47 protein-coding genes and 1 tRNA gene (2 of these 48 only partly in view) are annotated in these 57,671 nt (G+C 65.1%); 28 read left to right on the forward strand and 20 right to left on the reverse strand.

Going from position 1 to position 57,671, the window contains the following annotated elements; all coding sequences use genetic code 11:
- From dnaK to ABG80_RS01300, 5 genes are all read right to left on the reverse strand, one after another.
- Positions 1–1,589, reverse strand: partial view of a molecular chaperone DnaK gene (gene dnaK, locus ABG80_RS01280; protein WP_058085973.1) — the 5' portion only. It extends 349 nt beyond the left edge of the window; 1,589 of the gene's 1,938 nt are visible here — the first part of the coding sequence; its start codon is at positions 1,587–1,589; the stop codon falls past the left edge of the window.
- Between the two features lie 168 nt (positions 1,590–1,757).
- The gene (grpE, locus tag ABG80_RS01285) at positions 1,758–2,279 is read right to left on the reverse strand and encodes a nucleotide exchange factor GrpE (RefSeq protein ID WP_058085974.1); all 522 of its coding nucleotides are present in this window, start codon (positions 2,277–2,279) and stop codon (positions 1,758–1,760) included.
- A gap of 190 nt (positions 2,280–2,469) precedes the next feature.
- On the reverse strand, positions 2,470–2,907 hold the full coding sequence (locus ABG80_RS01290) for an RNA-binding S4 domain-containing protein (RefSeq protein ID WP_235513707.1): 438 nt from the start codon (positions 2,905–2,907) through the stop codon (positions 2,470–2,472).
- Positions 2,904–5,096 carry an FAD-dependent 5-carboxymethylaminomethyl-2-thiouridine(34) oxidoreductase MnmC gene (mnmC, locus tag ABG80_RS01295; RefSeq protein ID WP_058085975.1) on the reverse strand — a complete coding sequence of 731 codons (2,193 nt, stop codon included), beginning with the start codon at positions 5,094–5,096 and terminating at the stop codon, positions 2,904–2,906. Before mnmC ends, ABG80_RS01290 begins: the two co-directional genes overlap by 4 nt.
- 73 nt (positions 5,097–5,169) lie before the next feature.
- The gene (locus ABG80_RS01300; RefSeq protein WP_058085976.1) at positions 5,170–5,952 is read right to left on the reverse strand and encodes a 3-hydroxybutyrate dehydrogenase; all 783 of its coding nucleotides are present in this window, start codon (positions 5,950–5,952) and stop codon (positions 5,170–5,172) included.
- Positions 5,953–6,060: 108 nt separating this feature from the next.
- On the opposite strand from ABG80_RS01300, the gene ABG80_RS01305 reads away from it, so the two are divergent.
- The 4 genes from ABG80_RS01305 to phaR all read left to right on the forward strand — a co-directional run bounded on the left by ABG80_RS01305 (position 6,061) and on the right by phaR (position 10,103).
- Positions 6,061–6,981, forward strand: a complete 921-nt coding sequence (locus ABG80_RS01305; protein WP_058086044.1) for an alpha/beta fold hydrolase — start codon at positions 6,061–6,063, stop codon at positions 6,979–6,981.
- Positions 6,978–9,308, forward strand: coding sequence for a RelA/SpoT family protein (locus ABG80_RS01310; RefSeq protein WP_083505700.1), 2,331 nt, complete (start codon positions 6,978–6,980; stop codon positions 9,306–9,308). The genes ABG80_RS01305 and ABG80_RS01310 overlap by 4 nt, the downstream gene beginning before the upstream one ends.
- 21 nt (positions 9,309–9,329) lie before the next feature.
- Positions 9,330–9,406: transfer RNA gene (locus ABG80_RS01315), tRNA-Val, on the forward strand.
- A 112-nt stretch (positions 9,407–9,518) separates the two neighbouring features.
- Positions 9,519–10,103, forward strand: coding sequence for a polyhydroxyalkanoate synthesis repressor PhaR (gene phaR / locus ABG80_RS01320; protein ID WP_083505701.1), 585 nt, complete (start codon positions 9,519–9,521; stop codon positions 10,101–10,103).
- A gap of 6 nt (positions 10,104–10,109) precedes the next feature.
- Here the strand turns inward: phaR and ABG80_RS01325 are convergent, their stop codons facing one another.
- Positions 10,110–10,727: an arylesterase gene (locus tag ABG80_RS01325; protein ID WP_235513708.1), complete on the reverse strand. Its 618-nt coding sequence runs from the start codon at positions 10,725–10,727 to the stop codon at positions 10,110–10,112.
- Between the two features lie 46 nt (positions 10,728–10,773).
- Between ABG80_RS01325 and ABG80_RS01330 the strand changes: the two genes are divergently transcribed.
- Together ABG80_RS01330 and rlmB are read left to right on the forward strand one after the other, a co-directional pair.
- Positions 10,774–11,502: an ABC transporter ATP-binding protein gene (locus ABG80_RS01330; protein ID WP_083505703.1), complete on the forward strand. Its 729-nt coding sequence runs from the start codon at positions 10,774–10,776 to the stop codon at positions 11,500–11,502.
- A gap of 57 nt (positions 11,503–11,559) precedes the next feature.
- Positions 11,560–12,294 carry a 23S rRNA (guanosine(2251)-2'-O)-methyltransferase RlmB gene (rlmB, locus tag ABG80_RS01335; protein WP_058085978.1) on the forward strand — a complete coding sequence of 245 codons (735 nt, stop codon included), beginning with the start codon at positions 11,560–11,562 and terminating at the stop codon, positions 12,292–12,294.
- Here rlmB and ABG80_RS01340 read toward each other — a convergent pair.
- The 5 genes from ABG80_RS01340 to bfr form a co-directional block, all read right to left on the reverse strand.
- Positions 12,279–13,499: an MFS transporter gene (locus ABG80_RS01340; protein ID WP_235513709.1), complete on the reverse strand. Its 1,221-nt coding sequence runs from the start codon at positions 13,497–13,499 to the stop codon at positions 12,279–12,281. The genes rlmB and ABG80_RS01340 overlap by 16 nt on opposite strands.
- 21 nt (positions 13,500–13,520) lie before the next feature.
- Positions 13,521–14,528: a D-2-hydroxyacid dehydrogenase family protein gene (locus tag ABG80_RS01345; RefSeq protein ID WP_058085979.1), complete on the reverse strand. Its 1,008-nt coding sequence runs from the start codon at positions 14,526–14,528 to the stop codon at positions 13,521–13,523.
- Positions 14,529–14,608: 80 nt separating this feature from the next.
- Positions 14,609–15,127: a hypothetical protein gene (locus tag ABG80_RS01350; RefSeq protein WP_058085980.1), complete on the reverse strand. Its 519-nt coding sequence runs from the start codon at positions 15,125–15,127 to the stop codon at positions 14,609–14,611.
- 144 nt (positions 15,128–15,271) lie between these two features.
- Positions 15,272–15,502, reverse strand: coding sequence for a (2Fe-2S)-binding protein (locus tag ABG80_RS01355; protein ID WP_235513710.1), 231 nt, complete (start codon positions 15,500–15,502; stop codon positions 15,272–15,274).
- A gap of 108 nt (positions 15,503–15,610) precedes the next feature.
- Positions 15,611–16,090, reverse strand: a complete 480-nt coding sequence (bfr, locus tag ABG80_RS01360; protein WP_058085982.1) for a bacterioferritin — start codon at positions 16,088–16,090, stop codon at positions 15,611–15,613.
- Between the two features lie 274 nt (positions 16,091–16,364).
- On the opposite strand from bfr, the gene carA reads away from it, so the two are divergent.
- The 4 genes from carA (at position 16,365) to ABG80_RS01380 (ending at position 21,876) form a co-directional block, all read left to right on the forward strand.
- Entirely contained in the window at positions 16,365–17,543 is a 1,179-nt protein-coding gene (gene carA / locus ABG80_RS01365; RefSeq protein ID WP_058085983.1) for a glutamine-hydrolyzing carbamoyl-phosphate synthase small subunit, read from the forward strand.
- Entirely contained in the window at positions 17,536–20,811 is a 3,276-nt protein-coding gene (gene carB, locus ABG80_RS01370; RefSeq protein ID WP_058085984.1) for a carbamoyl-phosphate synthase large subunit, read from the forward strand. Before carA ends, carB begins: the two co-directional genes overlap by 8 nt.
- 125 nt (positions 20,812–20,936) lie before the next feature.
- Entirely contained in the window at positions 20,937–21,413 is a 477-nt protein-coding gene (gene greA, locus ABG80_RS01375; RefSeq protein WP_058085985.1) for a transcription elongation factor GreA, read from the forward strand.
- Between the two features lie 16 nt (positions 21,414–21,429).
- Positions 21,430–21,876: a DUF4149 domain-containing protein gene (locus ABG80_RS01380; RefSeq protein ID WP_058086049.1), complete on the forward strand. Its 447-nt coding sequence runs from the start codon at positions 21,430–21,432 to the stop codon at positions 21,874–21,876.
- A 59-nt stretch (positions 21,877–21,935) separates the two neighbouring features.
- On the opposite strand, the gene ABG80_RS01385 is transcribed toward ABG80_RS01380, so the two are convergent.
- Positions 21,936–22,406 (reverse strand): YhbY family RNA-binding protein, encoded by a 471-nt coding sequence (locus ABG80_RS01385; RefSeq protein ID WP_058085986.1) that lies wholly within the window; start codon positions 22,404–22,406, stop codon positions 21,936–21,938.
- A 17-nt stretch (positions 22,407–22,423) separates the two neighbouring features.
- Here ABG80_RS01385 and ABG80_RS01390 point away from each other — a divergent pair, with 17 nt between their 5' ends.
- From ABG80_RS01390 to glmM, 4 genes are all read left to right on the forward strand, one after another.
- Positions 22,424–23,098, forward strand: a complete 675-nt coding sequence (locus tag ABG80_RS01390; protein ID WP_058085987.1) for an RlmE family RNA methyltransferase — start codon at positions 22,424–22,426, stop codon at positions 23,096–23,098.
- Between the two features lie 232 nt (positions 23,099–23,330).
- Positions 23,331–25,235: an ATP-dependent zinc metalloprotease FtsH gene (gene ftsH, locus ABG80_RS01395; RefSeq protein WP_058085988.1), complete on the forward strand. Its 1,905-nt coding sequence runs from the start codon at positions 23,331–23,333 to the stop codon at positions 25,233–25,235.
- Positions 25,236–25,303: 68 nt separating this feature from the next.
- Positions 25,304–26,137, forward strand: coding sequence for a dihydropteroate synthase (gene folP / locus ABG80_RS01400; protein WP_058085989.1), 834 nt, complete (start codon positions 25,304–25,306; stop codon positions 26,135–26,137).
- A gap of 47 nt (positions 26,138–26,184) precedes the next feature.
- The gene (glmM, locus tag ABG80_RS01405) at positions 26,185–27,519 is read left to right on the forward strand and encodes a phosphoglucosamine mutase (protein ID WP_058086050.1); all 1,335 of its coding nucleotides are present in this window, start codon (positions 26,185–26,187) and stop codon (positions 27,517–27,519) included.
- An 89-nt stretch (positions 27,520–27,608) separates the two neighbouring features.
- Here glmM and ABG80_RS01410 read toward each other — a convergent pair whose 3' ends face one another.
- Complete coding sequence (locus ABG80_RS01410; RefSeq protein ID WP_058086051.1) at positions 27,609–28,127, reverse strand: fasciclin domain-containing protein; 519 nt, start codon at positions 28,125–28,127, stop codon at positions 27,609–27,611.
- A gap of 232 nt (positions 28,128–28,359) precedes the next feature.
- Here ABG80_RS01410 and pstS point away from each other — a divergent pair, with 232 nt between their 5' ends.
- From pstS to phoR, 7 genes are all read left to right on the forward strand, one after another.
- A complete protein-coding gene (pstS, locus tag ABG80_RS01415) occupies positions 28,360–29,397 on the forward strand; it encodes a phosphate ABC transporter substrate-binding protein PstS (RefSeq protein ID WP_058085990.1) in 1,038 nt (345 codons plus the stop codon).
- 181 nt (positions 29,398–29,578) lie between these two features.
- Positions 29,579–30,538: a phosphate ABC transporter permease subunit PstC gene (gene pstC, locus ABG80_RS01420; RefSeq protein WP_152987399.1), complete on the forward strand. Its 960-nt coding sequence runs from the start codon at positions 29,579–29,581 to the stop codon at positions 30,536–30,538.
- Positions 30,535–31,395 carry a phosphate ABC transporter permease PstA gene (gene pstA / locus ABG80_RS01425; RefSeq protein WP_058085992.1) on the forward strand — a complete coding sequence of 287 codons (861 nt, stop codon included), beginning with the start codon at positions 30,535–30,537 and terminating at the stop codon, positions 31,393–31,395. The genes pstC and pstA overlap by 4 nt, the downstream gene beginning before the upstream one ends.
- Before the next feature lie 39 nt (positions 31,396–31,434).
- Positions 31,435–32,220: a phosphate ABC transporter ATP-binding protein PstB gene (pstB, locus tag ABG80_RS01430; protein ID WP_058085993.1), complete on the forward strand. Its 786-nt coding sequence runs from the start codon at positions 31,435–31,437 to the stop codon at positions 32,218–32,220.
- 26 nt (positions 32,221–32,246) lie between these two features.
- A complete protein-coding gene (phoU, locus tag ABG80_RS01435; RefSeq protein WP_058085994.1) occupies positions 32,247–32,954 on the forward strand; it encodes a phosphate signaling complex protein PhoU in 708 nt (235 codons plus the stop codon).
- A gap of 16 nt (positions 32,955–32,970) precedes the next feature.
- A complete protein-coding gene (gene phoB / locus ABG80_RS01440) occupies positions 32,971–33,672 on the forward strand; it encodes a phosphate regulon transcriptional regulator PhoB (protein ID WP_058085995.1) in 702 nt (233 codons plus the stop codon).
- A gap of 21 nt (positions 33,673–33,693) precedes the next feature.
- Positions 33,694–35,046: a phosphate regulon sensor histidine kinase PhoR gene (gene phoR / locus ABG80_RS01445; RefSeq protein ID WP_235513711.1), complete on the forward strand. Its 1,353-nt coding sequence runs from the start codon at positions 33,694–33,696 to the stop codon at positions 35,044–35,046.
- 17 nt (positions 35,047–35,063) lie between these two features.
- Here the strand turns inward: phoR and ABG80_RS01450 are convergent, their stop codons facing one another.
- The 4 genes from ABG80_RS01450 to trxA all read right to left on the reverse strand — a co-directional run bounded on the left by ABG80_RS01450 (position 35,064) and on the right by trxA (position 39,312).
- On the reverse strand, positions 35,064–36,866 hold the full coding sequence (locus ABG80_RS01450) for a hypothetical protein (RefSeq protein ID WP_200964231.1): 1,803 nt from the start codon (positions 36,864–36,866) through the stop codon (positions 35,064–35,066).
- A gap of 171 nt (positions 36,867–37,037) precedes the next feature.
- Entirely contained in the window at positions 37,038–37,295 is a 258-nt protein-coding gene (locus ABG80_RS01455; RefSeq protein ID WP_058085996.1) for a type B 50S ribosomal protein L31, read from the reverse strand.
- 167 nt (positions 37,296–37,462) lie between these two features.
- On the reverse strand, positions 37,463–38,731 hold the full coding sequence (gene rho, locus ABG80_RS01460; RefSeq protein ID WP_058085997.1) for a transcription termination factor Rho: 1,269 nt from the start codon (positions 38,729–38,731) through the stop codon (positions 37,463–37,465).
- A 251-nt stretch (positions 38,732–38,982) separates the two neighbouring features.
- Positions 38,983–39,312, reverse strand: a complete 330-nt coding sequence (gene trxA, locus ABG80_RS01465) for a thioredoxin TrxA (protein ID WP_058085998.1) — start codon at positions 39,310–39,312, stop codon at positions 38,983–38,985.
- A 291-nt stretch (positions 39,313–39,603) separates the two neighbouring features.
- Between trxA and ABG80_RS01470 the strand changes: the two genes are divergently transcribed.
- The 3 genes from ABG80_RS01470 (at position 39,604) to ABG80_RS01480 (ending at position 47,600) form a co-directional block, all read left to right on the forward strand.
- Positions 39,604–42,375: a PD-(D/E)XK nuclease family protein gene (locus ABG80_RS01470; RefSeq protein WP_152987400.1), complete on the forward strand. Its 2,772-nt coding sequence runs from the start codon at positions 39,604–39,606 to the stop codon at positions 42,373–42,375.
- Positions 42,372–45,710, forward strand: coding sequence for a UvrD-helicase domain-containing protein (locus ABG80_RS01475; RefSeq protein WP_058086000.1), 3,339 nt, complete (start codon positions 42,372–42,374; stop codon positions 45,708–45,710). The genes ABG80_RS01470 and ABG80_RS01475 overlap by 4 nt, the downstream gene beginning before the upstream one ends.
- Positions 45,711–45,854: 144 nt before the next feature.
- Entirely contained in the window at positions 45,855–47,600 is a 1,746-nt protein-coding gene (locus tag ABG80_RS01480) for a serine/threonine protein kinase (RefSeq protein WP_152987401.1), read from the forward strand.
- On the opposite strand, the gene ABG80_RS01485 is transcribed toward ABG80_RS01480, so the two are convergent.
- Complete coding sequence (locus ABG80_RS01485) at positions 47,587–48,624, reverse strand: quinone-dependent dihydroorotate dehydrogenase (RefSeq protein WP_058086002.1); 1,038 nt, start codon at positions 48,622–48,624, stop codon at positions 47,587–47,589. The two genes, ABG80_RS01480 and ABG80_RS01485, sit on opposite strands and share 14 nt — an antisense overlap.
- 168 nt (positions 48,625–48,792) lie before the next feature.
- Between ABG80_RS01485 and ABG80_RS01490 the strand changes: the two genes are divergently transcribed.
- A complete protein-coding gene (locus tag ABG80_RS01490) occupies positions 48,793–51,129 on the forward strand; it encodes a Tex family protein (RefSeq protein ID WP_058086053.1) in 2,337 nt (778 codons plus the stop codon).
- Between the two features lie 30 nt (positions 51,130–51,159).
- Here ABG80_RS01490 and ABG80_RS01495 read toward each other — a convergent pair whose 3' ends face one another.
- Complete coding sequence (locus ABG80_RS01495; protein WP_058086003.1) at positions 51,160–53,505, reverse strand: heavy metal translocating P-type ATPase; 2,346 nt, start codon at positions 53,503–53,505, stop codon at positions 51,160–51,162.
- A gap of 59 nt (positions 53,506–53,564) precedes the next feature.
- On the opposite strand from ABG80_RS01495, the gene ABG80_RS01500 reads away from it, so the two are divergent.
- Together ABG80_RS01500 and ABG80_RS01505 are read left to right on the forward strand one after the other, a co-directional pair.
- On the forward strand, positions 53,565–54,638 hold the full coding sequence (locus ABG80_RS01500) for a hypothetical protein (RefSeq protein ID WP_058086004.1): 1,074 nt from the start codon (positions 53,565–53,567) through the stop codon (positions 54,636–54,638).
- 13 nt (positions 54,639–54,651) lie between these two features.
- Complete coding sequence (locus ABG80_RS01505; RefSeq protein WP_058086005.1) at positions 54,652–55,992, forward strand: hemolysin family protein; 1,341 nt, start codon at positions 54,652–54,654, stop codon at positions 55,990–55,992.
- 53 nt (positions 55,993–56,045) lie between these two features.
- On the opposite strand, the gene ABG80_RS01510 is transcribed toward ABG80_RS01505, so the two are convergent.
- Positions 56,046–57,182, reverse strand: coding sequence for an iron-containing alcohol dehydrogenase (locus ABG80_RS01510; RefSeq protein ID WP_058086006.1), 1,137 nt, complete (start codon positions 57,180–57,182; stop codon positions 56,046–56,048).
- Between the two features lie 327 nt (positions 57,183–57,509).
- On the opposite strand from ABG80_RS01510, the gene ABG80_RS01515 reads away from it, so the two are divergent.
- Positions 57,510–57,671 carry the 5' portion of a TetR/AcrR family transcriptional regulator gene (locus ABG80_RS01515; RefSeq protein WP_058086007.1) on the forward strand. Its footprint extends 615 nt past the window's final position, so 162 of the gene's 777 nt are visible here — the first part of the coding sequence; it begins with the start codon at positions 57,510–57,512; the stop codon falls past the right edge of the window.

A 57,671-nucleotide genomic window follows, 5' to 3' on the forward strand; every position in this document is an offset into this window, starting at 1 on the left:
TTCTTCTTGTCTTCGGCGGCGTTGAGTTCGGCGTCCTTGACCATCTTCTGGATCTCGTCTTCCGACAGACCCGAGTTGGCCTTGATGGTGATCTTGTTTTCCTTGCCGGTGCCCTTGTCCTTGGCCGAGACGTGCAGGATGCCGTTGGCGTCGATGTCGAAGCCGACTTCGATCTGGGGCACGCCACGGGGTGCGGGCGGGATGCCTTCGAGGTTGAACTCACCCAGCATCTTGTTGCCCGACGCCATCTCGCGCTCGCCCTGGAAGACCTTGATGGTCACGGCCGGCTGGTTGTCGTCGGCGGTGGAGAAGGTCTGCGAGAACTTGGTCGGGATGGTGGTGTTCTTGCTGATCATCTTGGTCATGACACCGCCCAGGGTCTCGATGCCCAGGGACAGCGGGGTCACGTCCAGCAGCAGCACGTCGGTGCGGTCACCCGAGAGCACCTGGCCCTGGATGGCGGCGCCCACGGCCACGGCTTCGTCGGGGTTGACGTCCTTGCGGGGGTCCTTGCCGAAGAACTCCTTGACCTTGTCCTGCACCTTGGGCATGCGGGTCATGCCGCCCACCAGGATCACGTCGTCGATGTCACCCACGGCCACGCCGGCGTCCTTGATGGCGGTGCGGCACGGAGCGATCGTGCGCTCGATCAGGTCTTCGACCAGGCTTTCCAGCTTGGCGCGGGTCAGCTTGATGTTCAGGTGCTTCGGGCCGGTGGCGTCGGCCGTGATGTAGGGCAGGTTGACGTCGGTCTGCGAAGAGTTCGACAGCTCGATCTTGGCCTTTTCAGCGGCTTCCTTCAGGCGCTGCAGGGCCAGCACGTCCTTGGTCAGGTCAACGCCGGATTCCTTCTTGAACTCGGCGATGATGAAGTCGATGATGCGCTGGTCGAAGTCTTCGCCGCCCAGGAAGGTGTCGCCGTTGGTCGACAGCACTTCGAACTGCATTTCGCCATCGACGTCGGCGATTTCAATGATGGAGACGTCGAAGGTGCCGCCGCCCAGGTCGTACACGGCGATCTTGCGGTCGCCCTTGCCACCCTTGTCCAGGCCGAAGGCCAGGGCTGCGGCAGTGGGCTCGTTGATGATGCGCTTGACGTCCAGACCTGCGATGCGGCCGGCGTCCTTGGTGGCCTGACGCTGGGCATCGTTGAAGTAGGCGGGCACCGTGATGACGGCCTCGGTGACTTCTTCACCCAGGTAGTCTTCGGCGGTTTTCTTCATCTTGCGCAGCACTTCGGCCGACACTTGGGGAGGCGCGTACTTCTTGCCGCGCACTTCCACCCAGGCGTCGCCGTTGTCGGCAGCCGCGATGGTGAAGGGCATCAGGTCGATGTCCTTTTGCACTTCCTTCTCGGTGAACTTGCGACCGATCAGGCGTTTGACCGCGTACAGGGTGTTCTTGGGGTTGGTCACGGCCTGGCGCTTGGCCGAGGCGCCGACGAGCACTTCGCCGTCTTCCTGGTAGGCGATGATCGACGGGGTCGTGCGTGCGCCTTCGCTGTTTTCGATGACCTTGGTGGCGTTGCCTTCCATGATGGCCACGCACGAGTTGGTGGTGCCCAGGTCGATGCCGATGATCTTGCCCATGTTGGGTGCTCCTGTGAATCTCTGATCTGAAGATGGTGTGTGGGTCAAACGCTGGGTTGTGACCCTGTCTTGGTGTTCAATCTGCGAGCGCCTGGCGTTTTTTCAAGTCCCTGGCGTCAAAAAGGTCGGACGGTCCTTTGACGCAGGTCAGCCGTGGCGCGGCAGGTGTCACTTCGGGGCCGCGACGGTCACCAGGGCCGGACGCAGCACGCGCTCGGAGATGGTGTAGCCCTTTTGCAGCACACCCACGACGGTGTTGGCTTCCTGCTCGGCGGGCACCATGCTGATCGCCTGGTGGATAGCCGGGTCGAACTTCGTGCCGGCGGCCGGGTTGACCTCGATGACCTTGTTGCGTTCCAGGGCCGAGGCCAGCTGGCGCAGGGTGGCCTGCACGCCTTCGAGCACGGTCTCAACCGGGGTGTCGGGCTTGGCAGCGTGGGTGGCCAGGGCGGCCTCGAGGCTGTCGCGCACGGGCAGAAGGCTGTCGGCGAAGGACTCGACGGCGAACTTGCGGGCCTTGGAGATCTCGTCTTCTGCGCGGCGGCGGATGTTCTCGGCTTCGGCCTTGGCGCGCAGGTAGGCGTCGGACACCTCGGCGTGTTTGGCCTGCAACTCGGCCAGTTGCTGCTCGATGGGCAGGTCGCTGGTCGCCGGGCTGGCTTGATCGGGCGTCGGGGTGGTCTCGCTCATGGTTTCTTCGAAAGTTGGATGAGGGCGTCGGGCAGGGGACGGATCAGCGGCGGAACGGGGCAAATCACCCCTTTGCCGTCGCCTGACTGCCCGGAACCCGGGCAAATGAGGCCGCCTTGGCCCGTTTCAAGGCCCCGATTTCAAAAAAGAACCGGGAAATGTACCCGAGGGACGCGGCAGAGCCCCGAGCTCACTCGTCGGCGCTGGCCGACCAACGTTGCCAGTCGGCCAACTGCCGGCGGTCGCGCTTGGTCGGGCGGCCGTGTTCGATGGCGTTGGCGGGCTCTGCCGCCGTCTTGCGCTGTTCGGCCGCAGCCAGCCGGGCGGCGATGCTCTCGGCGGTTTCTTCGTAGAGTTGCTGGGCTTGCGGCGCCGGCCCCCGCACCGTGCTCAGGGCCAGAACCACCACCGTTCGCTCGACGTGCCCCTGGCGGATGCCGACCACGTCTCCCGCTCGCAACTCGCGTGAGGCCTTGGCGACCTGGCCATTGACCTGGAGCCGACCTTTGTCGATTTCGTCGGCGGCCAGGCCCCGGGTCTTGAAAAAGCGCGCGGCCCAGAGCCACTTGTCTAGTCTGAGGCGCTCGGTCAATCCGGGCAGGGGACGGTCGGCGTCAAACATGCTCATGCGTGGCGATGCTGACGGGCCAGGAAGCGTGCGGGGTCGAGCGCATCGCGCAATTCTGCCTCCACAGGGCAGGGGGTTCCACACACCCAATGGGCCAGCAGCTCGCCAGCCAGCGTGGACCAGGTCAGGCCGCGAGAGCCCAACCCGCCGATCAGGTAGAGGCCGCCTTGGGCACTTCGCTCGCGCGGCAGCATGCGAACCTGCTCGGCGCGGGCGGGCGGTTGCGCAGCCAGTCGATCGGGGTGCCAGGGCAGAGCGCCCACCAGCGGCAGGCGGTCCGGGGTGGTGGCGCGCCAACCGACGCGTCCGGTGAGCTCACCAGGCCGACTCGCAGTACCGGCCAACGATTCAGCCATGGTCAGGATCTGTTGCTCGGTGGTCCCGGCTGGCAAGGCTCCCAGGCGCAAGGCCTGTTTCAGGTTGTGGACGTGATCAGCCACGCGCTGCCCGCCTTCTGGATCGTGGTGCTGCGTGGTCGCGCCGCACAGCAGGCGGCCGTCGCGCAGTGTGAGCACATAGCCCTGACCGGCCACGGGCACCCGGGGTTTGTTCGAGCTCGCCATGTCATGGGACAACACGCTGACCTGGCCGCGCACTGCGCTGACGGGTGGGCTGGCCACGGCTTGGTCCTGCGGCAAGGTCTCCAGCAAGGCATTGGCCTGCCACGCGTTGGCGAGCACGATCGTGCCGGCTTCGGCCAGCACCTGCCCATGCACATCGAGGGCCTGCCAAGCCCCATCGGTGCGCACCAGGGCATGCACAGCCGTGGCCCATCGGGCGCGCAACAAGGGGGATCCATCGGTGTGTCGCCGCGCCGTGGCGGTGTCCAGCAGCAGCCGGCAGGCGTCGACCGGCGACATCCAGCCGGCCTGCGGGAACCACCAGCCGCCGCTGGGCACCGGCAGGCCACAGCGCTCACGGGCTTGCGCCTGGTCGAGCCAGGTCGCTTGCTCGCCAAGCCAGGGAAGGCGCCCAAGCAGTGCCAGGGCGCCGTCAGCATCCTGCTTGGGGTCCAATCGCAGCAGGCCGTCGGCCTGGCCTGGCAGGGCGCCGTTTTCCACCCAGGCACGCACCCTGCGCCAAGTGGACAGGGCCGCTGCCCGGTGCGCCCGCGCGTGGATGCCGTCGTCGCCGTGCACGATGGTGTGAAACAGCCCACCTGGGTTGCCTGAAGCGCCTTGTGCCGCTGCGGCGTTGGCATCCAGCAGGGTCACGGCCCAGCCTTCACGGGTCAAGGCGTCGGCGGCGCTGCAACCTGCGATGCCCGCGCCAATGACGATGGCGTCGCGGCGAGCCGGCGTCGGCCACAGGCCACCCGGTGTCGCCGTCGGGGCGAAGCGAGGCTGATGACGAGCCACCGTGGTGGCCCATTTGCCGTTTTCGCCTTGGCGCTTTTTGACCTCGAACTGGGCCTGGGTCAGGGCGTCACGCACGGCCCTTGCCGACGACCACGTGGCGGCTGTGGCATCGACTGCAGCCAACCTGTTGAGGCGCGACAGCATCGGGGCGTGCCACATCTGCGGGTTGCGCGCGGGCGTGAACCCATCGAGGTAGAAGGCGTCGACGGAGGCCTGCAGTCCGGGCATGAGGTCTGCCACGTCACCCAGCCCCAGCATCAGCGTGACCGATTGCTCTTGGCCGTTGTCCAGCACCAGGCGATCGAGGTCGATCGTGTGCCAACCGGGGGTCAGGGCAGGCCAGGCTGCGTGCAACCTGGCAGCGAGGGTGCGGCGCCAAAGGGAGTCTTCACCAGCCGATTCGGCGTCGGCCGATTTCGGGAGGGGCTCCTCGCTCAGTTCAGCCGGGGCGTCTGTTGTGGGCGAAGAAGAGGGGTTCGGCGCTGGCCTGCCTGGGGTCGGCAGCCCGTGCACCTCGGCGAGGTCATCGGCGCGCAGTGGGTGCTTTTCGATCGAGATGAAAAACAGCCTGTCGCAGCGTTGCGGGTCCTGCCGCCATGCGGCCCAAGTGGCCAGGCAGTTGTTGCCCAGACCGAAGCCTGTCTCCAGGATGGTGAAGCGCTCGCGCCCCTGCCATCGTCCAGGCAGCCCATTGCCGCGCAGGAACACGCCTCGCGCCTGCTGCCAAGCGCCGGCACTGGGGTGGTAGACGTCGCCGTAGTCGGGGGCATACGGCGGCTGTCCGGCCTCGCCGGACGGGTGCGCGCCCAAGCGCGCCGGGCTCACCGTCATGATCGTCGCGACCCCATGCGGCCGCAGGTGTGATCTGCTGCGAACGCCAGCAGGCTAGCCATCGCGCCGATTTTCACTGAGCCAACCAACCGCCGTCCACGTTCCAGGCCACGCCACGCACGTTGTCGGCGCCAGGCGAACACATGAATACGGCCAGATCACCCAGCTGCGAGGGCGTGACGAACTGCAGCGAAGGCTGCTTCTCGCCCAGCAGGTCCTTCTGAGCCTCGGCCACCGAGATGCCTTCGCGCTCAGAGCGGGCGTCGATCTGCTTTTGCACCAGGGGCGTGAGCACCCAGCCCGGGCAGATGGCGTTGACCGTCACGCCCGTCTGTGCGGTTTCCAGTGCAGCGGCCTTGGTCAGGCCGACCAGGCCATGCTTGGCCGCCACGTAGGCCGACTTGCCGGCCGATGCCACCAGGCCGTGCGCCGAGGCGATGTTGATGACACGGCCCCAGCTCTTCTTGCGCATGCCCGGGATGGCCAGGCGCATGGTGTGAAAAGCCGAGGTGAGGTTGATGGCGAGGATCGCGTCCCACTTCTCGATGGGGAAGTCCTCCACGTTGGCCACGTGCTGGATGCCGGCGTTGTTGACCACGATGTCGATGCCACCGAACTCGGCCTGACCGTAGCGAAACAAGGCCTCGATTTCGGTGGGTTTGCTCATGTCGGCCCCGTGGTAGCCCACCTTGATGCCATGCTGTTGCCCGGCCGCCAGCACGGCGGCCTTGGGTGCATCGACATCGCCGAATCCGTTCAGAATGACGTTGGCGCCTTGGGCGGCCAGTCGTTCGGCGATGCCCAGACCGATCCCGCTGGTCGATCCGGTCACGAGGGCGGTTTTTCCATTCAACATCAGGGGCCTCCGGTGCACGAAGAGAAACACAATGTGGATCAGGCCATTATCTGACGACGCCACAAGATGACAACGCAACACCCCGCTGATCCCTCGGTCGAAACCGCTTTGGTGCAGCCGACGCTGCATCACGTTGTGTGCCCTGGCGCCAGCAAAACCGATGGCCAGACGCACCGCATGGCCTATTGGCGCTGGGGCAACCCGCGCAACCCGCGCGTGTTGTTCTGCGTGCACGGCCTGAGCCGGCAAGGGCGTGATTTCGACGTGCTGGCGGGCACCTTGTCCGAGCACTACCAGGTGATCTGTCCCGACGTTGTGGGCCGAGGTCATTCCGACTGGCTGGCCGAGCCGAAGGGCTATCAGGTGTTCTCGTACGTCGCCGACATGGTGGCGCTGGTGCAACAACTCCGTCAGGGGTTGGGCGCGCAAGCCCCCTTGGAGCTCGATTGGGTCGGCACGTCGATGGGCGGGCTGATCGGCCTGGGCTTCTCGTCGCTGCCGCCCGAGGCCAGCGGTGCGCGCCTGCGCCGCTTCGTGCTCAACGATGTCGGCCCGCGCCTGCGCTTCGACGCCATCGTGCGCATTGGCGACTACCTGGGCAAGCCGCTGCGTTTCAACTCGGAGCAAGAAGCTGCCGACTACCTTTGGCGCATCTCCACCGGTTTTGGCCCGCACACGCCCGAGCAGTGGCTGGCGCTCAGTCGCCCGCTGCTGCGTGCGGCCGAAGGTGGCGGCTTCGTGCTGCACTACGACCCGGCCATCGCAGAGCCCTTTCGCAGCGTCACGGCCGAGCAGACCGAGGCTGGCGAGAAGGCCCTGTGGCAGGTCTACGACGGACTGGCCAACATCCCATGCGAGACCCTGTTGATGCGCGGCGCCGACTCTGACCTGCTCGACCGCGCCACCGCGCTCGAGATGACCCAACGCGGCCCCAAGGCCCGCCTGGTCGAGTTCGCTGGCGTGGGCCATGCGCCCACCTTGATCGCCCCCGACCAGGTCGAAACCATCCGGGGGTTCCTGCTGGCATGAAGACCGGATCCCTCGACATCGCGCGCGATGACGGGCTGCTCCATGCTGGCAGCCCGCACGCGCCCATCGTCGACCTTGCCGAGGTGGCAGGCACCTCCACGCCCGAAGCCCAAGCCGCAGGCGCCTCGGTCAACGAAGGCGGCCTGGAGTTGCTGCGCCGAGCGCGTGCCTTCGCCGAGCCCTTGCTGTCGGGCCAGACCTTCGACACCGGTGAAGACGCGCTCGTCCATGCCGACGGCGTGGGCGCCATCCTGCACGGCATTGGCGCCTCGCCCTCGCTGCGCGCGGCGGCCTACCTGGTCTATGCCAGCGACTACCTCGCCAACCCGCAGGACGTGCTGAGCCGCGCTTTCGGTGCGGACGCGGCCGCCCTGGTGGCCCACACCGTCAAGCTGGTGCAGGTGCAACGCAACGCCCGCGACCTCATGGGCGACGAAACCGATGCGCCGCTGGATGCGGAACAAGTCGAGCGCATCCGCAAGATGCTGTTGGCCTTCTCGCGCGACCTGCGCGTGGTGCTGTTGCGCCTGGCTTCGCGCCTGCAGACCTTGCGCCACTACGCCGAGCGCAAGCTGCCTTGCCCCAAGGCATTGGCGCGCGAGTCGCTGCAGATCTTCGCGCCGCTGGCCAACCGCCTGGGCATCTGGCAGATCAAGTGGGAGCTCGAAGACCTGTCCTTCCGCTTCCTGCAGCCCGACACCTACCGCACCATCGCCAAGGCGCTGCATGAAAAGCGACTCGAGCGCGAGCGCCACATCGAACAGGTGATGCAGCAGTTGCAAGCGGCATTGAGCGCTTCGGGCATCGATGCCCAGGTGCAAGGCCGTCCCAAGCACATCTACAGCATCTACAAAAAGATGCAGGGCAAGGCCCTGTCACTCGACCGCGTCTTCGACCTGCGGGCCCTGCGCGTCATCGTGGGCGACGTGCATGCCTGCTACGCAGCGCTCAGTTGTGTGCACGAACTCTGGCAGCCGCTGCAAGACGAGTTCTCCGACTACATCGCGAGGCCCAAGTCCAACGGCTACCAGTCGCTGCACACCATCGTGCTCGACGAGCAGGGCCGCTCGATCGAGGTGCAGATCCGAACCCAGGCCATGCACGAGCACGCCGAAAGTGGCGTGGCCGCGCACTGGGCCTACAAAGAGGCGGGCTCCAAGGGCTATGCCGGTGTGCAGGCCGCAGGCGATTTCGAATCACGCGTTGCCGAGGCGCGCAAGATGGTGCTGCGCCAGCTGCTGGCCTGGGAGCGCGACGTCGCCGAGTCCGGGCATGTGGGGCAAGGTGGGCACCCGAGCGCATCGCCAGGGCAGGGCCTCTTCGAAGACCGCATTTACGTCTTCACCCCCGGCGGTGACATCATCGATCTGCCGGCAGGCGCCACACCCATTGACCTGGCTTACGTGCTGCACACCAACCTGGGCCACCGCTGCCGAGGCGCACGGGTTGATGGCGCCATGGTGCCTTTGCAGACGCCATTGCAAAGCGGCCAGACCGTCGAGATCGTGTCGGCCAAGGAGGGCGGTCCTTCGATGGACTGGCTCAACAGCGAACTGGGTTACCTGCGCAGCCCTCGCTCGCGCGCCAAGGTCCGCGCCTGGTTCAACGCCTTGGCGCAGCAAGCCACCATCGCCCGAGGGCGCGAGGCCGTCGAAAAGTTGCTGCAGCGTGAAGGCAAAACGGCGATCAAGCTCGATGACCTGGCTTCGCAACTGGGTTTCCGATCTGCCGATGCCTTGTTCGACGTGGTCGGCAAAGACGAGTTCTCGCTGCGCAACATCGAGCAAGTGCTTCGTCCGGCCGAGCCTGCCCCCGACCCCGATGAGCTCATGCTGCAAAAGCTGGCGCGTGGCGATGTGGGGCAACCCGGCGGTGACGGCAAAGGTGTGCTCGTCGTCGGCCTTGACTCATTGCTCACCCAGCTGGCGCGCTGCTGCAAACCAGCGCCACCCGATCGCATCGGGGGCTACGTGACGCGCGGCAAAGGCGTGGCTGTGCACCGCGCCGATTGCAGCAACTTCCAGCACATGGCGCGCGAGCACAAGGAGCGCGTGATCCCCGTCACCTGGGGGCGTCAGGCCATGACCGAGAAGGCGCACTATGCGGTCGATGTTTCCATCGAAGCACTCGATCGTCCCGGCTTGATGCGCGACGTTTTCGACGTTTTTGCACAAGGCAAGATCACCGTGTTGTCCATGCACAACCACACCGTGCGCGAACACCTGCAGCTCACGCTCACGCTGCAAACGCCCGACAGCAGCCGCTTGAGCGGTTTGCTCCACAAGGTGTTGCAAATCCACGGCGTCTTGCGCGTTCGAAGAAAATAGTGCTAATATCTCGGTCTCGACAGGCGCATAGCTCAGTTGGTTAGAGCACCACCTTGACATGGTGGGGGTCGTTGGTTCGAATCCAATTGCGCCTACCAAAATACTGTCGACAAAGCCCCAGGCCACAAGCCTGGGGCTTTTTCTTTTCTTCGCGCATCTTTTCCACTCCTACAATGGCCTGAGACCAGAGTCATGCATGAGGAGTCCCGGATGAGCCCAGCCCCACGAAAAGCCCGCAGCGAAGCGCCTGAAGCCGAAGCGTCTGCGGGCGGTGTTGCGGGCGAGCCCACGGCAGCGGGCACCCGGATCATCAAGAAGTACCCGAACCGCCGCCTCTACGACACCCAGACCAGCAGCTACATCACGCTGTCCGATGTCAAGAACATGGTCATGGGTTGCGAGCAGTTCGTGGTGCGAGACGCCAAGAGCGGCGAAGACCTGACGCGCAGCATCCTGCTGCAGATCATCCTGGAAGAAGAGACGGCCGGTGTGCCGATGTTTTCGACCCAGGCACTGGCTCAGATCATTCGCTTCTATGGCCACACCATGCAGGGCCTGATGGGCAACTACCTGGAAAACAACATCCAGTCCTTCATCGACCTGCAGTCCCGCCTGACCGAGAACTCGGTAAAGAACCTGCAGAATCCCCTGATGCAGAACCCTTTGATGCAGAACTTCCTGGGCGGCTACATGGAGCAGTCGCGCAACCTGTTCACGCAGATGCAGGAACAGATGAGCAAGCAGGCCGAGACCCTGATGGGCAATTTGGGTGCTGGCCTGACGCCAAAAAAGTGAGCGAGGTCACAGCAGCGGCTTGAGGCCGCCCCAGACGTTGTCGAGCATCACGGGGTGGGCTTTTGCCTGGGGGTGGATGCCGTCCGCCTGGAACCACTCTCGCGCATCCGCTCGGTCGGCCACCCCTTTGAGCAGGAAGGGCACCAGCGCGACCTTGCGCTCTTGGGCCACGCGCGCAAACACCGCCGCGAAGTCTTCCGAATAGCGCTTGCCGTAGTTGGGCGGCACTTGCATGCCCACCAGCAGCACCTTGGCACCCGCAGCCTGTGCGGCCTTGGTCATGGCCTCTAGGTTGTCCTGGGTGGAGCGCACCGGGAAGCCGCGCAGCGCGTCGTTGCCACCGAGCTCGATGACCACATGGGTGGGGCGTTGTTGCTGAAGCAGCGCAGGCAGGCGCGTTCTTCCGCCCGACGTGGTTTCGCCGCTGATGCTGGCGTTGATGACCTGGGCCGCAATGCCCTGCTGGGTCAGTCGCGCCTCGAGCAAGGCCACCCAACCCACACCTCGGGCCAAGCCGTACTCGGCCGACAGGCTGTCGCCCAGGATCAGCACCTTGCGGGCCGACGCCGACTGCCCTGACAGCGGTGCTGTCAACAACAAAAGACCGGCGGTCCACAAGACCATCCGGCGTCGCTTAAAGTGTTGGCGTTGCCCTTGCATGCTCGCTTTCATGACCGTCACGGCTTCTTCGCATCCTGCCACATCGCTTGCCGACTTCACCGTCAACGCGCCTTCCCCTGCCATCGTTGTCCGGGGGCTGAGCAAAGTTGTCGATGACGTCGGTGGCCCGCTCACCATCCTAGATGGCATCGAGCTCAGCGTCCCCCAGGGGGACTCGCTCGCCATCGTTGGTGCCTCGGGCTCTGGCAAAAGCACCTTGTTGGCGCTGCTCGCAGGCCTGGACGTGCCCAGCCGCGGCGAAGTGCTGCTCGGCGGGCGCAACCTGTTCGACCTCGATGAAGACGGGCGCGCGGCCCATCGGGCAGCCCACGTTGGCTTCGTTTTCCAGAATTTCCAGTTGATCGCGCACTTGAGCGCCATCGAGAACGTCATGCTGCCCATGGAGCTGCGTGGAGACCGGCTGGCGCGCAGCAAGGCCCAAGCCATGCTGGAGCGCGTTGGACTGGGGCAGCGCTTGAACCACAGGCCTGTGCTCCTGTCCGGCGGTGAACAGCAGCGGGTGGCTTTGGCGCGCGCGTTCGTCATGCGACCAGAGATCCTCATGGCCGACGAACCCACAGGCAGCCTGGATCACGCCACCGGCCTGGCGGTCATGGACCTCATGTTCGAGCTCAACCGCGAGATCGGCACGACCCTGGTCCTGGTAACGCATGACGAAAAAATTGCGCAGCGTTGCGCCAGCCGAATCCGGATTCAGGCCGGGCGGTTGGTGAACTGAGCCTCGGCGGGCGAACGCGACAAGGCCGCTCACATCGGCAGCGGTTACGATGCCGGCATGAGTCAGAAACTGCTGTTCGGCTTTCACGCCGTCACCGTGCGCCTGAAGGTCGCGCCCCAATCCATCCGTGAGCTGCACGTCGACGCCAGCCGGCAAGACCAGCGCATGAAGCAATTCCTCGCCAAGGTCGAGGAAGCTGGATTGCGCGCCATCGAAAGCGACGACGACCGCCTGCAACAGATGGCCGGAACGCATCGGCACCAGGGCGTGGTGGCGCGGGTTGACGCCGTTCAGCACGCCCGCTCGCTTGACGACTTGCTCGATGAGCTCACCGAGCCGCCTCTGCTGCTGGTGCTCGACGGCGTGACCGACCCGCACAACCTGGGTGCCTGCCTGCGTGTCGCCGACGGCGCCGGTGCCCATGCCGTGATCGCACCCAAGGACCACGCTGTCGGCATCAATGCAACCGTGGCCAAAGTGGCCAGCGGCGCTGCCGAGACCGTGCCTTACTTCATGGTCACCAACCTGGCGCGCACCCTGGGTGAACTCAAAGAGCGAGACATCTGGGTGGTCGGGACCTCGGATGACGCCCCGGGAGACCTCTATCAGGCCGATTTCCGCCGTGGCACGGCCGTGGTCCTGGGCGCTGAGGGCAGCGGCATGCGTCAGCTCACCCGCAAGCACTGCGACGAGCTGGTCAGCATCCCGATGATGGGCGGTGTCGAGAGCCTGAACGTGTCCGTGGCCAGCGGCGTCTGCCTCTACGAAGCCCTTCGTCAGCGCAGGGGCTGAGCAGGCTTCAACGCAGACCCACGGTGGGCGTCGGCGCGTTGCTGCACGCGCTGAGCCCACAAGCTCAGGGCGAGGGCGACCAGCATCCAGGCCAGACCCAGCCTGTGCAGTTGCTCGTAGCCATGGTGTGAGATCACCCAGCCGCCACCGCTGGCGCCCAGCGCGTGTCCCAGGTAGATGGCCGAGGTGTTCAGGGCCATCAGCGCAGGAGCCAGCCGGGGCGAGAGGCCGCCCAGCCGTGCCTGCTGGCCCGAATTGGTGGCGAACCCTGAAATGGCCCAAGGCAGCAGCACGGCGGCCAGCACTGGCAGCGAACTGGCCAATGGCCAGATCAGCAAGCTCAGGGCCATCAGGGCCAGGGTGAGCGTCACGGCGGGCGCTGCACCGACGCGGTCGATGCTGCGGTTCAGCAGCACGTTGCCCGCCAGCGCCAGCGCGCCGAACCAAGTGAACATCAGGCTGATCTGCTCTGGTGAGGCGCCGAACACCTGCTTGTAGTAGGGGGCGGTGTAGCCCAGCACGGTGAACTGCCCGGCGCTCTGGCAGGCCGTCACCGCGACGACCGCCATCAGCAGCGGCGACTTCAGCACCTTGCGCCAGGAGCGCAGCGACAGGGCAGGGGGGCGGATGCCCGCAGGCAGGTGGCGCCACACCAGCCAGGCAGACGCGAATGCGGCCAGGCCGGTCAGCGCCATGGCCACGCGCCAGCCCATCCGCTCACCGATCCAGGCGGTCAGCGGCATGCCCGCAACCGAGGCAATGGACCAGCCCATGAACACGAAGGTGATGGCCTGTCCGCGCTTTGCCGGGGTCGACATGAACCCGGCCGTGGCGGCGGCCTGAGGCGTGAACACGGCGGCCGACAGCACAGTCAACGCCCGCGCAGGCCACAGCCATTCGTAACCAGGCGCCAGCGCGCACAGCAGGTGTCCGACCGCGTACCAGACCATGGTCCAGGCCAGCAGGGTGCGGCGGTCAATGTGTCCGACCAGCCAGGCCAGCAGCGGGGCGCCCACGCCCATCATCAGCGCAGCGATGGCCAGCAACTGTCCGCCAGTGGTCACGCTGATGTTCAGGTCGTGGGTGAGGTCGTTGAGCGTGCCGCCCATCACCATCACCCCGCAGCCGATCACGAAGTTGCCGAACAGCAGCGACCAGCGGGCCGCCCGGATGCTCTCCCGGGACAGGGCCCGCTCCAGTTCCATGGGGTACTGCCTTGTGTTTCGTCAGTGGGGCACGCGCAGTGCTTCAGGGTTGACGATGCCGCTGGGGTGGCCCGCGTCGAAATTCAGCAGGTGCTCGAAAGCTGCGCTGAAGAGTTGCTCATAGCTGTCTTGCTCGACCAGGCCGATGTGCGGGGTGCAGACGGCGTTCTCCAGCCGCAGCAAAGGGTGCCCTTGCAAAATGGGCTCGCTCTCGAACACATCGACTGCAGCCATGCCTGGGCGCCCGCGGTTGAGCCCGGCCACCAGGGCGTTGTCTTGAACCAGCTCCGCGCGAGAGGTGTTGACGAACAAGGCGGTGGGCTTCATGCGGCTGAAATCGTCGAGCGTGATGAGGCCGCGGTTTTCTTCCCGCAACCTCAGGTGGACGCTCAGCACGTCCGAGGTGGCGAAAAACTCCTCGCGGCTGGGCGCGGCCCTCAGGCCGTTGGCCACGGCTTGCGTGCGCGATGCTTCGCTGCCCCAGACCTGCACGTCCATCCCAAAGGCCTTGCCGTAGCCCGCAACGAGTTGACCAACTTGTCCGTACCCCCAGATGCCCAGGGTCTTGCCTTGCAGCTTCATGCCCAGGCCAAAGTTGGCCGGCATGGACGCGGCTTTCAGACCGGACTGTTGCCAGGCACCGTGTTTGAGGTTGCCGATGTACTGGGGCAGTCGACGCATCGCAGCCAGCACCAGGGCCCAGGTGAGCTCTGCGGTGGCAGCAGGCGAGGTGTTGCACTCGGCCACGGCGATGCCCAGTCGGGTGCAGGCCTCGATGTCGATGTGCGGTCCAACCTGACCGATCTGACAGATCAGGCGCAGCTTGGGCAGCTTCTCGAGCAGCGCCTTGGAGAAATGCGTGCGCTCGTGGATGACCACCAGCGCTTCGGCATCGCGAAGGCGCACCGCGAGCTGGCCTGTGCCTTTGACGGTGTTGGTGTAGACCTTGGCTGACAAGCCGTCAAGCCGGGAGGCACATGGCAATTTTCGGACGGCGTCCTGATAGTCGTCCAGGATGATGATGTTCATGGGGCGGTCGAGTGTCCAGCTCGACATTGTGCAACGCGCGCGGCTGTGCCGGGCGTTGCCTGGACATCCTCACAGACCAATTACCAGGTTGTCACCTTTGCGCTGCGGCCATCTTCTGCCTTGGGTGAGGCGCGCACCGGGAAGTGGCTGTCCAGGGCGTCCAGGCGCAACTGCGCCTCGATTTGCCCGCGGTGCGTGGAGATCACCTTGAAAACGTCGGCGCGCAGGTGCCAGAGTTCACGCAGCGAACGCGAGGTTTCGATCTGGTCACGCACCTGGTTGGCTCGCAGCGACTGGAGGTCCCACAAGGAAGCAACGAACTCCGTCTTGATGGCGCGCAGGCCATTGACCGAAGACGGCGGGCGCGGCGATTCGCCGTTGTCCCACAACCAGTTCCACAAACCCCGGCACCAGCTCTTCCACAGAGGCTGGGCGGGCGCAAACTGGGCCGGAGGGGTGACGCCGACCCGCCTCGCGGCAGAGCCGCTCAGGTCCACAGGGGCGTCGTGAGGCAATTGCGTCGGGTTGGACAAGGCGCGATTGCGTCCCTGCGTGTCAACCTGTGCAGACTCGTCGTTGGAGTAGAAAAAGGATGCCATCGTGCCCTCGCTGCGCCTTTGAGCGCGTCTCGTACTGGACATCGACCATCCTAGGGAACCCTTGAGCAGGGTACACCCGTAAAAAACGGGCCTCGAGGGCCCGTTTCCGTGGACTGTTCACGACTTGTTACGTGTGGTGTGCGCTCAGACGGTGGCGACAGACATCCGCGCAATCGGGATCAATTTGCTGCCAGCCTGGCGGGCTTCGTCAAAGACTTCGCGGGCGCAGGTCTCACAGCACCCGCAGCAGGTGGCCACACGCGTGCGGTCCTGGAGGGCATCGAAGGAGCCGCAGCCCATGTTGGCTTGCTTGACGATTTCCTTGTCGGAGATGGCGTGGCAGACGCAGACGATCATGACGGGATTTGGGCTCACGAATGAGAATGAGTCGCATGATAGATGCGAATGATTCGCAGCACAAGCCCTTGGCCAAGCCCGGACCCCGATCAAGGGGATCCGAGCCGCCAGCCGTCGCCTGGTTCCTCAGCCTTCGATTTCACCCATGATGGATTGCAGGTAGTTCTGAACGCCAACTTTGGCGATCAAGTCGATCTGGGTCTCGAGGAAATCGATGTGCTCCTCGGTGTCGTCCAAGATGTGCTGGAACAGGTCACGGGAGACGTAATCGCGCACCGATTCACAGTAGGCGATGCCTTCCTTGACGGTGGCCTGGGCAGCGGTCTCGAGCTTGAGGTCGCAGGCCAGCAGCTCGGGCACGTCCTCGCCGATGAGCAGCTTGCCCAGGTCCTGCAGGTTGGGCAGGCCATCCAGCGTGAAGATGCGCTCCATCAGCTTGTCGGCGTGCTTCATCTCGCCGATCGATTCTTCGTACTCTTTCTTGGCCAGCTTGGCAAAGCCCCAGTGCTTGAGCATGCGGTAGTGCAGGAAGTACTGGTTGGTTGCGGTGAGTTCATTCTTGAGCTGCGCATTGAGCAGCTCGATGACCTTGGCGTCGCCCTTCATGGTGTCCTCGCGTGGTGGGTCAGGATGGGCCTCATTGTGAACCAGGGCAGGGCATGTGCCACATGTCGTGCGCACATCCCAACAGGTCGGATCGGGTATACTTCTAAGGTTTACCCGCAACCATCCCCCCGTCTGGCGAAACCGCGCCGATCTGGCATGTACATGATCGGCCTTGCTTTTGTCGCGTCCGTGTCCCGGCCATGTGCTGTTGCACGTTGACGGTGTCTCAAGCAAACGGTGAGCCAGGCGCGCACAACAAACGGAGAACGAACCCGTGCTGCCCGTCCTGCCCCAAGCTCTTCTGGCCCTCGCAGACGGCACGGTCTTTCTTGGCACTTCGATCGGCGCCGCCGGTCACACGGTCGGTGAAGTGGTGTTCAACACCTCGATCACCGGCTATCAGGAAATCCTCACCGACCCCAGCTACTGCCGCCAGATCGTGACCCTCACGTATCCGCACATCGGCAACTACGGGGTCAATGGTGAAGACGTCGAAGCCACGAAAGTCCATGCCGCTGGTCTGATCATCAAGGATCTGCCCATCCGCACTTCCAACTTCCGTCAGACCCGCACCCTCTCGCAATACCTGCAGGACGAAGGCACGGTCGGCATCGCCAACATCGACACCCGCAAGCTGACGCGCATCCTGCGCTCCAAGGGCGCTCAGAACGGTTGCATCGTCGCCCTGGCCGTTGGTCAGGATGTCACTGACGCGGTCATCGCCGACGCGGTGGCCAAAGCCAAGGCCGCACCGAACATGGCCGGCCAGGACCTGGCCCAGGTCGTGACCCGCAGCGACGTCGCCGTGTGGGACGAAACCGAGTGGAAGCTCTCCAACCCCGAATTGGGCGGCAAGCCAGGCTTCGGCAAGCAGACCGCCCCGAAGTTCCACGTCGTGGCCTATGACTTCGGCGTCAAGCGCAACATCCTGCGCATGCTGGCCGAGCGCGGCTGCAAGGTCACCGTGGTGCCCGCCAAGACGCCGGCTGCCGAGGTGCTCAAGCACAAGCCCGATGGCATCTTCCTGTCCAACGGCCCCGGGGACCCGGAGCCTTGCGACTACGCGATTGCTGCGGCCAAGGAGCTGATCGAAACCGGCATCCCGACCTTCGGCATCTGCCTGGGTCACCAGATCATGGCCCTGGCCTCCGGTGCCAAGACCTACAAGATGCCCTTCGGTCACCACGGCGGCAACCACCCTGTGAAAGACCTGGACAACGGCCGCGTCAGCATCACCAGCCAGAACCACGGTTTCGCCGTCGACGAAAAGACGCTGCCCGCCAACCTGCGCGCCACGCACATCTCGCTGTTCGACGGCACGCTGCAAGGCCTGGCCCGCACCGACAAGCCCGCTTTCTGCTTCCAGGGTCACCCGGAAGCTTCGCCCGGACCGCATGACATCAGCTACCTGTTCGATCGTTTCACTGCGCTGATGGAGAAGAACAATGCCTAAGCGCACAGACATCCAGAGCATCCTCATCATCGGCGCCGGCCCGATCATCATCGGTCAGGCCTGCGAATTCGACTACTCCGGCGCCCAGGCCTGCAAGGCCCTGCGCGAAGAGGGCTACAAGGTCATCCTGGTCAACAGCAACCCGGCGACCATCATGACGGACCCGAACACGGCGGACGTCACCTACATCGAGCCCATCACCTGGCAGGTGGTCGAGCGCATCATCGCCAAGGAGCGCCCCGACGCGATCCTGCCGACCATGGGCGGCCAGACCGCGCTGAACTGCGCGCTGGACCTGCACAAGCACGGCGTGCTGGCCAAGTACAACGTCGAAATGATCGGTGCCAACGAGCACGCGATCGAAAAAGCCGAAGACCGCCTGAAGTTCAAGGACGCGATGACCTCCATCGGCCTGGGCTCGGCCAAGTCGGGCATCGCCCACTCGCTGGAAGAAGCCTGGGCGGTGCAAAAGAGCATCCAGGCCGAAATCGGCGGCTCTGGCTTCCCGATGGTGATCCGCCCCAGCTTCACGCTGGGTGGCACCGGCGGCGGCATCGCCTACAACCCCGAAGAGTTCGAAGAGATCTGCAAGCGCGGCATCGACCTGTCGCCCACCAATGAGCTGCTCATCGAAGAGTCGCTGATCGGCTGGAAGGAATACGAGATGGAAGTGGTCCGCGACAAGGCGGACAACTGCATCATCGTGTGCTCGATCGAGAACCTGGACCCAATGGGCATCCACACCGGCGACTCGATCACCGTCGCCCCGGCGCAGACGCTCACCGACCGCGAGTACCAGCTGCTGCGCAACGCCTCCATCGCCATCCTGCGCGAGATCGGCGTCGAAACCGGCGGCTCTAACGTGCAGTTCTCGATCAACCCGGTCGACGGCCGCATGGTCGTCATCGAGATGAACCCGCGCGTGTCGCGCTCGTCCGCACTGGCTTCGAAGGCCACGGGCTTCCCGATCGCCAAGATCGCGGCCAAGCTGTCGGTCGGCTACACGCTCGACGAGCTCAAGAACGACATCACCGGCGGCGCCACCCCGGCATCGTTCGAGCCCTCGATCGACTACGTGGTCACCAAGATCCCGCGTTTCGCCTTCGAGAAGTTCCCTGCTGCCGACAGCCGCCTGACCACGCAGATGAAGTCCGTGGGCGAGGTGATGGCCATGGGCCGCACCTTCCAGGAATCCTTCCAGAAGGCCCTGCGCGGCCTGGAAACCGGCATCGACGGCCTGAGCGAGATCAGCACGGATCGCGAAGAAATCATCCAGGAAATCGGCGAACCCGGTCCTGAGCGCATTCGCTTCCTGGGGGATGCCTTCCGCATCGGCATGAGCCTGGACGAGGTCTTCGAAGAAACCAAGGTCGACCCTTGGTTCCTGGCCCAGATCGAAGACATCGTCAAGACCGAATCCGACGTCAAGGCACGCAAACTGGAGTCGCTGAGCGCTGAAGAGCTGCGTTACCTCAAGAAGAAGGGCTTCTCCGACCGCCGCCTGGCCAAGCTGCTCGGCACCGATCAGCACGCCGTGCGCAAGGCCCGTCATGCCCTGGGTGTGCGCCCCGTCTACAAGCGCGTCGACACCTGTGCGGCCGAGTTCGCCACGCAGACCGCCTACATGTACTCGTGCTACGAGAACGAAGGCGGCGAGTGCGAGGCCGAGCCGACCGACAAGAAGAAGATCATGGTGCTGGGCGGTGGCCCGAACCGCATCGGCCAGGGCATCGAGTTCGACTACTGCTGCGTTCACGCCGCCCTCGCCATGCGCGAAGACGGCTACGAGACCATCATGGTCAACTGCAACCCCGAGACCGTCTCGACCGACTACGACACCTCCGACCGCCTGTACTTCGAGCCGGTGACGCTGGAAGACGTGCTGGAAATCGTCGACAAGGAAAAGCCGGTTGGCGTGATCGTGCAGTACGGCGGCCAGACCCCGCTCAAGCTCGCGCTCGACCTCGAAGCCAATGGCGTGCCCATCATCGGCACCACGCCTGACAGCATCGACATCGCCGAAGACCGCGAACGTTTCCAGGCCCTGCTGCACAAGCTGGGTCTGAAGCAGCCGCCCAACCGCACGGCCCGCAACGAAGAAGACGCCATCAAGCTGGCGAACGAAATCGGCTACCCGCTGGTGGTGCGCCCCTCGTACGTGCTGGGCGGCCGCGCCATGGAAATCGTCCACGGCGACAAGGACCTCGAGCGCTACATGCGCGAAGCCGTGCGCGTCTCCGAGAAGTCGCCCGTGCTGCTCGACCGCTTCCTCAACGACGCCGTTGAAGTCGACGTGGACTGCATCGCCGATGGCGAGGCCACGATGATCGGCGGCATCATGGAACACATCGAGCAAGCTGGTGTGCACTCCGGTGACTCGGCCTGTTCGCTGCCGCCCTACACCTTGAGTGCCGAGCTGCAAGACGAGCTGCGCCGCCAGACCGCGCTGATGGCCAAGGCCCTGAACGTGGTTGGCCTGATGAACGTGCAGTTCGCGATCCAGGGCGATGTGACCAAGGGCTTGAACGACGCCACCGTCTACGTGCTCGAAGTGAACCCGCGTGCCTCTCGCACCGTGCCGTACGTGTCGAAGGCCACGGGCCAGCCCCTGGCCAAGATCGCTGCGCGCTGCATGGCAGGCCAAAAACTGGCCACGCAGAAGTCGCCCGACGGCCGTGCCCCGCGCGAAGTCGTGCCGCCTTACTTCACCGTCAAGGAAGCCGTCTTCCCGTTCAACAAGTTCCCGGGTGTGGACCCCGTCCTCGGCCCTGAAATGCGTTCGACCGGCGAGGTCATGGGCGTGGGCGAGACCTTCGGTGAAGCCATGCTGAAGTCTCAGCTGGGCGCTGGCTCGCGCCTGCCCACCAAGGGCACGGTCTGCATCTCCGTCAAGGACGGCGACAAGCAGCGCGCCGTGGGCGTGGCCCGCGACCTGGTGGCCCTGGGCTTCAGCGTCGTGGCCACCAAGGGCACGGCGGCAGCCATCGCGGCGGCAGGTGTGCCGGTCAAGCCGGTGAACAAGGTCAAGGACGGCCGCCCGCACATCGCGGACGCCATCAAGGCCGGTGAAATCCAGCTGGTGTTCACCACCGTGGACGAAACCCGCACGGCCATTGCCGACTCGCGCAGCATCCGCCAGGCAGCCTTGGCCAACCGCGTCACTTACTACACCACCATGGCCGGCTGCGAAGCCGCTGTGGAAGCGCTCAAGCACCAGGACGACCTGGTGGTGTACTCGGTGCAGGAACTGCACGCCAAACTGCACTAAACTGCCAGCTTGCCGCGTCGGGCTCGCCCGATCGCGGCCATGCATTCAACGGGCCGCTCCCGGCCGCTCCTCCACAGAGACGGCGCCTGGGACGCGGCTCCTTCATTTTGGAAGACACATCAGCCATGTCCACCATTCCCATCACCAAGCGTGGTGCCGAGCAGCTCAAGGAAGAGCTGCACCGCCTCAAACACGTCGAGCGTCCCGCCGTGGTGCAAGCCATTGCCGAGGCCCGGGCCCAGGGTGACCTGTCGGAAAACGCCGAGTACGACGCAGCCAAAGACAAGCAAGGCTTCATCGAAGGACGCATCAACGAAATCGAAGGCAAGCTCTCTGCCGCCAAGGTCATCGATCCGGCAGACCTGGATGCCGGCGGCCGGGTGGTGTTCGGTGCCACCGTCGAAATGGAAATCGAGGCCACGGGCGACGTGGTCACCTACCAGATCGTGGGTGATGACGAGGCCGACCTCAAGGAAGGCAAGATCTCCATTGGTTCCCCCATCGCCCGAGCCCTGATCGGCAAAGAGGCTGGTGACGTGGCCGTGGTGCAGGCGCCAGGTGGCGAGCGCAGCTACGAAATCATCGAAGTTCGCTACATTTGAGCGGCGTTGGTCGATGATGAGCAAGGTTGTTCGTTTTCAGTCGATGCTCTCTGGTCTGTGGGCGGGCGTTTTGCTGGCCATCGGTGGCATCGCGGCGCCTGCCTTGTTCAGTGTGCTCGAGCGCCAGCAAGCTGGCGCAGGTGCCGGCCAGATCTTCCACATCGAGTCCCGGCTGAGCCTGGCTTTCGCCATCTTGCTGTTCGTGCTGGAGCGTCGGCGTGTGCGCGACGAGGTGGAGCAGGGGGCTTCCCAAAGCGCCATGAGCGCCAACCTGTTGCTGGTGCTCGGGGCGCTGTTTCTGACGGTGCTGGGTGGTTTCGCCCTGCAGCCCATGATCCAGGCAGCCAAGGCCGGCGAGCCCACAGCCCTGTCTTTTGCCGCCCTGCATGGCATCTCGGCCTCGCTTTACTGGCTCAAGGCTTTGCTGGTGCTGGTGTTGGCCTGGCGCATGACGGCACGCTGAATGAAAAACGGCACCCAAAGGTGCCGTTTTGCTGTCAAATGTTGGCAGATGCGATCAGATCAGCCTGATTTTTTGCTGGTCATGCGTTTTTTTGCGCGCTTGATGAGGCCGCCTGGCGTCACGCGTTGGTTGCCCAGCACGGTCACTTTCTTGATCTCCGGGCGGCGCGTGCCACTCTTGGAGAACTTCAGGATCTTGACCTCGCGAGGGGCTGCGCCACCGCGCCGGGCATCGTCTTGCTCGGTGTCTTTCTCGGGCATCGGGCGCCAGATAACCAGCAGCTTGCCGATGTGCTGGATGGGCGCGGCGTTGAGCTGGTCGCACAGCTGGGCAAAGATTTCTTCGCGGGCAGCGCGATCGTCTCCGAGCACGCGCACCTTGATCAGCCCGTGGGCCTTGAGCGCGGAGTCGGTCTCCTTGACGACAGCGGGCGTCAGGCCGTCTCCGCCGATCATCACGACGGGATCAAGGTGGTGGGCGTCGGCGCGCAGGGCGCGGCGCTCGGAAGTGGTCAGTTCAATTGCAGGCATCCCTCTATTATCGAGCCATGAAAGTCCAAACCAAAAGCAAAAAAGTCAACAAGGCTTGGCTGAACGATCACATCCACGATCCATACGTGCGTCTGGCGCAAAAAGAAGGCTATCGATCCAGAGCGGCTTACAAGATCAAAGAGATCGATGAAGCCCTTGGTTTGATCAAGCCCGGGCAGTTGGTGGTGGACCTGGGTGCCGCCCCTGGCGCATGGAGTCAATACGTGCGGCGCAAATTCGCACCGAAGGACGTGGGCGTGGGGGGCGCTGCCGTGGGTGAGCTCAATGGCACCATCATCGCCCTGGACCTGCTGGACTTCGATCCGATCGAGGGCGTGACCTTCATCCAGGGTGATTTTCGGGAGGAAGCCGTGCTGCAGCGGTTGCAGGACGAGGTGGCCGGCCGACCGGTGGACGTGGTCATCTCGGACATGGCACCCAACCTCAGCGGCATCGACGTGACCGACAGCGCCCGGATCGCTCACCTGATCGAGTTGGCCATTGACTTCGCACAGCAACACCTGAAAAAGGACGGCGCGCTCGTTTGCAAAGTTTTTCACGGCGCGGGCTACAGCCAGCTGGTGGAGGCCTTCAAGGCGAATTTCCGCGTCTGCAAGCCGGTCAAACCCAAGGCTTCCCGCGACAAATCGGCCGAAACCTTCCTGGTTGGCATCGGTCTGAAGACGCGCTGAGTCACTTTGTCTCGTCAAGGCATCGTCAAGGCCTCAATTCCAGCGTTTCATGTGGGATTGGGCGCCACGCGTCAACCCTTGACTGCACTAGAATGGTCCCCACATGCCGCGAAGGACGGCACTGTTTTGCGTCATCATGACAAAGGCGGTGCAGTTTTTTGGATCCGTGTTCGGTGTGGGGATGCATCCAGCATCAGCCGAACCGGTGTGACTGTGGGTTGAAGGAGCCGCGGTGAACAATCAATGGTTCTCGAAAGTTGCTGTCTGGCTGGTGGTGGCCCTCGTGCTGTTCACCGTGTTCAAACAGTTCGATCGCGCTGGCGCGGTCGGCGGTCAGATGGCGTATTCGGAGTTCCTCGAGGAAGTCCGCGCCAAGCGCATCAAGAGCGTGACCCTGCAAGAGGGCGGTGGCGGGACCGAGATCATCGCGACCACGACCGATGACAAGAAGATCCGCTCGACCGCCACCTACCTCGACCGCGGCCTGGTCGGCGACCTGATCAACAACGGCGTCAAGTTCGACGTCAAGCCTCGCGAAGAACCCTCGCTCATCATGAGCCTGCTGGTCTCGTGGGGCCCCATGCTGCTGCTGATCGGCGTGTGGATCTATTTCATGCGCCAGATGCAGGGCGGTGGCAAGGGCGGCGCGTTCAGCTTCGGCAAGAGCAAGGCCCGCATGCTCGACGAGAACAACAACAACATCACCTTCGCTGACGTCGCCGGTTGCGACGAAGCCAAGGAAGAAGTCAAGGAACTCGTCGACTTCCTGCGTGACCCGCAGAAATTCCAGAAGCTCGGCGGCCGCATTCCCCGTGGTGTGCTGCTGGTCGGCCCTCCCGGTACCGGCAAGACGCTGCTGGCCAAGTCCATCGCTGGCGAAGCCAAGGTGCCGTTCTTCACCATCTCCGGCTCCGATTTCGTTGAAATGTTCGTCGGCGTGGGCGCGGCCCGCGTGCGCGACATGTTCGAGCAAGCCAAGAAGAACGCACCCTGCATCATCTTCATCGACGAAATCGACGCGGTCGGTCGTCACCGTGGCGCTGGCCTGGGTGGCGGCAACGACGAGCGAGAGCAGACCCTCAACCAGATGCTGGTCGAGATGGACGGTTTCGAAACCAACCTGGGTGTGATCGTGATCGCCGCGACCAACCGCCCCGACATCCTCGACCCCGCCTTGCTGCGTCCAGGTCGTTTTGACCGCCAGGTCTACGTGACGCTGCCGGACGTGCGCGGCCGCGAGCAGATCCTCAACGTGCACATCCGCAAGGTGCCGGTGGGGCAAGACGTGCGCGCAGACATCCTGGCCCGTGGCACGCCTGGTTTCTCGGGTGCCGACCTGGCCAACCTGGTCAACGAAGCCGCCTTGTTCGCTGCGCGCCGCAATGGCCGCGTGGTCGAAATGCAGGACTTCGAAAAGGCCAAAGACAAGATCATGATGGGCCCCGAGCGCAAGTCCATGGTCATGCCCGAGGAAGAGCGCAAGAACACGGCCTACCACGAGGCCGGCCACGCCTTGGTCGCTCGCCTGCTGCCCAAGACCGATCCAGTGCACAAGGTCACCATCATCCCGCGCGGCCGTGCTTTGGGCGTGACCATGCAGTTGCCCGAAGGCGATCGCTACAGCATGGACAAGACCCGCATGCTCGACACCATCTCCGTGCTGTTCGGTGGTCGCATCGCCGAAGAGGTGTTCATGGACCAGATGACGACCGGCGCTTCGAACGACTTCGAGCGCGCCACCGCCATCGCCCGCGACATGGTCACCCGCTACGGCATGACCGACGAACTCGGTCCGGTGGTCTACGCCGAGAACGAAGGCGAGGTCTTCCTGGGTCGCTCGATCACCAAGACCACCAACATGTCTGAAGAGACGATGCAGAAGGTGGACAAGCAGATCCGCAAGATCATCGACGAGCAGTACGCCATCGCGCGCAAGCTCATCGAAGACAACCAGGACAAGATGCACGTGATGGCCAAGGCCCTGCTGGAGTGGGAAACCATCGACGCAGAGCAGATCGACGACATCATGCAAGGCCGTGAGCCCCGTCCTCCCAAGGACTGGACGCCGCCTTCGAACAGGCCCAGCAGCGGCCCCAAGCCGCCCATGAGCGCCGATGGCGCCCCAGCGGCGATTTGAACCAGGCGCCCCAAGGCGTCCTTTGACAACGGGGCTTCGGCCCCGTTTTTCATGTCGAGTCACCAGCCATGAAGCATTGGCAAACCACGCGTTACACCATTGACCTGAGCCGCCCGCGTGTCATGGGCATCGTCAACGTCACGCCCGACTCGTTTTCGGATGGCGCACGGCATGCAGACACCGTCGCAGCCCTCAAACATGCTCAAAAGCTGGTGGAGGAGGGGGCGGACATCCTCGACATCGGCGGCGAGTCGACCCGACCCGGTGCGCCCGAGGTGCCTGCCGACGAAGAGTGGGCGCGCATCGAAGGCGTTTTGCGCGGTGCCATGTCCTGGGGTGTGCCCTTGTCGATCGACACGTGCAAGACAGAGGTCATGCAGCGTGCGCTCGACCTTGGCGCTGACATCATCAACGACGTGAAGGCCCTGGGCGCACCCGGGGCACTGGCCGAGGTCGCTCGCCACCCTTCCTGCGGTGTGTGCGTGATGCACATGAGGGGCTCTCCAGCCACCATGCAAGACGCACCCAGCTACAGCGACGTGCTCGAAGAGGTCCACCACTTTCTGCGCGCGCGCTTGCATGCGCTCACGACCGCTGGCATCGGATTGGAGCGCATCACGCTGGATCCCGGCATCGGCTTTGGCAAGACGCCACAACACAACCTGGAGCTGCTCAAGCGCCAGGGGGAACTCCTGGACCTGGGGCGGCCTCTGCTGCTGGGTTGGTCGCGCAAATCCACCCTGGGAGAGCTCACTGGTCGGCCCGTCGGGCAGCGCCTGGCCGCCAGCTTGGCGGCTGCATTGGCTTCGGTGCAAAGAGGTGCGGCCGTGGTGCGGGTGCACGACGTTGCAGAAACGGTCGATGCGCTGCGTGTCTGGGGCGCTGCAGGTCTGCTGGATTGACCGAAAACCGTGGACAATCCAGCGACCTCCGCACACACAAGCAGCTCATGTCCAGACAATACTTTGGCACCGACGGCATCCGCGGCACCGTGGGCCAGGCGCCCATCACGCCCGATTTCGTTCTCAAGTTGGGGCACGCCGTGGGGCAGGTCGTGCGTCGTCACACTTCCGGTCGGCGACCCAAGGTCCTGATTGGCAAGGACACGCGCATTTCGGGCTACATGCTCGAGTCGGCCCTGGAGGCCGGTTTCGCGTCGGCTGGGGTGGATGTCTTGCTCACCGGGCCTTTGCCAACGCCTGGCGTGGCCTACCTGACACGCGCGTTGCGCTTGAACCTGGGTGTGGTGATCAGCGCGTCGCACAACCCGTTTGGCGACAATGGCATCAAGTTCTTCTCGTCTCGCGGCGAGAAGCTGCCAGACGAGTGGGAGCTGGCTGTCGAGGCTGCATTGCGCGAGCCCCCGCAGTGGGTGGATTCGCACAGCTTGGGCAAGGCACGTCGCCTGGAGGACGCCCGGGGCCGCTACATCGAGTTCTGCAAGAGCACCTTTGCGTCGAACCTGTCGCTCAAGGGCCTCAAGATCGTGGTGGATGCAGCCCACGGCGCGGCTTACCAGGTGGCGCCCGAGGTGTTTCACGAGTTGGGGGCCGAGGTCATCGCCATCGGTTGTTCGCCCGACGGCCTGAACATCAACCAGGGTGTCGGGGCCACGCACCCGGAGGCGCTGGTGGCGGCGGTCAAACAGCACGGCGCCGACTACGGCATCGCGCTGGACGGAGATGCCGATCGGCTCCAGATTGTCGGGGCAGACGGTCGCCTTTTCAACGGCGACGAGCTTTTGTACGTCATGGTGGCCGACCGCATCGACCAGGGCGAAGCCGTGCCGGGCGCAGTGGGCACCTTGATGACGAACATGGCTGTCGAGGTGGCACTCAAGCAGCGAGGCATCGATTTCGTGCGCGCCAAGGTGGGCGACAGGTACGTGCTGGAAGAGCTGGGTGCCAAAGGTTGGAAGCTGGGCGGTGAGGGCTCGGGTCACCTGATCGCGCTGGACCGTCACACCACGGGTGATGGCATCGTCAGCGCGCTGGCGATCTTGCAGGCGGTGGTGCGCAGCGCACGCAGCGTGTCCTCCTGGCTCCAGGGGGTGGAGTTGTATCCGCAGCGCTTGATCAACGTGCGTCTTCAGCCGGGCATGGACTGGCAGAACCACCTGCCGCTTCAGCATGCTCGCAGCGACGTTGAGGCTCGGCTGGCTGACAAAGGGCGCGTGCTCATCCGGGCGTCGGGAACAGAGCCTTTGGTGCGCGTGATGGTCGAGGCCAGTGACAAGGCCCTGGCCGACGCCTGCGCAGAGCAGCTTGCGGCAACGCTTGCCTGAGGTCTTCTCGAACCCCTCACACAACGGAAAAAGCCCCCTCGGGGGCTTTTTTGTTCCCTGAGCAAGTCGCCTTGAATCAGCGACGGGGCTTATTTTTTGGGCGGCGTGAGCACGCGGTCGATGACGTGCAGCACGCCATTGCTGGCGGTGACGTCCGCCTGGGTCACCAGGGCTTCGTCCACGGTGACAAAGTCGCCTGCCTTGGCAAGCACCAGCTTGGTGCCGGCCAGGGTGGTGACGGTGGTGGTGTCGGCGTTCAGGGCGGCGCGGGTGGTCGCCCCGGCGACGGCATGGTGCTTGAGCACGGCTTTGAGGGCCTCGGGATCCTTGCCGAGTTTGTCCAGCGTGGCGGCGGGCAGGGCGCGGAAAGCCTCGTCGGTGGGGGCGAACACCGTCACCGGGCCTACGCCGGTGAGCAAATCGCCCAAGCCAGCTTGCTGAGTCAGTTTGACGAACGTGCTCAATTGCGGATCGCGGGAAGCAACGGCCTGCAGGTTGGCGGGGGCGCTGTCGGTGGTGGCGCAGCCGGCAAACTGGGCCAGGGTGCCACAAACGAGTGCGCTCATCACCAGGCGACGAGACAGGCGGGTGTTCTTGTGAAAGGTCATGGGGAGCTCCATAGGGGTGGACGACGCCGCTTCGGCGGCTGATCGGCAAGATAGAAGGCCCTCGTGACAGATCGGTGACCATGACATGACAATGACTGTCACATGACATGGCTCGCTCGGCTTGTGACGTTCGTGACAACACCCTCACGGGTTGTCATGTGACCGTCACAATGGGTCGATACAGTCCGCCGCGTCAACTTCCTTTTGTCTGACGTTCCCTGAAAGGCGACTCATGAGCTTCAAGATGATCCGCACCGCTGCCGCCGCCATGGCCCTGTCCCTGGTCGCCGGCGTGGCTCTGGCCAACGACGTGACCGGTGCCGGCGCGACCTTCCCCGCACCGCTGTATGCCAAATGGGCTGCTGACTACAGCAACGCCACCAAGGTCAAGGTCAACTACCAATCGGTGGGCTCGGGTGCAGGCATCAAGCAAATCAAGGCCAAGACCGTTGACTTCGGTGCCTCTGACATGCCCCTGGTGGACGCGGACCTGGCCAAGGACGGCCTGATCCAGTTCCCCACTGTGATCGGTGGCGTCGTGCCCGTGGTCAACATCAAGGGCATCGCCCCCGGCCAGATCAAGATGACCGGCGAATTGATCGGCAACATCTACCTGGGCAAGATCACCCGCTGGAACGACGCAGCCATCGTGGCGCTGAACCCTGGCGTGCCCCTGCCCGATGCCCCGATCGCTCCGGTGCGCCGCGCAGACGGCTCCGGCACCACGTTCATCTTCACGAACTACCTCTCGAAGGTCAACGCCGAGTGGAAGTCCAAGGTGGGTGAGGGCACCGCCGTCAACTGGCCGACCGGCGCTGGCGGCAAGGGCAACGAGGGTGTCTCGGCCTTCGTGCAGCGCTTGCCCAACTCGATCGGCTACGTCGAGTACGCCTATGCCAAGCAGAACCGCATGTCGCATGTGCTGCTCAAGAACGCGGCTGGCAACTTCGTGGCCCCTGATGACGCGACCTTCAAGGCCGCCGCCGCCGCCGCTGACTGGAACAAGTCGTTCTATCAGATCCTGACCGAGCAAGCCGGCAAGGACGCCTGGCCCCTGACCGGCGCCACCTTCATCCTGATGCACAAGTCGCAGGACAAGCCGGCCCAGGCCGCTGCAGCCCTGAAGTTCTTCGATTGGGCCTATGTCAATGGCGACACCGCCGCTGGCAACCTGGAGTACGTGCCCCTGCCCGCCAACGTGAAGGAACTGGTCCGCAAGCAGTGGGCTTCCGTGGTGGACACCGCGGGCAAGCCGGTGGGCTGGAAGTGATCGCCTGATCTTGTTTTGACCCTGACCGGGCGTCCGAGCCTTTGGGCGCCCGGTCGACGCAGACCTGATGTCTCCTGCAAACCGCACCCGACTTGTCATGGAGTGAGCGATGGCCGCCATACTACCGACTGACCTCGGCGACGCATCCGCGCCGCCCGACCGGAAAAACCAACGTCAGCCCATGACCAACCCGCCTTCTCGCCGCGTCCAGGCCCCTTGGGCCGATGCCGCATTCGCCCTGGCAGCCCGTGCTGCCGCCGTCCTCACCCTGTGCCTGCTGCTGGGCATCATCGGCTCGCTGGTGGTGGGCGCCTGGCCCGCCATCCATGAATACGGGCTGGGCTTTTTCACCAGCACCGCCTGGGACCCTGTCCAGAACCAGTACGGTGGTCTGGTGATGATCTACGGCACGCTGATGACGTCGTTCATCGCGCTGCTGATCGCCGTGCCCGTGAGCTTCGGCATCGCCGTGTTCCTGACCGAGCTGTCGCCCGCATGGCTCAAGCGCCCGCTGGGCATCGCCATCGAGTTGCTGGCGGCCGTGCCGTCGATCGTCTACGGCATGTGGGGGCTGCTGGTGTTCGGCCCGATCCTGTCCGAGTACGTGCAGCAGCCGCTGCAGGCGCTCACCGAGGGCGTTCCTTACCTGGGTGCGTTCTTCTCTGGCCCGCCTGTGGGCATCGGCATCCTGTCGGCCGGCATCATCCTGGCCATCATGGTGATCCCGTTCATCGCTTCGGTGATGCGTGACGTGTTCGAAGTCACGCCGCCGCTGCTCAAGGAATCGGCCTACGGCCTGGGTTCGACCACCTGGGAAGTCGTCTCCAAGGTTGTGCTGCCTTACACCAAGACCGGTGTGGTCGGCGGCATCATGCTGGGCCTGGGGCGTGCGCTGGGCGAGACCATGGCCGTGACCTTCGTCATCGGCAACATGAACCAGCTCAATTCGCTGTCTGTTTTTGAGGCCGCCAACAGCATCACCTCGGCCCTGGCCAACGAATTCGCCGAAGCCGGCGAGGGCCTGCACCAGGCCTCGCTGATCTACCTCGGCCTGATCCTGTTCTTCATCACCTTCGTCGTGCTGGCCTTCTCCAAGGTGTTGCTGGCCCGCCTGAAGAAGTCCGAAGGAGCCCGCTCGTGAGCACCGCAGCACTGCAAGCCTCCCGTGCCCGCAAGCACGCCGGACGCAAACGCATCAATTTCATCGCCCTGACGCTGTCGCTGGGTGCCATGGCTTTCGGCCTGGTCTGGCTGGTCTGGATCCTGGTTGAAACCGTGCGCCTGGGGCTCGATGGCCTGGCGATCGCCACCTTCACCGAGATGACCCCGCCGCCGATGGAAGCCGGTGGCCTGGCCAACGCGCTGATGGGCTCGCTGCTGATGGTGGGACTGGCCACGCTGATCGGCACGCCCGTGGGCATCCTGGCTGGCGTCTACCTGGCCGAGTATGGTCAAAAGGGCTGGCTGGGCAGCGCCACGCGCTTCATCAACGACATCCTGCTGTCGGCTCCGTCCATCGTGATCGGCTTGTTCATCTACTCGGTGGTGGTCTCGCGCTTCAAGTCTTTCTCGGGCTGGGCCGGTGTGCTGGCGCTGGCGCTGATCGTGATCCCGGTGGTCATCCGCACCACCGAGAACATGCTGGCGCTGATCCCCAATGCGCTGCGTGAAGCCGCCTACGCCCTGGGCACGCCCAAGTGGAAAGTGATCATGAGCATCACGCTGAAGTCGGCCCGCGCTGGCGTCATCACCGGCATCCTGCTGGCCGTGGCCCGCATCGCCGGCGAGACCGCGCCGCTGCTGTTCACCGCCCTGTCCAACCAGTTCTGGTCGACCGACATGAGCGGCCCGATGGCCAGCCTGCCGGTCACCATCTTCAAGTTCGCGATGAGCCCCTACGAGAACTGGCAAAAGCTGGCCTGGGCAGGCGTGTTCATCATCACCATCGGCGTGCTGGCACTCAACGTGATCGCCCGCAGCATGTTCCGCCAGCGCTGATCGGCGCGGCATCGATACCCGACACCTGAAAGACGCATCATGGACGCCAAAGTGCAAACCAACGATCCCGTCAAGGCCAAACTGGCCGTCAAGAACCTGAACTTCTACTACGGCAAGTTCCACGCGCTCAAGAACGTGAACATGGACCTGCCCGAGAAGAAGGTCACCGCCTTCATTGGCCCCTCGGGCTGCGGCAAGTCGACGCTGCTGCGCACCTTCAACCGCATGTTCGAGCTCTACCCCGAGCAGCGCGCCGAAGGCCAGATCTTGCTGGACGGTCAGGACATCCTGACCACGAAGGAAGACGTTTCGCTGATCCGTGCGCGCGTCGGCATGGTGTTTCAAAAGCCCACGCCGTTCCCGATGTCGATCTACGAGAACATCTCGTTCGGCGTCAAGCTGTTCGAGAACCTCTCGCGCTCCGAGATGGACGAGCGCGTGGAATGGGCCCTCAAGAAGGCCGCGCTGTGGAACGAGGTCAAGGACAAACTCAACCAGAGTGGCTCTGGCCTCTCGGGTGGTCAGCAGCAGCGTCTGTGCATCGCTCGCGGCATCGCCATCAAGCCCGAGGTGCTGTTGCTTGACGAGCCCTGCTCGGCCCTGGACCCCATCTCCACCGGCAAGATCGAAGAGCTGATCCACGAACTCAAGGACGACTACACCGTCCTGATCGTGACCCACAACATGCAGCAGGCCGCGCGTTGCTCGGACTACACGGCCTACATGTACCTGGGCGAGCTCATCGAGTTCGGCGCGACCACGGACATCTTCATGAAGCCCAAGCGCACCGAGACCGAGGACTACATCACCGGTCGCTTCGGCTGATCGACAACAAAAACAAGGAGAACACCATGAGTGACAAACACCTCTCCAGTCAGTTCGACGCCGAGCTCAGCGGCATTTCCACGCGCGTGCTGGAAATGGGTGGCCTGGTCGAATCCCAGGTGGCCCTGGCCATTGACGCCTTGACGCACTTCAATGGCGAAGTCGCCAGCCAGGTGCTGATCGGCGAAGAAAAGGTCAACGCGATGGAAATGCAGATCGACGCCGACCTGTCGACCATCATCGCGCGCCGTCAGCCCACGGCCCGCGACCTGCGCCTGCTGATCGCCATCTCCAAGACCATCGGCAACCTCGAGCGCGTGGGCGACGAGGCCGCGCGCATCGCACGCACGGTGCAGCGCCTGATCAACACCGGTGTGTCGTCTCGCCTGCGCCTGCCGGTCGGTGACGTGTCCTTCGAAGCTGGCTTGGCCACCGCCTCGCTGCGCAAGTCGCTGGACGCTTTCGCCCGCCTGGACACCCAGACCGCGCTGGAAGTCATCAAGAGCGACAACGAGATCGACGCCGAATTCGACGGCCTGATGCGCAAGCTCATCACCTACATGATGGAAGACCCGCGCACCATCTCCGCGTCCATCGACCTGGTCTTCGTGGCCAAGGCCATCGAGCGCGTGGGCGACCACGCCAAGAACCTGGCCGAGCAGGTGATCTACATCGTCAAGGGGGCCGACGTGCGTCACAACACGCCCGAGGCCGTCGAGAACATCATCAAGTGATGACGGGAGCCAAGCCATGAGCCGTGTGTTGGTGGTGGAAGACGAACCCGCGATCGCCGAGTTGATCGCGCTGAACCTGCGTCACTCGGGTTTCGAGGTGACGCTGGCGGGTGACGCCGAGCAAGCCCAGCTCGAAATCGACAAGGTGCTGCCGGACCTGGTGCTGCTGGACTGGATGCTGCCTGGCCAGTCTGGCTTGGCGCTGGCTAAGCGCTGGCGCGGTGTCACGCGCACCCGCGACCTGCCGATCATCATGCTGACGGCTCGTGCGGAAGAGGTGGACAAGGTCGCTGGCCTGGATGCTGGCGCCGATGACTACCTGACCAAGCCTTTCTCGACGCACGAGCTGATGGCCCGCGTGCGCGCCGTGTTGCGCCGCAAGGCCCCGCAGGCACTGGACTCCGCCGTCGAGGTGGCGGGCCTGCGCCTGGACCCGGCCACGCGCCGCGTCTGCCGTGGCGAACAAGAGGTCAAGATCGGCCCGACCGAGTTCAAGCTTCTGCACTTCTTCATGACGCACCCCGAGCGCGTGCACAGCCGTGCGCAGTTGCTCGACCGCGTCTGGGGTGACCACGTTTTCATCGAAGAGCGCACGGTCGATGTCCACGTCAAGCGCCTGCGCGAGGCCCTGTCGCCGGTGCAACGTTCGTCGCTGATCGAAACGGTGCGGGGCGCTGGCTACCGCCTGACTCAGCAAGTGGTGGACATCGCCGCCTGACACAGCCCGGACCAGACAACCGTGGATTCAAGCAATTCGTGGCTCATCTCGCGGGTCGCGGTGCGGCTCGCCGTGGGCATGGCCGGTGGCCTGGCAGGCTACTGGATCGGGCAGCGCGTGGGCTACCCCGTGGCGGCGGGGGCGGCAGCGGCCTCGTCCGCCGTGCTGCTGCTTTCCGTCTCTGACACCCTGCATGGCCATGCGCTGCTGGACTGGCTGCGCAACCCGGAGTCACCTGGCCCGGTCTTGCCGGGCATCTGGGGTGAGCTGTCTCACCGGGTCGAGCGCTTGCTGCGATCACGCGACGCCGACATCGCCCTCGAGCGGGGTGAGTTGCAGCAGTTTCTTTCGGCGATCGAGGCCTCGCCAAACGGCGTCATGTTGCTCGACGAGAGCGATCACCTGACCTGGATCAGCCCTGCGGCGGCCGACCACTTCGGCCTGAATCGCCAACGTGACCTGCAGCAGCGGGTCACCAACCTGATCCGCCAGCCCGCGTTCGTGCAGTACTTGCAGGCCGGCGACTTCAGCGAAACCGTCAAGTGCCCGATGTCCCGCGGTGGGCTGAGCTGGCTTCAGATCCAGGTGCGCGAGTTTGGAGAAGGGCGCAAGCTCATCCTCTCGCAGGACATCACCGAGCGCGAACGCGCCGACACCATGCGCCGCGACTTCGTGGCCAATGTCTCGCACGAAATCCGCACGCCACTGACGGTGCTGATGGGTTTCATCGAAACGCTGGGGGCCCTGCCGCTGACCGAAGTGGAGCGCAAGCGCGTGATCGCGCTCATGGCCGAGCAGGCCGATCGCATGCAGGGCCTGGTGTCTGACCTGCTGACGCTGGCACAGATCGAGGGCAGTCCCCGTCCCGCCTCTGACAGGTGGTTGCCCGTTCAGCACCTCATGCGACGTGTGGCCAATGACGCACGAGGCCTGTCGAAAGAGCGCCATCCCATCGAGGTTCAGCCTGATCCAGCGCATGTGGATGCCGAGATCTCGGGTGTCGAGAGCGAGTGGCTCAGCGCCATGGGCAACCTGGTCTCGAATGCGATCCGCTACACCCCCGCCGGCCAAGCTGTCGAGATCCACTGGCGCAGCCTGCCCGATGGCAGCGCCGAGTTCAGTGTTCAGGACCACGGCATCGGCATTTCTCCCGAGCACCTGCCCAGGCTCACCGAGCGTTTTTATCGCGTCGATGGCAGCCGTTCGCGCGACACGGGTGGCACGGGCCTGGGTCTGTCCATCGTCAAGCACGTGATCCAGCGCCATGGGGGCGAACTCAAGATCAGCAGCGAGCAGGGCAAAGGATCGAGTTTCACGCTGCACATCCCTGCGATGCGGGTGCGTCGCGTGGAGGTCGACTCGGCGGTGTCCTGACGCCAGTTGACGCGCCTTCAGTCGGTGGCGTTCATGGCGCTGGCGGTGACCTCGTCGATGTCATCGAAGGTTTCGCTCTGCGCCATTTGATCCGTTTGCGCCTTTTGTGACTTCTGAGATGTTGTGGCAGTGTTGCGTCGGTAGACCACCACCAGCTCGGAATTGCGCGTGCGTTGGTTGTACTGGGCCACCTTTCGCCAGCCCGGCAACACGGGCGGTTGAGACTTGGGGTGGATGCGAACGACCACACTGCCGCAGCCCTGCTTGCGCATCGAAAGTGGGTCGTGCGCGAGGCCATCGACCCGGTAACCACCGAAATACTCCATCGCCGTGAGCAAGCCCACCGAAGCATCTGGTGCACACACCAGCTCGGCGCGTGGCATGTACGGCGAGATGCGGGACATCAACAGGCGGTAGCTGCGTGCCTGGTCCAAGAGGGGCAGCAGCAGGGTCATGGTCAACAGCCAGCACACGGCCACGCCACCTGCTGGCAGCACCAGGCTTTTCCAGAGTGCGTGGGTGCGGCGTGACGTGCGCCATCGAACCAGCCACAACCAAAGCAGGGTGCCGAGCAAGGCAAAGCCCAGGGCGATGGGGCTGAAACCGATGACAGCATCTGGCACCAGCTTGAGGACGTTGACCGCGGTTCGCTCGGGCTGGCCGGTCTGGATGGCGACATAGGCCAGCCAGATCAGCGACGCGCAGGCGGTGAAAAAGCAGACCGAGAACCAGTCCAGCGCCGCGCCCAGGCTGCGCTGAAGCGAAGGCAGGGCAAAAGCGGCCAGGGCCGCCAGGGCAGGCAGGGTGATCAGCAGTGCACGGTCGTTGCCGCCCATGAACACGCAAGAGCCCATGCCCACCAAAGCGATCAGGAGAGGCATCGCGATGTGCCTGCGCCCGATCTGACGACGCCAGTGCCACAAGGTCAAGGCGGCCAGCGGCAGCACAGGCCAGGTGAACCATGTCAGCAATTGAAAGATGGCGCCAGGACGCCATTCGCGCCCGCTGCGCACGCTCCAGCCAGGCAGGCCCAGGGCAATCAGTCCGATGACCAGGGCAAGGGCCAGCAGCATGCCCAGCAGCACCCACTTGATGTGGCCTCGGACCTCAACATGGCTTGACTTCAGGCACACGATGGCAGCGGCCCCACCCAGCAGCAGCGCCACCGTCGGGCTGCCGCTGCCTGCCAACACAGGCAAAGCGGCCGTGGTGGCAACGATGGACGCCAGGCTTCGTTGCTGCGCTGCAGCCATGCCGAACAACAGCAAGGCCGCGCCAGTGAGCTGTACCAGCTCTGGCGTGGTTTCATGGCCCAGTTGCAGCAGCCCCAGGCTGGCGATCAAAGCCAGCAAGGCACCGTCTGCCACCGCTCGCGCATAGTCTTGTGAGCGCGCTTCGCCGCCAAAGGCCAGGGGAACGGGCTGTGCGGCCTCGGTGCGTGCCAGGTGGTAGGTTGCGTACCAGGTCAGAGCAAAGACCGCGGCCAGCAAGAGGGCGAAGGGCAGGCGTGCCGCCAGAGCTGGGTCCACCCAGGGGGACAGCAGAGATATCGCAGCACCGCCGATCCAGTAAGGCAGGATGCCGCCTTGGGTCGGGTGAACGCCCCCGACGTGTGGGTCGAACCAGGAGGCCTGGCCCAGGGCCAGGCTCCACATCTGCCCGAAGGCAGCGATGTCCTCGTTTTTCCAGGGGTCGCGCCCCAGCAGCCCGGGCAGCAGGTAGGCCGCGCAAAACAGCAACAACGCCAGGCGCGGCAGGCGCTGCGCCGCCTTCTGGGTTACCAGGGCGGGGGAGGCGTGAGGCAGTTGCGATGGGCGCATGGGTGGCGAAACGCTTCAGGCGGTCTGCTGGCTGACGACGAGGCGCTCAGTCAGGCAGGCTTGAGAAACAAAAAGGGCAGCCTGAGCTGCCCTGACGTTGCGCAACGGCGGGCGTTGCGACGGTGTTCTGCGACATCCGGGCCAGGCCAGGCCCACCCGGACGTCCCGCGATCACTTGCGGAATTGAGCGAACTTGTTGCGGAACTTCTCGACGCGACCGCCCAGGTTGTCCACCGACTTCTGGGTGCCGGTGTAGAAGGCGTGCGACTCGGAAGAGGTTTCCAGCTTGAACAGGGGCAGCTCGCGGCCGTCGTCCAGCTTGACGGTGTCCTTGGTGGGCGCGCAGGAGCGGGTGACGAACTGGAAGCCGTTGGACTGGTCCAGGAAGACGACTTCGCGGTAGTTGGGGTGGATACCTTGCTTGGGCATGGGAAACCTCGTGCTGTTTGCAAATTGCATGTCCGGGAGCCACCCGGCACCATGCCAGGCACTTTCCGTTCAGCGGAAAACGCAATAGTATAGCAGAAAACGCAAACGGCCCCGAGCCATGAAAGGCATCGGGGCCGTGAAGTCCGTCTCTGATGGCCTGAGCTGGCTCAGCCGCCGCGGCGCATCATGTCGAAGAAATCGTGGTTGTTCTTCGTGGACTTCATCTTGTCGAGCACGAACTCCATCGCCTCGATCTCGTCCATCGGGTAGAGCAGCTTGCGCAGGATCCAGCTCTTTTGCAGGATTTCCGGCTTGAGCAGGATTTCCTCGCGGCGGGTGCCCGACTTGTTGATCAGGATCGAGGGGTACACGCGCTTTTCGGCCATGCGGCGATCCAGGTGGATTTCGCAGTTGCCGGTGCCCTTGAACTCTTCGTAGATCACTTCGTCCATGCGGCTGCCCGTGTCGATCAGGGCGGTGCCGATGATGGTCAGCGAGCCGCCTTCTTCGATGTTGCGCGCGGCGCCGAAGAAGCGCTTGGGGCGTTGCAGGGCGTTGGAGTCAACACCGCCGGACAGCACCTTGCCGGAGCTGGGCAGCACGTTGTTGTAGGCGCGGGCCAGTCGGGTGATCGAGTCCAGCAAGATCACCACGTCCTTCTTGAGCTCGACCAGGCGCTTGGCGCGCTCGATCACCATCTCGGCGACTTGCACGTGGCGCTGGGCGGGTTCATCGAACGTTGAGCTGATGACCTCGCCGCGCACGGTGCGCTGCATTTCGGTCACTTCTTCCGGGCGCTCGTCGACCAGCAGGACGATCAGGTGCACGTCGGGGTGGTTGGCCGTCAGCGCGTGCGCCAGGTTCTTCATCATCACGGTCTTGCCGCTCTTGGGCGGGGCGACCAGCAGCGCGCGCTGACCTTTGCCGATCGGGGCGATCAGGTCGATGATGCGGCTGGTGATGTTGTCGTCGTTGCCCTTGGCCAGGTCGCGTTCGAGCTTGAATTGCTCGTCCGGGAACAGCGGCGTGAGGTTCTCGAACATGATCTTGTTCTTCGAAACCTCGGGGGGCAGGCCGTTGACGCGGTCGACCTTGACCAGAGCGAAGTAGCGCTCGCCGTCCTTGGGCACGCGCACCTCACCTTCGATCATGTCGCCGGTGTGCAGGTTGAAGCGGCGAACCTGGCTGGGCGACAGGTAGATGTCATCCGTGCTGGCCAGGAAGCTCATGTCGAGCGCACGCAGGAAGCCGAAGCCGTCGGGCAGCACTTCGAGGACGCCGTCGCCGAAGACCTGTTCGCCGGCCTTGGCGCGCTTCTTCATGATCGCGAACATCAACTCCTGCTTGCGCATGCGAGAGACGTTTTCGATCTCCAGGGCTTCGGCCATTTCCACGAGTTTGGAAATGTGCAGGGCCTTCAGTTCGGAAAGGTGCATGGATGGGTACCCTGAATGTGAAACCCGGGTCGGCGCGAAGCCGTCGGGCCGAGGGAATTCGTGGGCTGGGGGGAAAGGCGGAAGTTCCGGGGCCTGGGGCGCAAGGCGGCGTTGGCCGCTGGCCCTGGCGGGTCACCGGGTGGCCGGTGAGCCTTCAGGCATTGCCTTCGATTTCAAAGGCAACGGCTGCATTATAGGGCTGGTCTGGCAAAAGAAAACCGCCGCCCTGTCCGGTGCGGCGGTTGCCAGGATCACAGCTGTCCGTCGATGAACGCGGTCAGCTGGGCCTTTGAAAGGGCGCCGACCTTGGTGGCGGCCAGTTGTCCGTCCTTGAAGATCATCAGGGTCGGGATGCCGCGGATGCCGAACTTGGCAGGCACTTCGCGGTTCTGGTCGACGTTCATCTTGGCGATGGCCAGGCGACCGTTGTAGTCCTTGGCCACTTCGTCCAGGATGGGGGCGATCATCTTGCAAGGGCCGCACCATTCGGCCCAGTAGTCCACCAGCACGGGTTGGGCGGCTTGCAGAACGTCGGCATCGAAGGATGCGTCGGTGATGTGTTTGATCAGGTCGCTGCTCATGAAACTGTCCTCAAGGTGGCCGGGCGGAGGAGGGTGGGAAAACCCGCCAGACCGGGGGTGTCGTGATTCTGACACAGATGGTGAAGGCTGCTGTCCCAGGTCTCAAGCGTCCAAAATCAATCACCCCGATAGATTTCGCCAGCCTTGACATCCGCCGAAACGTCCTCATCGATCACGCCCCAGCCTTGGCTCTGGCAGCCGGGCTGCGATGCCGCGCTCGCCTGGCAAGGCTGGGCGCGTGAGGCGTCAGCCTGGCTTTGCGCGCAGGGGGCAGAGCCCAAAAGCGCCCTCGTGACACTGCCTGTCGGCGCGGTGTTGGCTGCGGCTCGCCAGGCATGGGCTCAGGCCGTGGGTGGCTGGCTGCCTCGCATCGAGACCATCGCTTCGTTGGCAGAAACACACAGTTGGGCGCGTGCCACACCGACGCTCGATGCGTCCGGGCAGGAGGTTTTCGGGGCGGTGCTGTCGCTCGATGCCATCGAAGACCGCCTCCAGGCCGCTCGCAGCCTTGGGCGTCAGGCCTGGGCCAGGCAGTGGCTGGCCCGAGATCGCCGGGGCTATGAATTCGCGTTGGATCAGGTCGTGGACTCGGCGCATGCCTGGGTGAGGGCCCTGCAGGCGACTCCTCCGCCAGACAGGCCTTTGCGGCTCGATTCATGGCGTGGCGCCCTGCAGCTGCACATGGGGCAGGGCCCAGGAGGGCGCGAACGGCTGCTGCTGGCGTGGGCGCTGGAGTGGGCCGCAGCAAGTGCTGAGTGCGGCTTGGCCATGGACGCCGTGTACGCAGAAAGACCGTCTGCATGGCTGGCGGTTTCGGTGGGGAGCACTGTGTTGCCCGGTAGCGAGGGGGCGCTCATGCTTGCGGCTCAGCGTGTTGCCGGGGCAGCGGGGGTGCCGTTGCGCTGGTGGGCTGCAGAGGTCGGGGCGGCGCAAACAGAGGCAGAGCCGGTGTGCATGACGGTCAGCGCTTGTGCAGACATGCTGGACGAGGCCAGGCAGGCCGCTGCCAGGGTCCTCGTTTGCGCCTCGGAGCGCCAAGAGGGGGCTGCGCCCATCGGCGTGCTGGCCCTGGACCGCGGCGTGGTCCGTCATGTGCGGGCGTTGCTGGAAGGCTCCGGGCTCAGCGTTGCAGACGAGACGGGCTGGCTTTTGTCGACCACCCGAGCGGCTGCGGCCTGCACGCGCCTGCTTGCGGCGTCGAATCCGAGGGCGACCACCGATGAGTTGCTGGACTGGTTGAAGTCCGGCTGGGTTCGGGCGCATGACCCAACGGACCTGTTTGCCCCAGATGAACACCTGGCGACCGGTATGCTGGAGCGTTGGTGCCGCAGGCAGGGGCTGATCGCTGCCTGGTCGATCTTGACCGAGCGGGAGGCAGGCGAGGCAGGCGAGCCAGGCGAAGAAGGGGTGGGTGGGCAGTTTGCTCACCGGCGCATGCCCGATGAAGCGCAGGTGCTGTCGGCGTGGGCCGGGCAGGTGGTGCGGCCCTTGCAGGCCTTGTGGACGGCATCGCGACCCACGTTGCAGCAATGGCTGCAGGCCCTGAGGGCGTCGCTGCTGCAAAGTGGCGCTCACGACGCGCTGCAGGCCGATCCGGCGGGGGCCTTGTTGTGGGAGACCCTGCGCATGGATGCGATGGCAGACGATGAACCCGGCATCGCGCGAAAGCTCGGCCCCTCGGGGCTGCCGGAATCGCACCGCATCACGCGGATGGATGGCGCGAGTTTCCAGCGCTGGTTGTCGGATGTGCTCGAGGCGGTCACTTACCGCCCCCAAGCCGAGTCCGCGCGGCCAGACGTGCTGATCACCACGCTCGCGCGCGCTGCCTTGCGTCCGTTTCACGCCGTGGTGATGCCGGGAGCCGATGAAAAACAATTTGGCGCTTTGAGCACCCAGCAAGGCTGGCTGGGTGTTCGATTGCGTGAGGCGATGGGCCTGGTCACGCCTGCGCTGGCCAGGCAAGCGCAGTGGGAGGCCTTCGTGTTGGTGGCCACGCGGCCGAGCCTGCATGCCTTGCACCGCGTCGCGCAGGGCAGTGAGCCGCTGGACGCCAGCGCCTGGCTGGATCGCTGGGTTGCTTCGGGCGGAGGCCGTCTTCAGCAGGGAGAGGATCCTCGCCCTTGGCGGACATCGGACGCCAGCCCGATGAGGCCGCCCAGCCCGGTGCTGGGCCACCAAGGCATCGGCTTGCCTGCGCAGCTGTCCGCCACCCAGCACGAGGTGCTCAGGCAATGCCCTTACCGATTCTTTGCTCAGGTGATTTTGCGACTGCAGGCGCAAGATGAGCTGGAAGAAGGGCTGGCTCGGTCGGATCAGGGGTCGTGGCTGCACGAAACATTGCGGCGTTTCCATGAGCAGCGCGATCAACGTTTGGCACTCGCGGGTGCGCAAGCCGACATCGAGTTGTGGTTGTCTTGCGCGCGATCTGCGGCGCGCGACATGGGCTTGCTGTCGGACGGCATGCGCCCGCACTTTCGCCCACATGAAATGGCCTTGCCCGACCTGGCACGTTCATATGTGAATTGGTTGGGCAAGCACGAACAAGAGGGCTGGCTGATGCAGTCCTGTGAGGTCGAGCGCGAGCGCCGCATCGACTTCGACGAGGGTCAGGCGGACATGTCGCTGCGACTGGTTGGGCAACTCGACCGCATCGATGTGCGCCGTGCGGTTCCCGCAGAGGGCGGGCAGTCGAAGGCCGAGACCCTGGTGCTGGACTACAAGACGGGCAATGCCACGGTTCTGAGGCAAAAAACCAAGTCCGGGGCGGAGGACACCCAGTTGGCCTTCTATGTCGCGCTCAGCGAGGGCCATGCCGAGGGCGATGTGCAAGCCGCCTATGTGCACATCGATGCCCGCAAGGTCGAAACCTTGCGTCACGCAGACATCCAGGACAGCGCGGCGCAACTGATCTCGCAACTTCGTTCGGACTGGGTGCGGATGCACCAAGGCTCGCCCTTGCTCGCGCTGGGTGATGGCGCGGCTTGTGAGCATTGCGCGATGCGGGGCCTTTGCCGCAAGGGCCATTGGCATGCGCACCAAGCGGGCTCGGGAGAAGCGTCATGAGTGCATCGGCTTATGAGATCAACGGGCAGGCAGCCGAGCCGGCACGCTTTTACGAGGTGGCCTGTGACCCGGCGCGCAGCGTGGTGGTGGAGGCCTGCGCAGGCGCTGGCAAAACCTGGATGCTGGTGTCTCGCATCGTTCGGGCCTGGCTGGAGGGCACGCCACCTCAGCAGATCCTGGCCATCACGTTCACGCGCAAGGCCGCCGGCGAAATGCGTGAGCGCCTGCGCGAGTGGCTGTCCGACTTTGCCGCCATGGACGACGCAGGACGCATGCAGGAGTTGCGCGTGCGAGGGGTGCCAGAAGCCCTGCTGGCCGAGCGAGCACCGCGCCTGGCCCAATTGCACGGTGAATGGATGCAGGAGGGGCGCGGTGTCGAGATCCACACCATCCACGGCTGGTTCTCGCGCCTGGTCAAGGCCGCACCGCTGGATGTGCTGGCGGACTTGTCGCTGCCTCCGGAGTTGCAGCTGATCGAGGACATCGACGAGATCTGGGCGCCGCTTTGGGGGCGCTTCCTGCGTTCCATCGACGCCCGCATGGGCGATGCCGGTGACGAGGTGGTGGCGGCTTTCTCTGCCGTGCTGCGTGAGACAGGGCGCTTCAACACCGAAGGCTGGCTGCGTGAAGCCCTGCACAACCGATTGGAGTTGTCACTGGCCGATGACGCGGGCGTCCTGGAGCAGGGGGTGCCCAGCGCTGGTGCTTGGCAGGAGCACTGGGCCGCCTGGGAATGTGTGGCCGATGCAGTGATGGCCGATTCGACCACGCAGGCCTTTGTCGGTCTGGCCAAGCAGCTCGGGCAAGCGTCCGGTGGTTTGGCCCAGGCTGCAGGCGCGGCCATCGTGGATGCTTTGTTGCTCACCGACGCCAGCGCGCGCTCCGAGGCCTTGCAAAAAGCCCTGCTGACCGACAAGGGCGAGCCGCGCAAGAAGCTGGGCAGCAGCGAAGAGCTGGCTTGGGCCCAGGCCTGGTTGCAAGACCTGTCGCTGGCCATGCGGCAGGAGCAGGCGCACCGCTTGCACCACCACATGGTGCTGCTGTCGAGGGCGTTCTTCGCTGTCTACGCCGATTTCAAGCGCGAGCGGGGCCTGGCCGACATGGCGGACCTGGAGCTGGCGGCGGCCCGTTTGCTGTGCGACGAAACGCTGTCCGATTGGGTGCTGCAAAGGCTCGACAGCCAGGTGCGGCAGCTGTTGATGGACGAGTTCCAGGACACCAGTCCGCTGCAATGGAAGGCCCTGGGCACGTGGTTGTCGGCTTACGCGGGCGCCGGCGGATCCTCCAGCGTGAGGGTCTTCCTGGTGGGCGACCCCAAACAAAGCATTTATCGCTTCCGCCGCGCCGACCCGCGTGTCTTCCAGGCTGCCAAGCGCTTTGTGATCGAAGGCCTTGGCGGGCAGTTGCTGGCCTGCGATCACACCCGTCGCAACGCGCCAGGGGTCATCGAGCTGCTCAACGACGTCATGGGAGAGGCCTCGAGGGAGGGGGCCTTCCCAGGGTTCAGGCCGCACACGACCGCTTCACAGTCCCCGGCAAGCGTGCGACGTTTGCCACGCATCATGCGTGACAAGCGTGAGCCTGGCGAAGCTGCGGGTTTCGATGGGGATGATGCGGGTGCCGAGGTCGAGCAGGCGGTGCGCGACACATTGACCCAACCCCGGGAGGTCGTGAGCGTCACCGCCAAAGGCAGGGAAGCCCATCAGGTCGCGTGCGCTGTGGCCGAGCTGCTTGACGAGGGCAAGCACCAGCCTCAAGACATTTTCGTGTTGGCGCGCACCCGCGCCGTGCTCAACCTGCTGGCACAGGCGCTCGACGCATTCGGCGTGCCCCACATCGCGCCCGACAGCACCCCGTTGATCGACACCCCGGAGGTGCAGGACCTGTTGGCCACGGTCGAGGTGCTCGTCTCCCCTCAGCACGACCTGGCGCTGGCCCATGCCCTGCGTTCTCCGTTGTTTGGTGCCGCTGATGACGACTTGATGCAACTTGCATCGCTGGCTCGCCAAGGAGGCAGTTGGTGGGAGGCCCTGATGCGCCTGGGTGGCGCTGCGGATGAAGGTGCGGGCGACTGTTTGGCACGCGCTGCCAGGCTGTTGACCGGCTGGCAACGAGCTGCCAGGGTTTTGCCGCCGCACGACCTGCTCGCGCGCATTTTGCAGGAAGGCGATGGCCGAGAGCGTGTGGTTGCGACCGTGCCGCCGGGTTACCGACAGCAGGCCTTGTTCCACATCGATGCCCTGCTGCGCCACAGCCTGGAGATGGACGCGGGCCGTGACGCCACGCCCTATCGCTGGGTGAGGGCCTTGCGGCAATCGGTTCAGGCCTTGCCAGCGCGCACCCAGGAGGGGGCGGTGCAATTGCTGACCATCCACGGCGCCAAGGGCCTGGAGGCGGAGGTGGTGTTCCTGGTGGACACGGACCCGGCCGCATCCCGCAGCATGAGTCACGGATTGCTGGTGGACTGGCCGGAGGGCGCGGCTCACCCGCAGCGGGTGGCGTTTGTCCGTTCCGAATCAAAACCACCTCCCGCTCTGGCCCAGGCGCTGGAAGCAGAGCGGCAGGCTGATCAACGAGAAGAGCTCAATGCGCTGTACGTGGCCTTGACCCGCGCGCGCAGTGCCTTGGTCGTCAGTGCCAACGAGCCCTTTCGGGGGGAGCGCAACGGCAGTTGGTGGAGCAGGCTGACCCAATCACAGGCCTTGGCGCAAGCAGAGCCATGGTGCCCTCGGCCCGATGCGACGCCACCGGGCGCCACGAAGGGGAGTGTGCCGCCAGCCAGCTTGAGGGCCATGCCCAGCCTGGTGCGCCGTGAGCCTTCGCCGCCCGCCACGCCGGACGACGATGCCGAGGGCGCTTTGCTGCGCACCCTGGGCCAGGTCGTTCACCGCGGGCTCGAGTTGCTGACGACCTTGCCCGTGGCACAACGCAGTCCGGAACGGGTGACCAAAGCGGTGCACGCTGCGGCGCACGCGCTGCAGCTTTCCCCCAGCCAATGGCGAGAGGCGGTTGATCGGGTCTCGGGCATCCTGGCCCAACCCGAACTCCAGCGCTGGCTGGATCCGCAGGCCCTGCATTGGTCGGGCAACGAGGTGACGCTGAGCGACGGTGGCGACATCTTGCGCATCGATCGCCTGGTCGCGTTGCAGACGCCGACAGGCCTGGCGTGGTGGGTGATCGATTACAAGCTGGGCGAGCAGCCGCTTGCCATGGCAGCGTACCAGGACCAGATGTCTCGGTATGTCGAGGTGGTTCGGCGTTTGCAGCCGGGGCAGGACGTGCATGGGGCCTTCGTGACAGGGACCGGGCAGTGGGTGCCGTGGCGCGAAGCGTGAAATCTGAACCGGTATTTCCGGCTTTCTGGGTGTTTCCTGGTGCCAGATTGTTTGGTGCAATCACACCATGTAACAAGAGGCCGATGCGCTTGCCAGGCAAGCTTGACGCGGGCTCTTGCTCCCAGCACCACCGAGGACCTCGCCTTGCCCGCAGCCATGGCCATCGCCCAGCCACCTCAAACCCCTGCACCGCGGCTGTTCGGGCGCTTTGAGTTGCGTCAGATGCTGGGGCGAAGCCTGGCGTCCAGCACCTGGCTGGCCTGGGACCCGCGCCTGCAGCAAGAGGTGTCTCTGTGCGTGCCAAGGGTGCAGCCAGCCAACAACCGGGAACGTGAGGAGTGGGCCCAGGACGTGTTGTCCAGCTCGCGCCTGAAGCACCCGCGGCTGTGTGAAGCCATGGAAGTCGGCAGTCACGACGGCTGGCCCTTCCTGACATGCGCGCGAGATGGGGGGCAAACCTTGGTCGAGCGCCTGCAATCGGGCGCGCCGCCCAGCGCGCAGGATGTGGCGTCCTGGATGGCCGATGTGGTCGAGGGCCTGGCCTACGCACACGATGGTGGCGTTGCCCACCTCGACATCGGCCTGCACACCGTGCTGATCGACAAGACCGGGCACGCACAGTTGTTCGGACTGGCGGTTGGCATCGAGGCCCAGCAACCGGGCCAAAGCGGACGTGCTCCCCGGGTGCGTCAACCGATCAGGCAGCAGGCCGAGCGCGACGTGCTCATGGCAGGCCTGTTGATGCACCGCCTGCTGGCCAACCACCCTGCGCTGGACGACCCCGACATGGGCAGCGCCGCCTCCCGCGTGGGGCGCGAAATCGTTCGCTTGCCGTGGACGACACCTCACCCGGTGTCCGAGTCTTTGCGGGCCATCGTCAACCGTGCGACCGATCGCCAGCATCGGCAACGCTACCTGAATGCGCGCACGCTGCTCAGCGCCTTGCAGGGTTGGATCAAGACCCAGTCCGAAGAGTCTGGCGGACCGCTGTCGCTGCTGCTGGATCGGCTCAACAGCGTGGGGGCGTTGCCGAGCCGCCCCGGAACAGAACGAGCCTTGATGGCCAGCCTGTCGGCCGAAAGTCTGCGGGTCGATGATTTTGTCGATGTGCTGGTGAAGAACCCCGCCATGGTCTGGGAGCTGCTGCGCACCGTCAACACCGCCAGTTATCGCAGCCCGGGCAGCGACGACGGGGTCACGACGCTTTCGCGCGCCGTGTTGCTGCTGGGGCAGGCGGGCATCCGCAAGGTTGCAGCGGCGGTTCGCCCCTGGCCTGGTGTGCTGGGTGCGCAGTCGTCTCTCTCTCCTGAGGCCGGGCAGGCCACGGTGGCTGCCCTGGACGAAGAGTTGCGCCGCGCCTGCCTGGCGGGCGCGATCGCTCGCCTCATGGCGCCGTTTTCGATCAGCGATGAAGAAGCGAGCCTGGCCGCGATGTCACAGCGCCTGGGCAGCTTGCTGATGTGCTATCACTTCCCCGAAGAGGCCGCGCAGATGCAAAGGCTGATGCAGGCTTCCCCGGTGTCTGAGTCGGGTGAAGCGGCCACGCCCGGCATGAGTGCCGAAGCCGCCGCCAGCGCGGTGCTGGGTGTTGACCTGGGCGCCTTGACGCTGGCCGTCATGCGTCACTGGGGCCTGCACGACCGTGTTGTGCAGGCAGCGCAGCCTTGTCCGCTGAACAAGCCGGTGCGCACCCCTGTTGGCCCTGAAGCCACGTTGAGAACGGTGGCAAGCCTGGCCAACGAGATCGTTGACGCGCAGACCCAGGAGCCCCAGAAGGCGAACGCCGCCATGCATCAGGCTTACGTTCGCTATGCACGGGCGCTGGCGTTGGTGCCCAAAGAGTGCGAGCAGACCTGGGAGCAGGCCTCGGGCTTGATCAACCGCGCTTGAGCGCTTCGGCGCAGGCTCGGACCAGTTGGGGTCCTTCGTAGATCAGGCCGGTGTAGATCTGAACCAGATCGGCGCCTGCGTCGCGTTTGGCGCGTGCGTCGGCTGCGCTCATCACCCCTCCCACACCGATGATCGGGTAGCGCGGGCCCAGCGCCGCACGCAGCTGGCGGATGACCTGGTTGCTCGCTTCCAGCACGGGTGCGCCGCTCAGGCCGCCGGTTTCTTCGGCGTGCTGCATGCCCTGGACCGCCTCGCGCGAGATCGTGGTGTTGGTGGCGATCACGCCGTCGATGCCGTTCTTGAGCAACGTGGCGGCGATCACGCCCACTTGCGTTTCATCCAGGTCAGGGGCGATCTTCACGAACATCGGCACCGTGCGGCCATGCTGCTGAATCAGCTGCTGACGGCGTTCCTGCAGGCGACCCAGCAGGTCATCGAGCGCCTCGTCGCTTTGCAGCGCACGCAGGTTCTTGGTGTTCGGGCTGGAGATGTTGACGGTGATGTAGTCGGCGTGCGGGTAGACACCGGCCAGGCCGATCAGGTAGTCGTCGACCGCGTTCTCGATGGGCGTGACGGCGTTCTTGCCGATGTTCAGGCCCAGGATGCCGCCGTTGCTGCGAAAGCGCGCCTGCTTGACGTTGGCCAGGAAGCTGTCGAGGCCTTCGTTGTTGAAGCCCAGGCGGTTGATGAGCGCGCGTGCCTCGGGCAGGCGGAACATGCGCGGCTTGGGGTTGCCCGGCTGTGCTTTCGGCGTGACGGTGCCCACCTCGACGAAGCCGAAGCCCATGGCGCCCAGGCCGTCGATGACCCGGCCGTTCTTGTCCAGGCCTGCGGCCATGCCCACGCGGTTGGGGAAGGTGACGCCGGCCAGCGTCACCGGGTCCTGCACGCGGCTCTCGGCCCACAGGCAAGCCAGAGGCGTGTTCTGAAAACGCGCCAGCGCACCGATGGTCAGGTCGTGCGCAGTTTCCGGGTCCAGGTTGAAGAGGACCGACTTGGGGACGAAGTAGGGGATCAGGGCCATTGAGGGCTGCGGGGGCGTGGGTCAGGGATGTGGTGCTGTGCGCGGGGGCAGGGGGGCAAGCGCCCGGCGCAAGTGCTGATTGTCGCCGATGCCGCCGGTCTGAACGCGCCAGGCCCCTGTGGCAAACTTCGCGCCTCTTCGACCTCCCAGACCTCCTGGTACCCGAGCGTGGACAAGATCCTGATGCAACTGGCGGCCGAACTGAGCGTTCGACCTGCCCAAATCAAAGCGGCCGTTGACCTCCTGGACGGCGGCGCCACCGTGCCCTTCATCGCCCGCTACCGCAAGGAAGCCACCGACGGGCTCGACGACACCCAACTGCGTGACCTGGAAGCCCGCCTGGGCTACCTGCGCGAGCTGGAAGACCGCCGCGTCGCCGTGCTCAAGAGCATCGAGGAGCAAGGCAAGCTCACGCCCGAGTTGCGCGTAGCCATCGAGGCCGCGCCGACCAAGCAGGAACTCGAAGACCTCTACTTGCCCTACAAGCAAAAGCGCCGTACCAAGGGCATGATCGCCCGCGAAGCCGGCATCGAGCCGCTGGCCGACAAGCTCTTTGCCGACCCGACGCTGGACCCTCAGGCCGAAGCCGGTGCGTTCATCAACGCCGAAGCCGGTTTTGCCGATGCCTTCGCTGTGCTCGATGGCGTGCGGGACATCCTTTCCGAGCGCTGGGCCGAAGACGCCGACCTGATCCGCAAACTGCGTGACTGGCTGTGGGACGAGGGCCTGTTCCAGTCCAAGCTCATGGCCGGCAAGGACGAGAACAACCCCGATGTCGCCAAGTTCCGCGACTACTTTGACTACGACGAGCCCATTCGCACCGTGCCCTCGCACCGCGCGCTGGCCGTCTTCCGCGGCCGCACGCAAGAGATCCTCGACGCCAAGCTGGCGCTGGACGAAGAGGTGGTGCCCGGCAAACCGACGATGGCGGAAGGCCGCATCGCCATCCACCTGGGCTGGTCGCACAAAAAGCGTCCAGCAGATGAGCTCATTCGCAAGTCGATCGCCTGGACCTGGAAGGTCAAGCTCAGCCTGAGCCTGGAGCGCGACCTCTTCACCCGCCTGCGCGAAGCCGCCGAGGCCACCGCCATCAAGGTCTTTGCCGAGAACCTGCGCGACCTGCTGCTGGCCGCGCCCGCCGGCAAGCGCGTGGTGATGGGCCTGGACCCGGGCATCCGCACCGGCGTGAAGGTGGCCGTGGTCAGCGACACGGGCAAGGTGCTGGACACCAACACCGTCTACCCGCACGAGCCGCGCAAAGACTGGGAAGGCTCGATCCACACGCTGGCCAAACTGTGCGCCACGCATGGCGTGAACCTGATCGCCATCGGCAACGGCACGGCCAGCCGCGAAACCGACAAGCTCGCGGGCGACCTCATCAAGAGGCTGCAGCAGCTCGCGCCTGGCGTCGTGATCGAGAAGGTCGTGGTCAGCGAGGCTGGTGCCTCGGTGTACTCGGCCTCCGAGTTCGCCAGCAAGGAGCTGCCCGATCTGGACGTGAGCCTGCGTGGCGCCGTCTCCATCGCCCGTCGTTTGCAAGATCCGTTGGCCGAGCTGGTCAAGATCGACCCCAAGAGCATCGGCGTGGGTCAGTACCAGCACGACGTCAACCAGAGCGAGCTGGCGCGCACGCTGGTCGCCGTGGTGGAAGACTGCGTCAACGGCGTCGGCGTGGACCTCAACACCGCCTCGGCGCCGCTGCTTTCGCGCGTGTCGGGCCTGAGTTCGGCGGTGGCCAACAGCATCGTGCGCTGGCGCGACGCCAACGGCGCCTTCCGCAACCGCAAGCAGTTGCTGGACGTGGCCGGCCTCGGCGCCAAGACATTCGAGCAGGCAGCGGGCTTTCTGCGCATCCGCGATGGCGACAACCCGTTGGATTTCTCGGGCGTGCACCCCGAGACCTATCCGGTTGTGCAGAAGATGCTGTCGCACACGGGCAAGACTGCGCAGGAGCTGATCGGCAAGTCCGACGTGCTGCGCTCGCTCAAGCCCGAGCTGTTCGCCGATGAGAAGTTCGGTGTGATCACCGTCAAGGACATCCTGGTCGAGCTGGAAAAGCCTGGTCGTGACCCGCGCCCCGACTTCAAGGTGGCGCGCTTCAACGATGGCGTCGAAGACATCAAGGACCTGAAAGAAGGCATGGTGCTCGAAGGCACCGTGTCCAACGTGGCGCAGTTCGGCGCCTTCGTTGACCTGGGCGTGCACCAGGACGGCCTGGTCCACGTGAGCCAGTTGTCGAACAAGTTCGTCAACGACGCCCGCGAGGTGGTCAAGACGGGCGACATCGTCAAGGTCCGGGTGCTGGAGGTTGACCTCTCTCGTCAGCGCATCTCGCTGACGATGAAGCTCGATGCGGCGGTGCCGAAGCAGGGCGCCCCGGGCGGTTCGCGTGACAACAGCTTCAGGCCGGCTGCGCGCAATGAGCGCCAGGGTGGGCGGGGGCATGTTCAGCAGCCAGAGGCTTCGTCGGCCATGGCTGCGGCGTTCGCCAAGCTCAAGAAGTGAAGCGGCAAAGGGCGCATCCAGCGCCCTTTTTCATGCCCGCCAGCGCAGCAACCGCAGCCCGTTGAACACCACCAGCAGGCTCGCCCCCATGTCGGCGAACACCGCCATCCACAGCGTGGCTTGACCGGTGAAAGCCAGCACGAAAAACACGGCTTTGATGCTCAGCGCCAGCACGATGTTCTGCCACAGCACGTTGGCGGTCTCGCGGCTCAGCCGGATGTAGGCCGGCAGCTTGCGCAGGTCGTCGTCCATGATGGCGACGTCAGCGGTCTCCAGCGCCGTGGCGGTGCCGGCCGCGCCCATCGCCAAGCCCACGTCCGAGCGAGCCATCGCCGGGGCGTCGTTCACGCCGTCACCCACCATGGCCACGCTGCCGTGGCTGGCCTTGAGCGATGCAATCGCATCGAGCTTGTCCTGCGGCAACAAGCCACCTCGTGCATCGGCCAGACCGAGCTGACGCCCCACGTGTCCGACGCTGACCGGGTTGTCCCCGCTGAGCATCACGGTGTGCACACCCAGTGAGCGCAGGGCAACCAGCGCCTCACGGGCGTGCTCCCGCACGGTGTCGGCCACGCCAAGCACCGCCACCGCTTCCGATTCGTTGAACAGCACGAAGGCGGTTTTGCCTTGCTGCTCCAGGGCTTGCAGGTGGGCCATGGCATCGTCGTGCTGCATGCCTTGTTCGGCCATCAGGCGTGGGTTGCCCAGCCACCAGCGGTGCCCATCGATGAGGCCGCTCACGCCGCGCCCGCTGAGCAGTTGAAAGTCGCTGACCTGCAGCAACTGGGCCTCGGGGCCCGCACCGGAGCGCCACCCGTTCACCACCGCCCGCGCAACCGGGTGACTGCTGTGTTCGTCGAGGCTGGCAGCCACCCGCAGGGCTTCGGCCGTGCCCCAGCGCCCAAGGGGCTCGCAATCGGTCAGGGCAGGGCGGCCTTGCGTCAAGGTGCCCGTCTTGTCCAGCGCCATGGCGCGCAGCTTCTGACCGGCTTCGAGGTGGGCGCCACCTTTGACGAGGATGCCCTGCCGAGCGCCTGCGGCCAGGCCGCTGACCACCGTCACCGGCGTGGACACCACCAGCGCACAAGGGCAGGCGATCACCAGCAGCACCAGCGCCTCATAAAGCCACTCGTGCCAGTCGCTGCCGCTGATCCAGGGGCCCAGCACGGCGATGCACGCCGCGATCAACACCACCACCGGTGTGTAGAAGCGAGCGAATTCATCGACAAAACGCTGCGTCGGGGCTCGCTGAGATTGCGCGGCCTGGATGGCCTCGGCCATGCGCGCCAACGTGCTGCGGCCAGCGGCCTCGGTGCTGCGAGCCTCGATGCTGCCGTCTTCGAGCACGCTGCCGGCCAGCAATCGGTCGCCGGTGGTTTTGTCCTGAGGCAGGCTCTCACCGGTCAGGGCGCTTTCGTTGACGGCTGCCTGACCGGAGGTCACCACGGCGTCCAGTGGCACGCGCTCACCGGGCCTGACGCGGATCAGGGCACCCACCGGCACCGCCGAGACGGGCTGGCTGACCCATGCACTGCCTTGCTTGACCCAGGCCACGTCGGGCGCCAGCGCCGACAGGGCCTGCACCGCCTTGCGTGCGCGCTCCAGAGACAGGGCCTCGATGGCTTCGGCCACGGCGAACAGGAACAACACCATGGCCGCTTCCGCCCACTGACCGATGACCAGCGCACCGCCCACGGCCAGCGTCATCAGGAAGTGGATGTTGAGCGTGAGGTGCCTGAGCGCGATCCAACCCTTTTTGAGGGTTGGGCCGCCAGCCAGCGCGATGGACAGCGTGGCCAGCGACATCACGGGCCAGCTGATTTCGTCCTGCGTGACCCAAGCCAGCGCTTCAGCAGCCACCGCAGCCGTGCCTGAACCCGCCAGCAGCCAGCGTGTCCGCACAGGCACTGCCACGGGCGCAGGCAAGACCGGTTCGTCGGCCTGCAGGCGACGGGGCGCCATGCCGATCTGTTGCAACGCGGCCTCCAGCCCGCTGGCGTCGTCCAGGCGATGGTGGGCCGTCAGCTCCCGCTGCAGCAGGTTGAAGTCCAGCCGCTCGACGCCGCTCATGCTGCCCAGCTTCTGCCGGATCAATCGCTCTTCGGTCGGGCAGTCCATCTGGTCGATGCGCCAGCGGATGGCCGAGGTGCCGGGTGGGGCCGAGGTGGGGAGCGGTGTGGTCGAGGCAGCACCTGCGCTCACGCTCAAATCGGGCGCGCAGCAATCGCCATCGGCATGCCGATGAGCATGGTGGTGCCCATGCGCCGAGCCGTGGTCATGTTCGTGGTCATGGCCGCACGCACCCGAGCTGTCGGCCGCCGGGGCAGACACAGGCTTGATCGGGATGAGGATGGGGCGGCGTGTGGGGGTGGACATGGATGGCGGGTCGGCCCGTCCATTGTGACAGGCCTCAACTCGGCTATGCTCGACCGCGTATGAAGGCCCTGCACATCCACGTGGGCGAGCGCGCCCGCCAGCACATCCTGCAAAACGGCTTGTCGCCGACCGACATCCGCCTCGTGCCGGCCGCAGCCGGAGGCCCCAAGGGCCTGATGCTCACCCACCTCGACCAACACATCTTCGGAGATTGGTTGCCACAAGGCGGGCACGGCGTGCACCTGGTGGGGGCGTCCATTGGCGCCTGGCGCATGGCCACCGCCGCCATGCCTGACCCCAAGCGCGCCTTCGCAGCCCTGGCCCATGGCTACATCCATCAGCACATCGAGCCCGAAGCGGGGCGGCGCATGCCCTCGGCCTCGCGCATCACGGCCGGCTTCATCGAAACGCTCGAAGGCTTTTTCGGTCAGGACATCGATGCGCTCATCCGGCACCCTCGATGGCGCGTGCACGTGCTGACCTCGCGCGGGCGCCAGATCCTGCGGCGCAACAGCCCGGCTCGCACCGCCGCTGGCCTGGCTGGTCTGGCCTTGACCAATGCGCTGTCGCGCAAGGCCGTGGGACTGTTCCTCGAGCGCCATGTGTTCTCTTCGCCCGGTGAGGCCCTGCCCGTGCCGCTGCGCGACCTGCCCACGCAGCAGCTCGCGCTCGACCGCGACAACTTCATCCCCGCCATGCTGGCCTCGTGCAGCATCCCCTTCATGCTCGAAGGCGTGCCCAGCATCCCCGGCGCCACGCGGCCAGGCGCGCACTGGGACGGTGGCCTGGTCGACTACCACGTGCATTGGCCCTATGCCAGCATGGCTGAAGGCTTGGTGCTCTACCCGCACTTCCAGCGCCAGGTGGTGCCCGGCTGGCTCGACAAGTCGCTGCGCTGGCGCCACCGCGCCACGCCCTGGCTGGACAATGTCGTGCTGCTGTGTCCCAACCCGGATTGGGTGCGCACCCTGCCACGCGGCAAGTTGCCCGACCGCACCGACTTCACCGCGCTGGCGCCCACGCAACGCATGAAGGTGTGGGTCGAGGCGGTGGCGCGCTCGGAGCAGCTCGCCCAAGAGTGGCAGGATTGGTTGAGCCGTGGTTGCCCGGCTGACGCGCTCAAGCCCCTGTGACTAAACTGCTGGCATGACCAACGACCCGATCGTCGCCTTGTTGCTGATCGCGGCACTGATCGCCGCGAGCGCTTTCTTCTCGCTCTCCGAGTTGGCCGTGGCCGCTTCGCGTCGCGTGCGACTGCGCCAGTTGGCCGATGCCGGCGACCCGCGGGCCCACCGCGTGCTGGCCGTTCAGGACGAGCCCGGCGACTTCTTCACTGCCATCCAGATCGGCATGAACGCCGTGGCCATCCTGGGTGGTGTGGTGGGCGAGGGCGCGTTCTCGCCATACTTCACCAGGTTGCTCCATGCGCTGCAACTGGATCCCGCTTACGTCGACACCGCAGCCACCCTGTTGTCCTTCGTGCTGGTCACCAGCTTGTTCATCCTGATCGCTGACCTGTTTCCCAAACGCCTGGGCATGATCGCGCCGGAGCAGGTGGCCTTGCGCGTGGTCGGCCCCATGCAAACCTTCCTGCGCGTGGTGCGGCCGCTGGTGTGGTTCTTCAAGCGGCTGACCGATGGGCTCTTTCACCTCTTCGGTCTGCCCGATCGCCGCGACGAAGCCGTCACCTCGGACGACATCCTGGCCATGGCGCAGGCGGGCACCGAAGCGGGTGTGCTCGCCGCCACGGGCCAGCAGGTGATCGAGAACGTCTTCGAGCTCGACACCCGGCTGGTCACCAGCGCCATGACCCCGCGTGACCGCATCGTGCACCTGCTGCTGGGCGACAGCGAAGCCGTCATCCGAGCCCGCATCGAGCAACAGCCTCACTCCACCTACCTGGTTTGCGACGGTGACATCGACCATGTGGTCGGCTACGTCGACTCGAAAGACCTGCTCAGCCGCGTCTTCAACGGCCAGCCCATCGTGCTGCAGGGCTCGGGCCTGATCAAGAAGGTGCTGATGGTGCCCGAGCGCATCAGCCTGACCGAGGTGCTGGGCCAGTTCCGCCAAGCCTATGAAGACTTCGCCGTCATCGTCAACGAGTACAGCCTGGTGGTGGGCATCATCACCCTCAACGACGTGATGAGCACGGTGATGGGCAGCCTGCTGGCGCCACTGGACGACGAGCTGATCGTGCAGCGCGACGCCGACTCGTGGCTGATGGATGGGGTCACGCCCATTGAAGACGTGCTGCGAGCGCTGAACCTGGACGACTTGCCTCGCCTGGACGAGTACGAAACCCTGGCCGGCTTCATGATGGTGACGCTGCGCCGCGTGCCACGCAAGACGGACCACCTGAGTTTCGGGGGCTTCCGATTCGAGGTGATGGACGTCGACAGCCACCGCATTGACCAGGTCATGGTCATCCGCGAGCGGCCCACTTCGCCAGCGGGCGGCGAAGGGCAGGACCAGCGCGAAGGCTGAGCGACTGATCGGGCTCAGCGCTCAATCAGCGGCTGGCCCGAAGTCAGGCTGCGTCACATCGAGGCTTCGAGCAAGGCGCGGTACTCGTCTGCCGTGGCCACGCGCGGGTTGGTCTTGTGGCAGTGGTCGGCCAGCGCGCCAGTGATGACCTTGTCGAACCATTCGCGCTGAACCCCCAGTTCGGCCAGGCCCTTGGGCAGGCCCAGGCGCGCGTTCATGTCGCGGATGGCTTCGGGCACGTCGCCCTCGGAGCGCAGGCCCATGGCGTGGGCCATGCGGGCCAGGCGGCGGTCTTTTTTCGTGGACTCGGCCTCGGCGTTGAAGCGGATCACGGCAGGCAGGAACATGGCGTTCAAGGTGCCGTGGTGCAGCTTGGGGTTCACACCGCCCAGGCTGTGGCTGAGGCTGTGCACCGCGCCCAGGCCTTTCTGAAAGGCCATGGCGCCCTGCATGGAGGCGCTCATCATGTTCAGGCGGGCTTCGCGGTCCGAGCCATCTTTCGTGGCGCGCTCGATGTGGGCCCAGGCGCGCTCCAGGCCATCCAGCGCAATGCCGTCGGCCGGCGGGTTGAAGGCCGCCGACATGAAGGTTTCCATGCAGTGTGCGATGGCGTCCATGCCGGTGGCGGCCGTGAGGATGGGTGGCAGGCCCAGGGTCAACTCCGGATCGAGGATGGCGGCCTTGGGCATCAGGTTCCAGGAGTGAAAGCCGAGCTTGCGGCCATCATCGACGATGACGATGGCGCCGCGTGCCACCTCACTGCCTGTGCCTGCGGTGGTGGGCACGGCGATCAGCGGCGCGGCCTGCGGCGTGATCCTGGGTGAGCCGCCTTCGATGGTGGCGTAGGTGGTCAAGGGGCCCGGGTGTGTGGCCATGATGGCCAAGCCCTTGGCCAGGTCGATGCTGGAGCCGCCGCCCACGGCAATCAGGCCGTCGCAGCCGCTGGCCTGCCACACCTCGTGCGCTGCCCGCACCGACGCTTCAGTCGGGTTGGGGGGGGTCTGATCGAAGACGGTGACGGGCAGGCCTGCCAACGCTTCCAGCGCCTTTTGCAACACCCCTGCGGCTTTCACGCCCGCGTCGGTCACCACCAGCGGGCGGCGGATGCCGATGCGCTCGCATTCGCTGGCAAGCAGGCGCACCGCGCCGAAGTCGAACTGGATCTGGGTGAGGTAGAGGATGGTCGACATGGCTGGCCTGGTTGGTTCGTCTGCAAGCGGGTGCGAGGTTGGCCGGGATCATAGCGAGCTGCCCGCAGGGCCACGTGAGCAAGTCCCGACAACCGATGCAGGGATGTCCCGTAATCGCCCGATCTTGTCCATGCCGGCAATCGCCTGTCCAGCTTGCGTCAGGCTGTCCGATTTCCTGGGAAATCCCCTGTGTCGGGGGAGACCCCACATTTCGTGCGTCAAAGGTGTGTCAAGCCGCTCGCGCTGACATACCATACGCGCCTGTAACTAAAACGGACGTTTGAAACGTTCGTCCTGTTCCCCGAGCAGGACCCAGGAGACCCCCGCATGGCCACGGCCCGCCTGTCACCCGCCGACACCAAGACCCGCATCCTCGATGCGGCCGAGTCGCTGTTCGTGAGCGGCGGCTTCGATTCCATGTCGATGCGCCAGATCACCAGCGCAGCGGGCGTCAACCTGGCGGCGGTGAACTACCACTTCGGCACCAAG

Origin of the sequence: Aquabacterium parvum, from assembly GCF_001447195.1 — a bacterium.
Classification (GTDB): Bacteria; Pseudomonadota; Gammaproteobacteria; order Burkholderiales; family Burkholderiaceae_C; genus Aquabacterium; species Aquabacterium parvum.

Coding starts and splice junctions, on each gene's coding strand:
- grpE (WP_058085974.1), bottom strand. CDS start 2,279: ATGAGCGAGACCACCCCGACGCCCGATCAAGCCAGCCCGGCGACCAGC.
- ABG80_RS01290 (WP_235513707.1), bottom strand. CDS start 2,907: ATGAGCATGTTTGACGCCGACCGTCCCCTGCCCGGATTGACCGAGCGC.
- mnmC (WP_058085975.1), bottom strand. CDS start 5,096: ATGACGGTGAGCCCGGCGCGCTTGGGCGCGCACCCGTCCGGCGAGGCC.
- ABG80_RS01300 (WP_058085976.1), bottom strand. CDS start 5,952: ATGTTGAATGGAAAAACCGCCCTCGTGACCGGATCGACCAGCGGGATC.
- ABG80_RS01310 (WP_083505700.1), top strand. CDS start 6,978: ATGAAGACCGGATCCCTCGACATCGCGCGCGATGACGGGCTGCTCCAT.
- phaR (WP_083505701.1), top strand. CDS start 9,519: ATGAGCCCAGCCCCACGAAAAGCCCGCAGCGAAGCGCCTGAAGCCGAA.
- ABG80_RS01325 (WP_235513708.1), bottom strand. CDS start 10,727: ATGGTCTTGTGGACCGCCGGTCTTTTGTTGTTGACAGCACCGCTGTCA.
- ABG80_RS01330 (WP_083505703.1), top strand. CDS start 10,774: ATGACCGTCACGGCTTCTTCGCATCCTGCCACATCGCTTGCCGACTTC.
- rlmB (WP_058085978.1), top strand. CDS start 11,560: ATGAGTCAGAAACTGCTGTTCGGCTTTCACGCCGTCACCGTGCGCCTG.
- ABG80_RS01340 (WP_235513709.1), bottom strand. CDS start 13,499: ATGGAACTGGAGCGGGCCCTGTCCCGGGAGAGCATCCGGGCGGCCCGC.
- ABG80_RS01345 (WP_058085979.1), bottom strand. CDS start 14,528: ATGAACATCATCATCCTGGACGACTATCAGGACGCCGTCCGAAAATTG.
- ABG80_RS01350 (WP_058085980.1), bottom strand. CDS start 15,127: ATGGCATCCTTTTTCTACTCCAACGACGAGTCTGCACAGGTTGACACG.
- bfr (WP_058085982.1), bottom strand. CDS start 16,090: ATGAAGGGCGACGCCAAGGTCATCGAGCTGCTCAATGCGCAGCTCAAG.
- carB (WP_058085984.1), top strand. CDS start 17,536: ATGCCTAAGCGCACAGACATCCAGAGCATCCTCATCATCGGCGCCGGC.
- greA (WP_058085985.1), top strand. CDS start 20,937: ATGTCCACCATTCCCATCACCAAGCGTGGTGCCGAGCAGCTCAAGGAA.
- ABG80_RS01380 (WP_058086049.1), top strand. CDS start 21,430: ATGAGCAAGGTTGTTCGTTTTCAGTCGATGCTCTCTGGTCTGTGGGCG.
- ABG80_RS01385 (WP_058085986.1), bottom strand. CDS start 22,406: ATGCCTGCAATTGAACTGACCACTTCCGAGCGCCGCGCCCTGCGCGCC.
- ABG80_RS01390 (WP_058085987.1), top strand. CDS start 22,424: ATGAAAGTCCAAACCAAAAGCAAAAAAGTCAACAAGGCTTGGCTGAAC.
- folP (WP_058085989.1), top strand. CDS start 25,304: ATGAAGCATTGGCAAACCACGCGTTACACCATTGACCTGAGCCGCCCG.
- glmM (WP_058086050.1), top strand. CDS start 26,185: ATGTCCAGACAATACTTTGGCACCGACGGCATCCGCGGCACCGTGGGC.
- ABG80_RS01410 (WP_058086051.1), bottom strand. CDS start 28,127: ATGACCTTTCACAAGAACACCCGCCTGTCTCGTCGCCTGGTGATGAGC.
- pstS (WP_058085990.1), top strand. CDS start 28,360: ATGAGCTTCAAGATGATCCGCACCGCTGCCGCCGCCATGGCCCTGTCC.
- pstC (WP_152987399.1), top strand. CDS start 29,579: ATGACCAACCCGCCTTCTCGCCGCGTCCAGGCCCCTTGGGCCGATGCC.
- pstB (WP_058085993.1), top strand. CDS start 31,435: ATGGACGCCAAAGTGCAAACCAACGATCCCGTCAAGGCCAAACTGGCC.
- phoU (WP_058085994.1), top strand. CDS start 32,247: ATGAGTGACAAACACCTCTCCAGTCAGTTCGACGCCGAGCTCAGCGGC.
- phoB (WP_058085995.1), top strand. CDS start 32,971: ATGAGCCGTGTGTTGGTGGTGGAAGACGAACCCGCGATCGCCGAGTTG.
- ABG80_RS01450 (WP_200964231.1), bottom strand. CDS start 36,866: ATGCGCCCATCGCAACTGCCTCACGCCTCCCCCGCCCTGGTAACCCAG.
- ABG80_RS01455 (WP_058085996.1), bottom strand. CDS start 37,295: ATGCCCAAGCAAGGTATCCACCCCAACTACCGCGAAGTCGTCTTCCTG.
- rho (WP_058085997.1), bottom strand. CDS start 38,731: ATGCACCTTTCCGAACTGAAGGCCCTGCACATTTCCAAACTCGTGGAA.
- trxA (WP_058085998.1), bottom strand. CDS start 39,312: ATGAGCAGCGACCTGATCAAACACATCACCGACGCATCCTTCGATGCC.
- ABG80_RS01475 (WP_058086000.1), top strand. CDS start 42,372: ATGAGTGCATCGGCTTATGAGATCAACGGGCAGGCAGCCGAGCCGGCA.
- ABG80_RS01485 (WP_058086002.1), bottom strand. CDS start 48,624: ATGGCCCTGATCCCCTACTTCGTCCCCAAGTCGGTCCTCTTCAACCTG.
- ABG80_RS01495 (WP_058086003.1), bottom strand. CDS start 53,505: ATGTCCACCCCCACACGCCGCCCCATCCTCATCCCGATCAAGCCTGTG.
- ABG80_RS01500 (WP_058086004.1), top strand. CDS start 53,565: ATGAAGGCCCTGCACATCCACGTGGGCGAGCGCGCCCGCCAGCACATC.
- ABG80_RS01505 (WP_058086005.1), top strand. CDS start 54,652: ATGACCAACGACCCGATCGTCGCCTTGTTGCTGATCGCGGCACTGATC.
- ABG80_RS01510 (WP_058086006.1), bottom strand. CDS start 57,182: ATGTCGACCATCCTCTACCTCACCCAGATCCAGTTCGACTTCGGCGCG.